Consider the following 56,596-nt stretch of genomic DNA (forward strand, 5'->3'; position numbering starts at 1 on the left):
GGCGCTGGCCGACGAGGGAGGCGCCGGGCTGGAGGATGCCGCGCAAGGCGTCGTTGTGGCGCACCACCGTGCCCTCGGCGTCCGTCACCCAGACGCCCTCGGCCATGCTGTCCAGCACGGCGGTGAGCGTGCGCGTCTCCTGGCTCAGCTCGGTGTTGCGCGCGGACAGGCGCGCGTGCAGCGAGTCGATGGCGCCCTCCAGGCTCGCCACCTCCTCCAGCCGGTCCGGGTCCGGCGTGGGCCCGTTGCCGCCCTCGGCGCGGCCGCGCGTGCTGCGCTCCAGCCGGTCCAGCTGGCGCTGCAGCGCGCCTCGGCTGAGCCCCAGCGCCATGAGCGAGCCGGCCAGGGTGATGAGCGCCACCGGCACCGCGCCGCTCGGCGTCCCGAGCGAGGCCACGAGCAGGCCCACCACCGTGGCGGGCAGGAGCAGGGGGAGCAGCGTGTAGCGCAGGGGCATGGCGCGTGGGGGCTCGTCGGCTACGGAGGGCTGAGCTTGTAGCCCACGCCGCGCACCGTCTCGATGATGTCACCGGCGGGGCCGAGCTTCTCGCGCAGCCGCTTGATGTGCGTGTCCACGGTGCGGGTGTGGATCTCGGCCTGGATGCCCCAGACGTCGGACAGGAGCACCTCGCGCGTCTGCACGCGATCGCTTCGCTCCAAGAGCGTGCGCAGCAGGCGGAACTCCAGCGCGGTGAGGATGACCTCCTCGTTCTTCACGCGCACCTGGTGGCGGGAGGTGTCCAGGAGGATGTCGCCCGCGGCGAGCACCTGCGCGGGCCCCTCGTCGGCGTCGCCCCGGCGCAGCACCGCCTTGACGCGCAGGAGCAGCTCGCGCACGGAGAAGGGCTTCACCACGTAGTCGTCCGCGCCCAGCTCCAGGCCCTGCACGCGGTCGGACTCCTGGCCCTTGGCGCTGACGATGATGACGGACGTCTTGCGCAGCTCCGGGTCCTGCTTGAGCATCCGCAGCACCTCGCCGCCCGCGATGTCCGGCAGCATGAGGTCCAGCAGCAGCAGGTCCGGCGGGTTGGCGCGCGCGCGGGCCAGTCCCCCGGCGCCCGTGTTGGCGGACTCGGTCTCGAAGCCGGCGGCCCGCAGGTTGTATTCGACGAGGCCGGCGAGGTCCTGCTCGTCCTCGATGATCAGGATTCGCGTCATGGCGTCCTCTTAAGGCGGTGGGCGGCGCTGTGCCCGGAGCGTGGGCGCACGGCTGCTCAGGGGGCGATGCTCGGGTCGCAGGACTGCTCGGTCAGCACCAGCGGCGCGGCGAGCACCGGCGCGTTGTTCCCGGAGTTGACCACCTGCAGGTAGTTGCAGGAGCTGCCCAGGAAGCGCGAGGGCGAGCCCACGGCGATGGCCTCGATGACGAGCGCGTAGTCGCGCCCCACCGGCACGTCCACCTCGAGCGCCTGGCTGCCGCCGTTCTCCAGGGCGGCCATGTCCACGGTGAAGCGCAGCGCGCGGCCCTCGTTGCCGCGCGAGTCCTCCAGCATCACGAGGTCCTCGCGCTTCACCTGCGTGTTGAGGCAGGTGCGCTGCAGCTCCGTGCAGCTTCGGCCCGAGCCGTTCTTGAGCACGCTCACCTGGAGCGCGTGGACCTCGTTGGCCACCGCGCGCGACATCGTCACGTCCAGCGGGAAGCGGCCGGCGTGGGAGGAGGGGGCATCACCGCACGCGAAGAGCAGGGCGGCGAGCGGCAGGACGTTCAGGAGGCGCAGGCTCATGGCTGGGAGGGGTCCACGCGGATGGTGATGGGGACGCGGCCGCGATCTTCCGACGAGGTGAGGGCGACGACGCCCGCGGTGCCGCCGATGGCCACCGCGCCCACGGCCACCCAGAGCCAGGGGCTCTTGTACCAGGGGCGGCCCTCGGAGGCCTCGGCGGCCGTGGCCGTGGCCTTCTCGGGGGCGACCTGGAAGAGCAGCGGCTGGAACGAGTCACCGCGGCCGGCGAGCCGGCGCTGCGCCGCGTCCACCACCTCGAAGTAGTACTCGACCTCGTAGGGCTCGGGCTCCACGGGCACGTCGTAGGCGGGGACGACGGCGCGGAAGCGCTCCTTCTCGCCGCGGTCCTTCACGAAGTCGACGGAGTTGTACGCCTGGCCTCCGGCGCGTCGGTAGAACAGCCGCGCGCGGGCGCCGAGCGCCAGCTCCTGGATGGTGGCCTCCACGACGATGGGCTCTCCGCCGCGCGGGTCCGGAATCGGGTCCACGTCCAGGGTGACGGGGCGCACGCGCCGGCTGCGGATGTCCTCCTTGATGCGCGCGTAGAGCGAGCGCAGCTTGGGCGGCGCCGTGCGAGGCAGCTCGTAGTCGGGACGGGCCTGGAGCAGCTTCTCGTAGGCCTCGCGCGCCTGGTGCTCGTCGCCCAGGTAGAGCGCCGTGAGGCCGAGCAGGCGGTAGAGCTCCACCAGCTGGTCGTCCGTCACATCCGGCGCGTCCAGCCCTTCCTGGAGCGTGCGTCGGGCCTCCTCGAACTCACCGTCGTCGATCTGCTCGCGCGCGCGGTCGATTTGAGGGCTGGTGGGGCCGAGCTGTGAGAGGACGGGCGCGGGGAAGAGCGGACGGGCCAACCCGGGGGGCGCCAGGAGGCCCACGACGAGAAAGAGCGCCCCCACCCGCGACGGCGAATCATGCCTGTGCATCAAACCGACCCTAGCAAAGCGTTGTCTGGAGGATCCACGAAGGCCACTCCACCGGTGGTGACGGCGGCGTGACATCTTCGCGGTGCTGTGGAACCCGGGCGTGTTGACGCTGGAGGGTCCGCCTTCTATGTTGCCCGCCCCATTTTGACCGGGAAGTCGCGTAAATGCTCGTAAAGGTTGAACAAATTCATGAGTCCGGGCTGAAGCTGGACGAGCCCATCGCGCAGGAGCTGCTGAGCGCCGCGCTGGACGGCGAGTCGTCTGGCCAGGAGACCGGCTTCCGAGCGACGCGGGCCTCCCAGCTCAAGGCGTCGCTGCGCAAGGTGAGCGGCGGCGTGCTGCTGGAGGGGAAGTTCACCGCCCAGCTGACGGCCCCCTGCAAGCGCTGCCTGAAGGACGTGGAGCTGGCCCTGCCCGTGTCCTTCACCCTGAACCTGGTGCCCGAGTCGCTGGCCCGCGGCGACGACTTCAAGGACGACGACGAGAAGTCCATGGAGAAGAAGGAGCGGCAGCAGGGCGAGACGGGCGGCTCGTTCGAGCTGGACGACGCCGACCAGGAGCTCTTCGATGGGAAGACCATCCACCTGGACCCCATCCTCCGCGAGCAGCTGCTGCTGGCGCTGCCGATGAACCTCGTCTGCAAGGAGGACTGCAAGGGCCTGTGCTCGCAGTGCGGCACCAACCTCAACGAGGCGACGTGCCAGTGCGACACCCGGCCGGTGGACCCGCGGCTGGCGAAGCTCAAGGACATCAAGCTCAACAACTGAAGTTTGGATGATTGCTCACGGCCCCGCGCGGTTGGCGGGGTCGTGAAAAGAGCAAGGGCCGCGACCTCCGGAAGCAGGAGGCGCGGCCCTTCGCACTGAAGCGACGCTCCCGGGAAAGGGAGCGTCAGTGAGGCAGACTCAGGCCTCGGCCTGGGGCAGCAGCTCGCGGCCCTTGTACTGGCCACAGGACGTGCAGGCGCGGTGAGGCATCACCGGCTCCTTGCAGTTCGGGCACTTGGTCACCTGCACCGCGGTGCGCAGGTTGTTGTTCGCCGCACGACGGCGGTCACGACGCATCTTGGAAGTACGCTTCTTGGGGACGCCCACGGCTCACCTCTGTCTCACGCGCTGTGCCGGGGTCCCCGGCTCCCTGCGCAACATGTCGGTCCAACGCCGGGCTGGAAGCGGTCGAGATCAACTCGCGTACTCCCCGTCCGGCATGAAAGGCGGCGGACCCTAGCGGCTCACAAGGTCCGAGTCAATGAGCGTGTATGGCTTGGATCCATCATCCAGACCTCGGCGCTCGAAGGCCACCCCGGGGCCAGATATCCCATGGGGCGCGTCGGGACAACGCTCGTGACGCCCAGCCCATTCTGCGCCACCGCGTGGATCATCCCCGGAGCCCTGGAGCCGCGGATCCACGCCGCCCGCCCGGCTGACCTCCACCCCAGGTACGGGACACCGATGCGGAGCGTCTCCCGGGCCGTCGCCCACCTGCTCCCACCCCACGTGGCGGGGCCAGCGATTCGTTGCCCCCCTGGGAGGTTCCTGGTCTCCTGCGCGCCGCCTCGCGCCCGGAAGGCGCGGGCCGGGTGGGACATGACACGCGCACAGACGAGGGGACGGCAGGGATGAGGCTGGTCCTGGACGCGATGGGGGGAGACCATGCCCCGGCCGCTCCGGTGGAGGGTGGCGTGCTCTTCGCCCGCGCCCACCCCGAGCATCAGGTCGTCCTGGTGGGGGACACCGCGCGGGTGACGCCCCACCTGGGCCGAGGGCTGCCGCCGCCGAACCTGCGGGTGCATCACGCCTCGGAGGTGGTGGAGATGGACGACCACGCCTCCACGGCCTTCCGCCGCAAGCGCGACTCGTCGCTGCGCGTGGGCTTCGAGCTGGTGCGTGACGGCCACGCGGACGCGCTCGTATCCGCAGGCAACTCCGGCGCGGTGATGGCGGGGGGCCTGATGACGCTGGGGCGGCTGCAGGGCGTGGAGCGTCCGGCCCTGGCCGCGCTCTTCCCCGCGCTCAAGGGCGGCGGGCGCTGCCTGCTGCTGGACGCCGGCGCCAACGTGGACTGCAAGCCCTCCCACCTGGCCCAGTTCGCCGTGCTGGGCGAGGCCTACGTGCGCCTGCGCATGGGCGTCGCGCGTCCCCGGGTGGCGGTGCTCTCGAATGGAGAAGAGGCCTCCAAGGGGACCCCCCTGACGCGCGAGGCGAGCGACCTCTTGCGCCAGTCGGACCTGGACTTCGCCGGCTACGTCGAGGGCAAGGACCTGTTCTCCGGCGACGTGCAGGTGGTGGTGACGGACGGCTTCACCGGGAATGTCGTCCTCAAGACATCCGAGGGCGTGGGCATGGGCGTCATCGGGCTGTTGCGGCAGGCCATCGAGAAGCGGGGCGGCCTGTCGGAGAAGCTGGGCGCGATGCTGCTCCAGCCCGCCCTGGCGGGCCTGCGCAAGATGGTGGACTACGCCGAGGTGGGCGGGGCTCCACTGCTGGGCCTGAACGGGGTGGGCATCGTGGCCCATGGCCGCTCGTCCCCACGCGCCATCCACAACGCGCTGGGTGCCGCGCTGGCCACCGCCCAGGCCGGACTGCAGGAGGAGTTGACGCGATGCATCGCCCGCGCCGCGTCCTGGCTGCCTGCCCACCCGAGGGGAAAAAAGGGGACAGAGCAATCGGTTTCCGATTAGAGAGCGGACGCCTGGGCATTGGGCTGCGACGGGTCTCCTCGAGGTGACGTCAGGACCGGCTGGAGACAGGACGCGCCCCGCGACCCACGACGTCGGGTGAGTGCTTCCCGGCGGAAGACCGTGGCCCGGGGGATGTCGGCGCGAAGGCGCCCGATGTCACAGGACGGATTTGGACGTATCAGGAGGCAGAGACCGCACATGGCGAAGGTCGCATTCGTGTTTCCCGGGCAGGGCAGCCAGGCCGTCGGGATGGGCAAGGACCTCTTCGAGAAGTTCCCCGAGGCCCGCGCCGTCTTCGAGGCCGCGGACGACGCGCTCGGAGAGTCGCTCTCCAAGCTCTGCTTCGAGGGACCAGAAGACGCGCTGAAGCTCACGGCCAACACCCAGCCGGCCATCCTGACGGTGTCGGTGGCGGCGCACGCGGTGTTCGCGAAGCGCGGGCCCCAGGCGGCCTTCGTGGCCGGCCACTCGCTGGGCGAGTACTCCGCGCTGGTGGCCGCGGGCGCCATGTCGCTGGGCGACGCGGCCCGGGCCGTGCGCGCGCGCGGCAGCTTCATGCAGGAGGCGGTGCCCGCGGGCGTGGGCGCCATGGCGGCGGTGCTGGGGCTGGAGCCCGCCAAGGTGAAGGCGGCCTGTGACGCGGCGGCGGAAGGGCAGGTGGTGTCGCCGGCCAACTACAACTCGCCCGAGCAGACGGTGATTGCCGGCGACGCGGCGGCGGTGGAGCGCGCGGGCGTCAAGTGCAAGGAGGCCGGCGCCAAGCGGGTGATGCCGCTGCCCGTCTCCGCGCCCTTCCACTGCGCGCTGATGGAGCCGGTGAAGCCCCGGCTGGCGGCGGTGCTGGGCGGCGTGAAGCTGTCGGCGCCGGCGGTGCCGGTGGTGACGAACGTGGAGGCGCGGCCCAACCAGGACGTGTCCCGCGTGGTGCCGCTCCTGCTCGAGCAGGTGAGCGCGCCGGTGCGGTGGATTGAATGCGTGGAGGCGCTCAAGGCCGAGGGCGTCACGCGCGTGGTGGAGCTGGGGCCGGGCAAGGTGCTGTGCGGGCTGGTCAAGCGCATCACCAAGGACATCGAAACCTTCAACGTCGAGGACGCCGCGAGCCTGGAGAAGGTGCTCGCGGCGCTGGGGTGAGCGCATGAGCTTCAAGGACAAGGTGGTGCTGGTGACGGGTGGCTCGCGCGGCATCGGCCGGGCGTGCGCGGTGGCGTTCGCCAAGGCGGGCGCCTCCACGGTCATCATCAGCTACGCGGGCAACGAGGCCGCGGCCCAGGAGACGGTGGGGCTGCTCACCGCCGCCGGTGCCAAGGCGGAGTCGGTGCGCTTCGATGTGTCGGACACCGCCGCGTGCGCCGCCGCCATCGAGGGCATCGTCAAGAACCACGGCCGGCTGGACGTGCTCGTCAACAACGCGGGCATGGCCGTGGACGGCCTGGTCATGCGGGTGAAGGACGACGACTGGGACAAGCAGCTCGACGCCAACCTGCGCGGCCCCTTCGCCCTCATCCGGGCCGCCAGCCGGCCCATGATGAAGCAGCGCTCGGGCGCCATCGTCAACGTCACCTCCGTCGTGGGCGACATGGGCAACCCCGGCCAGTCGGCCTATTCGGCGGCCAAGGCGGGCCTCGTGGGCCTGACGAAGACGGTGGCCAAGGAGCTTTCCAGCCGGGGCATCCGGGTCAACGCCGTTTCGCCCGGGTTCATCAGCACGGACATGACGGCCCACCTGAACGACGAGCTGCGCCAGAAGATGGTGGAGGGCATCCCGCTGGGGCGGCTGGGCAACCCGGAGGAGGTGGCCCAGGCCGTCCTCTTCCTCTCAGGTGACGCTTCCTCCTACATCACCGGCGAGGTCCTCAAGGTCAACGGCGGCATGTACATGTAACCCAAGGTTGGATTGCCAGCGGGCGTGGGATATACCGCGCCGGCTTTCGACAGGGCTCGGGAAGCCTTCCGGGCCTACATCTGGTTCCTGGAGGGTTCAGCATTATGTCGACGTCCGCTATTGAGGCCAAGGTCAAGAACATCATCGCCGACCAGCTCGGCGTGGGAGAGGACGAGATCAAGCCCGAGTCGTCCTTCATCGAAGACCTTGGCGCCGACAGCCTCGACATCGTCGAGCTCGTGATGGCGATGGAAGAGGAGTTCGAGGTCGAGATTCCCGACGAGGAGGCCGAGAACATCAAGACCGTTGGCGACGCCATCAAGTACGTCACCGACCACAAGAAGTAGACAGCACACAGCGTGCCGGGGGGCGGGGTGACGCCGCGTTGAAGCGCGGCGTCCCCGGCGTCTCAGGCGCCACCGGAGAGGACCGTGTCACACCGTCGAGTCGTCATCACCGGTACCGGGCTCATCTCGGCACTGGGCACAGGAACCGAGAAGAACTGGCAGGCGCTGCTTGCTGGCACTTCAGGCATTTCCCTCGTCACCCGCTTCGACCCCAAGAAGATCGACACGCGAATCGCCGGCGAGGTTCGGGACTTCGAGCCGGAGAAGTTCATCGACAAGCGCGAAGTGCGCCGCATGGACCTCTACGCGCAGTACGCCATGGCCGCCGCGGCGATGGCGGTGGAGGAGTCTGGGCTGCCGGTGGGCCCGGACGCGCCGCACGGCTATGTGCCGGAGCGCGTGGGCGTCATCGTGGGCTCGGGCATCGGAGGCATCTCCTCCTTGGAGGAGCAGCACCGCAAGGGCCTGGAGAAGGGGTTCGACCGGCTGTCGCCCTTCTTCATCATCCAGATGATCGTCAACATGGCGCCTGGGCTCATCTCCATGCGCTACAACTGCAAGGGGCCCAACTGGGCTCCGGTGTCCGCCTGCGCCACCAGCGCCCACGCCATCGGCGAGGCCTGGAAGTCCATCAAGCTGGGCGAGACGGACGCGGCCATCGCCGGCGGCGCCGAGGCGGCCATCACCCCGCTGGGGCTGGGTGGCTTCTCGGTGATGAAGGCGCTGTCCACGCGCAATGACGACCCGGCGGCGGCCAGCCGTCCGTTCGACAAGGACCGGGACGGGTTCGTCATGGGCGAGGGCGCGGGCATGCTGGTGCTCGAGGAGATGGAGGCCGCGAAGAAGCGCGGCGCGAAGATCCTCGCGGAGCTGGTGGGCTACGGCGCCAACTCGGACGCGTACCACGTGACGCAGCCGGCGCCGGAAGGCGAGGGCGCGGCGCGCTGCATGCGGCTGGCGCTCCAGTCGGCGGGGATGAACCCGGAGGACGTGGGCTACATCAACGCGCACGGCACCTCCACGCCCTTCAACGACGCGAACGAGACCAAGGCCATCAAGGCGGTGTTCGGCGACCACGCCCGCAAGGTGGCGGTGTCGTCGACCAAGTCCATGACGGGCCACATGCTCGGTGCGGCGGGCGGCTACGAGGGCGTGGTGAGCGCGCTGGCCTTGTCGCGCAACATCCTGCCCCCCACCATCAACCAGACGACGCCCGACCCCGAGTGCGACCTGGACTACGTGCCCAACCAGGCGCGCGAGCTCCGGGTGGACGCGGTGATGAGCAACTCGTTCGGCTTCGGCGGCACCAACGCGGTGCTGCTGTTCAAGCGCTTCCAGTAACGGGAAGCGAGGAGACCCCGCGTGAAAGTCATTCTCGCTTCGGACCACGCGGGCCTGGAGCTCCGCCAGGAGTTGGTGGCGGCGCTCCAGGAGCGGAAGGTGGCCCACGAGGACGTGGGGCCCTTCGCCCGGGACTCGGTGGACTACCCGGACTTCGCCGCGCGCGTGGCGAAGGCGGTGACGTCCGGCGAGGCCACGCTGGGCGTGCTGGTGTGTGGCACCGGCATCGGCATGAGCATCGTCGCCAACAAGCACAAGGGCGTGCGAGCGGCCCTGTGCACCACGGAGTTCGAGGCCCGGATGGCGCGGGCCCACAATGACGCCAACGTGCTGTGCCTGGGCCAGCGCGTGGTGGGTGCCGGCGTGGGCCGGGCCATCCTGGAGGCGTTCCTCGGCACGGCGTTCGAGGGCGGTCGCCACGAGCGCCGCGTGCAGAAGATTCGCGAGGCCGAGTCCCAGGGCTAGCGGCCTTCGCAGTACCCGTCGTCGTGAGGAGATCAGCCATGGAGAACACCCGCACTCTGGCCGAGGTGGACCCCGAGATTGCCCAGGCCGTGCGTCATGAGACCGAGCGCCAGGAGCAAGGCCTGGAGCTGATCGCCTCGGAGAACTTCGTCAGCCCCGCGGTGATGGAGGCGGTGGGCTCGGTGCTCACCAACAAGTACGCGGAGGGCTACCCCGGCAAGCGCTACTACGGCGGCTGCGAGGTGGTGGACGTGGTGGAGAACCTCGCCATCGACCGCGCGAAGCAGCTGTTCGGCGCGGACTTCGTCAACGTGCAGGCGCACTCGGGCAGCCAGGCGAACATGGGCGCGTACATGGCGCTCATGAAGCCCGGGGACACCATGCTGTCCCTGGACCTGAACTCCGGCGGCCACCTCACCCACGGCGCTGCGTTCAACTTCTCCGGCAAGCTCTACAAGGTCGTCCACTACGGCCTGACGCGCGACACGGAGACCATCGACTTCGCCCAGGTGCGGCAGCTGGCCCTGGAGCACAAGCCCAAGGTCATCGTCGTGGGCGCCAGCGCCTACCCGCGCACGCTCGACTTCGCGAAGTTCCGGGAGATCGCCGACGAGGCGGGCGCCTCCATGATGGTGGACATGGCGCACATCGCGGGCCTGGTCGCCGCGGGCATGCACCCCTCGCCCGTGCCCTTCGCGGACATCGTCACCACCACCACGCACAAGACGCTGCGCGGCCCGCGCGGTGGCCTGGTGATGGGCAAGGAGCCGTACGCGAAGTCCATCAACAGCCAGATCTTCCCCGGCATCCAGGGCGGCCCGCTGATGCACGTCATCGCCGGCAAGGCCGTGGCGCTGCGCGAGGCGCTGACGCCGGAGTACAAGGCGTACCAGCAGCAGATCGTCGCCAACGCCCGGGCGCTCGCGGAGGCGCTGCTGTCCGCGGGCCTGCGGCTGACGTCCGGCGGCACCGACAACCACCTGATGCTGGTGGACCTGCGGCCCAAGAAGCTGACGGGCAAGGTGGCCGAGGCGGTGCTCGACAAGGCGGGCATCACCGTGAACAAGAACATGATTCCGTTCGACCCGGAGAAGCCGATGGTGACCTCCGGCGTCCGGGTGGGCACCCCCGCCATCACCACGCGCGGCATGCGCGAGGCCCAGATGGCCACGGTGGGCAAGCTCATCGGCGCCGCGCTGGACGCGGCCCAGGACGACGCCGCGCTCGCGCGCATCCGCGGACAGGTGAAGGAGCTGGCCCAGAGCTTCCCGCTGTACGCCTCGCGTCTGAAGTAGCCGCCGCTCGTTCGCCGACAGGAGATTCTCTCCCGCCTCCATGCGTTGCCCGTTCTGCCAGGATGCCGAAAACAAGGTCATCGACTCGAGAGAGTCACACGAGGGCTCCGTCATCCGGCGGCGCCGCGAGTGTCTGGCCTGCAAGCGCCGCTTCACGACGTACGAGCGGGTGGAGGAGCTCTACCCGCTCATCGTGAAGAAGGACGGCCGGCGGGAGGCGTTCGACCGCGAGAAGATCGTCAGCGGCCTGAAGAAGGCCTGCGAGAAGCGCCCCGTCTCCGCCGACAAGCTGGAGGAGACGGTGGTGGCCATCGAGCGGCTCTTGCAGGGCATGGGCGAGAAGGAGATCAACTCGTCCGTCATCGGCGAGGAGGTCATGCGCCGGCTGCAGCAGATGGACGAGGTGGCCTATGTGCGCTTCGCCTCCGTGTACCGCAGCTTCCGCGACATCTCCGAGTTCATGCACGAGCTGAAGGACCTGCTCGAGGACCAGGAGCGCGAGCGCAAGGCGAAGCCGCCGCTCCTCCCGGGCCGGGGCAGTTGAAGGAGAACGGATGAGGCTGCTCACGCGGGCAAAGCTCGAAGCCACGAGGGCGCCCCGGGCGAAGCGGGCGGCGGACTTCGACCGCGCGGTGGCCGAGTTCTTCATGCGCATCGCCCTGGAGGAGGCCGCCAAGGGCCTGGGCCGCACCAGCCCCAACCCCGTCGTGGGCGCGGTGCTGGTGAAGGGCGGCCGCATCATCGCCCGCGGCTACCACAAGAAGGCGGGCACCGCGCACGCGGAGGTGGTGGCGCTGGAGGCCGCGGGCGCCAAGGCGCGGGGCGCGGACCTCTACTCCACGCTGGAGCCGTGCGACCACTACGGCCGCACGCCGCCGTGCAGCCTGGCCATCATCGAGGCGGGCGTGCGCCGCGTCTTCTGCGGCTCGGCGGACCCCAACCCCAAGGTGAGCGGCAAGGGCGTGGCGCGCATGCGCCGCGCGGGCGTGAAGGTCGTCACCGGCGTGCTCCAGGCGGAGGCCGACAAGCTCAACCGGCCCTTCTTCAAGCTCATCCGCACGGGCATGCCCTGGGTGACGCTCAAGGCCGCGGCCACGCTGGACGGCAAGCTGGCCACGGCCACGGGGGACTCGCGCTGGGTGACGGGGGAGAAGGCGCGCGAGTGGGTCCACCGGCTGCGCGACTCCGTGGACGTCATCCTGGTGGGCGCCAACACCGTGCGCCACGACGACCCCAAGCTCACCACGCGGCTGCCCGGCGGCGGGGGCAAGGACGCGCTGCGCGTGGTGGTGGACAGCCGGCTGCGCCTGTCGCCGCGCTACACCGTCTTCAACCAGAAGAGCTCCGCGCGCACCATCATCGCCACGCTGGAGGACCCCGAGGGCCGCAAGGCCCGGCGCTTCCTCGCCCAGGGCGTGGAGGTGTGGCAGGTGCGCCCCAAGGCGGACCGGGTGGACCTGAAGGCGCTCCTGCGCAAGCTGGCCCGCTCCGGCCACAACCACGTGCTCGTGGAGGGCGGCGCGGAGATGTACGGCTCCTTCCTGCGCGAGAAGCTGGCGGACGAGCTCGCGCTGTTCCTGGCGCCCAAGCTGCTCGGTCGCGAGGGCATGTCGTGGGCCGGGGACCTGGGCGTGAAGGAGATGGCCCAGGCGCTCGCGGTGAAGGACCTCACCTTCGAGCAGCACGGCCCGGACATCCTGCTCCAGGCGCTGCTCTAGGCACTTTCGGCGCCCATGAGCGGGGCGCATGGTGTCGGTGAATGACGGACACATTGCCGCGGTGGACGAGGGCGACCCGCGGGGCCGTTCGTTATAAGCCTGGGCATCATGTTCACCGGGCTCATTCAGGACATCGGCAGGGTGGAGCGCGTCATCCCGGGTGGGATGACGGACTTGTGGATTCGCACGGCGCTGGGGGCCTCGGGCTTCGCGCTGGGCGAGTCGATCGCCGTGGATGGCGCGTGCCTCACGGTGGTGGAGCGGTCCGGGGACACCTTCCGGGTGCAGGTGGCGCCGGAGTCGCTCAGGCGCACCACGCTCGACGGGGTGCGGCCCGGGGACCGGGTCAACCTGGAGCGGGCGCTGGCGCTGGGGGACCGGCTGGGCGGGCACCTGGTCTCCGGGCACGTGGACCAGGTCAGCTCGGTGCTGGAGACCTACCCGGAAGGCGGCTCGTGGGTGATGGTGTTCGGCCTGCCCGAGTCCCTGGCGCCGTACTTCATCGAGAAGGGCTCGGTGGCCATCGACGGCATCAGTCTGACGGTCAACAGCGTGGGCGCGGACCGCTTCGGGGTGCAGCTGATTCCGGAGACGCAGGAGCGCACCACCCTGCGGGCCAAGGCGGTGGGGGCCCGGGTCAACCTGGAGGCGGACCCGATTGGGAAGTACGTGGCCCGGCTGTTCTCGCTCCAGCGCGGGCAGGTGGGCGCTTCCCCGGGTGGGGTGACGGAGGCGGCCGTCCGGGCGGCGGGCTTCGGCACGCCGTAGCAGGCGACGGCGGGGGCGCGGGTGGTGTAGGAAGCCCCGCATGCCTCGCTACATCGAAGGTGACTTCCTCCCCCCCAAGGGCCGCTTCGCCATCTGCGTTGCCCGCTTCAATGGCTTCATCACCGAGGAGCTGGCCAAGGGCGCCGTGGACACGCTGGTGCGCCACGGCGTGGCCGACGCGGACGTGGACGTGTACCGCTGCCCCGGCACGTACGAGCTGCCCGGGCTGGTGCGCCGCGTGACGGAGTCGCGTCAGTACGTGGGCGTCATCGCCCTGGGCGCCGTCATCCGCGGCGGCACGCCCCACTTCGACTACGTGGCCGGCGAGTGCGCCAAGGGCATCGGCGCGGTGGCCTTCAACGCGGCGGCGGCCAACCCCGCGACGTCCGTGACGTTCGGCGTGCTCACCACCGACACGGTGGAGCAGGCCATCGACCGGGCGGGCGTGAAGGCGGGCAACAAGGGCGCCGAGGCCACGCTGGCCTGCATCGAGATGGTGAACCTGTACGCGCGCATCCCCGCGCTCGACGCGAGGAAGGGGTAGTCCATGGGCGCGCGCAGAACGGGACGTGAGCGGGCGTTGCAGGCGCTCTACCAGCTGGAGATGGCGCCGGGGACGTCGGTGTACGAGGCGCTGGAGTCGGCGTGGACGGCCTCCGCCGAGGCCGAGGAGCAGAAGCGCGATCCGGACGCGGTGAAGTTCGCCCGCGAGCTGGTGGACGGCGTGCAGGGCCACCGCGCGGAGATCGACCGGCTCATCGAGTCGCACAGCCACAACTGGCGGTTGGACCGCATGTCCCGCATCGACCGCAACGTGCTGCGCGTGGGCATCTTCGAGCTGAAGTACCGTCCGGACATCCCCCGCAAGGTCACCATCAACGAGGCGGTGGAGCTGGGGAAGAACTTCGGGACGGAGGAGTCCAGCGCGTTCGTCAACGGCCTGTTGGACCGGGTGGCGGTGGCGCTCAAGAAGGACTGAAGTCCCGAGCCGAGGAGCAACCGCGGTGAGCCAGACGACGACGCACGACATCGGGATGGAGGGGCTGGACTCGCTGACCGGCGTGGACGCCCTGTGCCTGTTCGTGGCCGAGGATGATCGCCCGTTGCCGGCCACCGCGGGCTACGTGGACTGGCGCCTGTGCGGTGCGTTGTCGCGGGTGCTCAAGGGTGGCTTCTTCTCCGGCGTGAAAGACGACTGGCTCCTGTTGCCCGCGGACGGGAAGCTGGAGGTGCCGCGCATCTTCGTCGTGGGCCTGGGGGCCCGGAAGGCGCTGGACGCCGAAAGGCTCCACGAGGCGCTGGCCGAGGCGGGCAAGGTGCTCAGCCGGGCCAAGGTGGCGTCGGTGGCGCTGGAAATCCCCGGCGGCGGTTCGTTGGATGACGCGGCGCGGGCAGAGGCCTTCCAGAAGGGCTTCTTGCCGGCGTTCAAGGGCGGACGGGTGGCCCTCCTGACGGACAAGGCGCTCGTCCGACTCCTACCAGGCAGGAAGGGCTGAAGCTCGGCGACCGGGCAGGCCTTCTGTTAGCATCGGGGGACCGTCCGGGGCGTGCACGCATGCGTGTCAAGGTGTTGATTGTCGAGGACTCCAAGGCGTCGCGCGAATACATCGCGTCGACGGTGGAGGCGGTGGAGGGCATCGAGGCCGTCGTCACCTCCAGCGGCTTCGAGGCGCTGAAGCTGCTGCCGCGTCACCGCTTCGACCTCATCATCACCGACATCAACATGCCCGACATCAACGGGCTGGAGCTCATCAACTTCGTCAAGAAGAACCCCAACTACCGCGACGTGCCGCTCTTCATCATCACTACGGAGGGGCGGGAGCAGGACCGCGAGCGGGGCATGGCGTTGGGGGCGGCGGAGTACCTGGTCAAGCCGTTCCAGCCCGGCAGCCTCGAGGGGCTCTTGCGCCGGTACCTGAAGCTGCCGTGAGTCCCCCGAGCAAGGCCCTGGCCGAGTTCGTGGCCGAGGCGACCGAGATTCTCGAGGCGCTCGGCAAGGACCTGCTGGTGCTGGACGAGCGGCGCGGCCAGGAGGCGGACCCGGAGCGGGTCAACGGCATCTTCCGCGCGGCGCACTCGCTCAAGGGCCTGGCGGGGCTGTTCGGGCAGGAGCGCATCTCCCGGCTGGCGCACGGGACGGAGGACCTGCTCGACCGGCTGCGGCTGGGCAGGCTGCTGTTGGACGACGCGGTGCTCGACACGCTGATTGAAGCGCTGGATGCGTTCCAGTCGCTTTTGGCGGAGACGGCGCGGGGTTCGGAGACGGACGCGCTGAGCCGGCGCGTGGAGGGCATGGCGGAGCGGTTGATCCGCCTGGGCGAGGTGCCCGTCGCTCGGGACGAGGACCCGCTGGAGCGGCTGGAGCTGGAAGCGCAGGTGCGCTCGGTCTTCACGGAGTACGAGGAGCATCGGCTCCGGGAGAACGTGCGGCGGGGCGTGGCGCTGTGGCGCGTGCGCGCGGCGTTCGACCTGTCGGACTTCGACAAGGGGCTGGCGGACCTGAACACGCGGCTCAAGCCGCTGGGCGAGGTCATCAGCACGCTGCCGTCCGCGCGGCCGGGTGGGGCGCATGGCATCGCGTTCGACCTCATCTTCGGCACGCACGTGTCGGTGACGGAGCTGGAGTCTGGATTGAGTGGGACGCCCGCGGAGCTGGCGCCCCTCAACGTGCGGCCCGTGGGGGTGCCCGCGACGGCCCACTCGGCGGAGGTGCTGGCCCGGGTGGTCGAGCCGCCCGCCATCGTCGTGGAGCCGCCGGGCACGCGTCCCGAGGGGGCCGGGGTGGCGCCGCCCGCGACGAAGCGCGGTGGGAAGAAGCGCGGCGCGAAGGGGACGGCGGAAGGGCGACAGCCGTCGCTGCCGCTCACGGAGCAAGGGCCTGGGGCGGCGCGGGGTGACGGCGGGCGTGAGAACGCGGGCTCGCCCCCGATGGGGAAGGGGGGCGTGAATCCAACCTCGGGTCCTGCAAGTGTGGGGCTGGGTGGCGTGACGTTGCTGCAGGGCGTCGCGGCCACCACCGGGCCGTCGCTCGTGACGTACCTCCAGGGCCCCGGAGGCCGCGCTCCCGTGCGCGCGGTATCGACCTCCGCCGAAGCCCCGACCTCTGCACCTCCGACGACCGTGGCCTCCACCACGCCGGAGCCGTCGCTGCGCTCGTTGACGCAGACGGTGCGCGTCGACATCGGCAAGCTGGATGGCCTCATCAACATGGTGGGCGAGCTGCTGCTCATCAAGGCGAACCTCCAGCGGCTCGCCGAGTCCGCGCGGCAGGACGGCGTGGTGCCCCTGTCGAAGCTGTTCGGTCAGGAGCTGGCGCGCGAGACGCGGGGCCTGGAGCGCAAGCTGGAGGCCCTCCAGGAGGGCCTGCTCGAGGCACGCATGGTCCCCGTGGGCCAGGTGTTCGACAAGCTGGCCCGGCTGGTGCGTCGCATCACCCGCGAGGCGGGCAAGGAGATCGACTTCGTCATCGGCGGCGGCGAGGTGGAGCTCGACAAGCTCATCGTCGAGGAGCTGAGCGACCCGCTCATGCACCTCATCCGCAACGCCATCGACCACGGCGTCGAGTCACCGGACGCGCGACTGGCCGCGGGCAAGTCCCGCCGCGCGGTGGTGGCGCTGCGCGCCGTGCAGAAGGGCAACCACGTCGTCATCGAGGTGAGCGACGACGGCGCGGGCATCGACGAGCTGCGCGTGCGCGAGGTGGCGCTGTCGCGGGGCCTCATCACCTTCGCGCAGGCCGAGGAGATGGGCCGCCGCGAGCTGCTCAACCTCATCTTCCTGCCGGGCTTCTCCACCGCGCGCAGCGTGTCCGAGCTGTCCGGCCGAGGCGTGGGCCTGGACGTGGTGAAGAACAACCTGGGCAACCTCTCCGGCATCATCGACGTGTGGAGCGAGCGCGGGAAGGGCACCGCCTTCCACCTGACGCTGCCCGTCACGCTGGCCATCATCCGCGCGCTGGTCGTGGGCGTGAGCGCGCGCACGTACGCGGTTCCCCTCAACAGCGTGCTCGAAATCCTCTCCGTGCAGCCCCGCGAGATTCGCACCGTGGAGCGGCGCGAGGTGCTGGACCTGCGCGGACAGACGCTCCCCTTCGTGCGCCTGTCGCGCCTGTTCGGTCTGCCCGAGCGGCCGGTGAGCCGCTACTTCGTGGTGGTGGTGGGGCTTGCCCAGGAGCGGCTGGGCATCGCCGTGGACGAGCTGCACGGGCAGCAGGACATCGTCACCAAGCCCCTGGGCGGCCGGCTGCAGTCGGTCCGGGGCATCTCCGGCGCCACGGACCTGGGAAACCGGACTCCCGTGCTGGTGCTGGATGTCGGCGCGCTGCTGGAAGACGGGCTGGCCCTGGAGCGAAGGCGGGCCTGACGTCCGGCGCGGCCGGCTGCTATCCTCGCGAGCCGTGTCCCGGTTCGCCGAACTGCTCGACGACTTCTTCTTCCGTCCGGACGAGGACGTCAGCGGGCTGCAGGACTTCGCCGCCGGCAGCGACGGCGTGGCCTCCGTCACGCCCGAGGAGGTCCCCGAGGAGTACCTCGCCTTCCGCCTGGAGGGAGAGTGCTACGCGGTGCCCATCCGCGCGGTGCGCGAGATCGCCAAGGTGCCGCCGCTGACGGAGATTCCCAGGGCCGAGCCCCAGCTGCTGGGCGTGCTGAACCTGCGCGGCGAGCTGCTGCCCGCGTACGACATCAAGGTGCGCCTGGGCCTCGCGGAACGCGCGCCGCTGGTCGCCGGCCCCGACGCGCCCGTGCCGCCGCGAGACGCACGCATCCTCGTGCTGCGCACGCAGACGGGGCCCGCGGGTGTGTGGGTGGACAGCGTCAGCGGCGTGGTGAAGCTCAAGCCCTCCATGTTGGAGCCGCCACCGCCGAGCCTCCGAATCGGGGACCGTGACTGCGTGGTGGCCATCGGCCGACGCGGACCCTCGCTGTTCATCCTCCTGGACCCCGAACAGGCGCTGGCGTCATGAAGGACTCCGTCAACCTGCTGGCGCATCATCCTTCCGGTGTGCCCGAGGCGCCCGCGGGACACCCGGACTCGCCAGTGCAGCTGTGCGCCTTCTTCGTCGGCGAGGACGAATACGCGCTCGACATCCAGCGCGTGGAGGAGGTGCTCCCGCTCCAGCGCGTGACACCCATCCCCCACGCGCCGTCGTTCGTCGAAGGCGTGCTGCACCTGCGCGGCGTCATCCTGCCGGTGGTGGACCTGCGCAAGAGATTGCAGGGGCAGCCCTCGGTGGAGTCGCGCAAGGCGCGCCTCTTGGTCTGCAGGCTGGGCGCGCGGCGGGTGGCGGTGAAGGTGGAGCGCGTGGCGGAGGTGCTGCGCGCGCGTCGGGGTGATATCAAGCCCGCGCCCGCGTTGAGGGTGGCGGGGCGCTCGCCCTTCGTCGTGGGAGTGTGCGGTCCACCGGACCGGTTGCGACTGTTGCTGGACTTGAAGGCGCTGTTGCGCGCGGAGCTGGAGCGCGAGGCGGTTCGTCCGGCGCGATGACACGTGAAGGGAAGGGCCATGCCTCGCAGTGACCTGGACAACCACCGCCGCATCCTCGGCATCAGCTTCCTGGTGGTGAACGGCTTGACGGTGCTGGTGGGCGTCGGCGCGATGCTCTTCTTCACGGTCATGGGGCTGGGCATCATCAGCGACACCGCTTCGGCCAAGGACCGCGCCGACTTCTGGTGGTTCGGCGGCGGCGTGAGCGTCTGTGTCCTGGTGTACTGCCTGCCGGGGCTCTTCACGGGCATCGGCTTGTTGAAGCGGCGCGCGTGGTCGCGGGTGCTGGCGCTGGTGCTGGGAATCCTGAACCTGGCGAACTTCCCGCTGGGCACGTGCCTGGGCATCTACGCCCTCTGGTTCTACGCGCAGGAAGGCTCCGACCGGGTCTTCGAATGAGCCACCTGCCCGTCTTCCCCGCGGAGGAGGAGCGCTACCGCGCGCTCCAGGAGCTGGACCCGCGAGCAGAGGGCATCCTCGACGTGCTCGTCACCGGCCTGCACGACGAGAGCTGGCGCGTGCGGCACGCGGCGGCGACGGGCCTGCAGCGGCTGACGCCCCCCGAGCAGGTGGCCTCCCGGCTCGTCGCCGTGCTGGGCGAGCGCGGGGAGACGGGCGCGCGCAACGCCGCGGCGGAGGCCCTCTCCGGCCTGGGCCCGGCCGCGCTCGCGCCGCTGGTGAAGCTCTTGGGCCACGTGGACCCGGACCAGCGCAAGTTCGCCGCGGACATCCTCGGGCAACTGGGGCTCGGCGCCGCGGAGCTGCCGCTCGTCCAGGCCCTGGAGGACCCGGACCTGAACGTGCGCGTGGCGGTGTCGGAAGCGCTGGGGCGCGTGGGCGGGGAGCACGCGGCGCGCGCGTTGTCGCGGCTGCTCGGTGACGCGGAGCCGCTGCTGCGCCTGTCCTCGCTGGAGGGCCTGGCGCTCCTGCGTCGCCCTCCGCCCCTGCCCGTGGTGGTGGCGCTGCTGGACGACGCGAAGCTGCGACGCAGCGCCTTCCGCGTGCTGGGGCTCATCCCCCAGGTGGCCGCCACGGAGCGGCTGTGTCAGGGCCTGTCGTCGGACGCGCGCTCGATTCGCGAGGCAGCCCTGGCGGCGCTGGGCACGCAGGCCTCGCTGGTGGAGGCGTCGCGTCGCTGTGAGCTGGAGGCCGTCATCGTCGCGGCGCTCCGGCGCCTGCCGGACGCGGTGTCGCGGCTGGAGCAGGCGATGGAGGCGGAGGACGTGGCGGTGCGCTCGGGCGCGCTGCTCGCGGTGGCGGCGCTGGGCGAGGCCTCGCTCGCGGTGCGGGTGGCGGAGGTCGCCCGCGAGGACCGGCTGCTGCGGGATGTGCTGGGCACGCTGGGGCGGCTGGGCTCCGAAGGTGGCCGGCTCCTGCTCGCGGCGATGGCGGACCTGTCCGCGCCGGCGAGGGCCGCGGCGGCCGAGGCGCTGGTGGACCTGGTGGACCCCGGCTCCGTCACGCCGCTGTGCGCGCTGCTGGAGTGGGCGGAGGATGACCTGCGCGGGGTGGTGGTGCGGGCGTTGGGGCGGACCCGCTCACCGGAGGCGGCCAGCCCGCTGGTGGATCTGCTGCGGGACCCGGTGACGGCGGGCGCGGCGACGCGGGCCCTGGGCGCGCTCGCGGGGAGCTGCCGGGCGGCGGTGCTGTCGGCGCTGGAGGAGGCGGTGGCGCGTCGGGCCACCCCCGTGGCGGTGACGGCGCTGGGCCGCGTGGGAGGCGCGCCCGCGCTGCCGTCGCTGCGTGCGCTCGCGCGCGATGTCGACCCGCGCTGGCGAGCCGCGGCGGTGGAGGTGGCCGGAGAGGTGGACGGCGGCGTCGGTCGGGAGCTGGCGCGCGCGGCGCTCGCGGACGAGGCCTCTCCCGTGCGGGCGGCGGGAGCGCGCGCCATGGGACGGTTGGGAGGCGCGGAGGCGGGCGCGCTGCTGCGCTCCGCGCTCCAGGACGAGGACGCCTCCGTGAGGCGGGCCGCGGTGGAGGCGGTGGGGGAGAGCGGCGCGGTGGACCGCGCGCCGGAGCTGGAGCGACTGGTGCGTCATCCGGACGGCGCGTTGGCGGTGGCCGCGGTGCGGGCGCTGTCGAGGCTGGGCCGGGTGGAGGCGAAGGTGCTGCGGGAGGCGTCTGGGCATTCCGACGAGGAGGTGGTGAAGGCGGTGTTGTCCGCGGGTGCGGTGTCGCGGGAGGGCGTGACTCTGGCGGTATCCTTGCTGGAGCATCCCCACTGGGATGTGCGCGCGGCGGCGGCGCGAGTGCTGGGAGACTCGGGAGGGCCGGAGTGTCTGGAGCCGGCCCGTCGGGTGCTGGAGACGGAGCCGGACGCGCTGGCTCGACAGGCACTGGCGGACGCGGTGGAGCGCTTGTCGCGGCGCTGAGCGGGGGGACTCGGGGTGGCTCGCTTCGACGACAGTCGGCCGGAGATGACCGCGGAGGAGTTCCGGCTCCTGCGCGACCACGTGTATTCGCACTGCGGCATCCTCGTGCACGAGGACATGAAGTTCGTGATGGAGCGGCGGCTGTGGCCGCGCCTGGAGACGCTGGGCGTCCCGGACTTCAGCGCCTACCACCGCTACCTGCGCTACGACGCCAACCGGCACGCGGAGCTGGAGGCCGCCGTCGAGTCGCTCACCACGCACGAGACGTACTTCTTCCGCGAGCCCTCGCAGCTCAAGGCCTTCCGGGAGGAGCTGCTGCCGGTGCTCGAGAAGCGCAACGCGCGCACGAAGCGGCTGCGCCTGTGGTCCGCGGGGTGCTCCTCCGGCGAGGAGGCGTACACGCTGGCGATGGTCCTCAAGGACGAGCCCCGCTTCGAGGGCTGGGACGTGGAGGTGTACGGCTCCGACATCTCGCGGCGCGTGCTGACGATGGCGCGGCGCGCGGAGTACGGCCCGTCCGCGCTGCGCGCCACGTCCGCGGACCTGCTGGAGCGCTTCTTCGTCCCCGCGGGCAACACCAAGGTGCGCGTGCGCGACGATGTCCGCGCCATGGTGTCCTTCGGCCACCACAACCTTCTGGACGAGGCCGGCAGCCAGCTGGTGATGAAGATGGACGCGGTGTTCTGCCGCAACGTGATGATCTACTTCGACCAGTCCGCGCGCAGGAAGGTGCTGCGAATCCTGCGCGACAGGCTGGTGCCCGGGGGCTACCTGCTCCTGGGGCACTCCGAGAACCTGCTCAACCTGGGCGCCGACTTCGAGCTGGTGCACCTGCGCGGAGACCTGGTGTACCGCAGGCCCGAGCTGCCGGGGCTCGCGGGCGGTGAGGTCCGATGAGCGAGCGGGGCACGGTCTCGGTGCTCGTCATCGATGACTCCGCGCACAACCGGCACACGCTCACCACGCTGCTGGAGTCCGCGCCGGACGTGCGCGTGCTGGACCGCGCGGCCGACGGCGAGGAGGGCCTCAAGAAGGTCCTGGAGCTCAAGCCGGACGTGGTGACGTTGGATTTGGAGATGCCGAAGCTGGGTGGCTACACGTTCCTGCGGCTGCTCATGCGCACGGCGCCCACGCCCGTCATCGTCATCTCCAGCTACGCGCACCGCTCGGACGTCTTCAAGGCGCTGGAGCTGGGCGCGTTCGACTTCATCGCCAAGCCCGCGCGCGGCACGCCCGAGGAGCTGGAGGGGCTGCGCGTGGAGCTGCTCGACAAGGTGCGCGCGGCCCTGCACGTGCGGCCGGGACAGCGCCACGTGTCGCCCGGCGCGCGGGCGCTGGCGGTGGCGGGCGAGCTGCCCCTGGTGGTGGCCATCGGCGCGTCCACGGGAGGCCCTCCCGCAGTGCAGCGCGTGCTGGAGGGCCTGGCCGCGGAGCCGACGCCGTGCGTGCTGGTGAGCCAGCACATGCCCGCGCAGTTCACCCGGGCCTTCGCGGACCGGCTGGACAGGATTGGCCCCTTCACCGTGACGGAGGCGAGCGAGGGGGACGTGGTGCAACCCGGACACGTGTACATCGCGCCCGGAGGCCGGCACCTGGTGGTGGTGGACCGGGGGACGCGTCTGGAGCTGCACACGCCCCCGCCGACGCCCGTGGACAAGTACGCGCCGAGCGTGGATCGGCTCTTCACCAGCGTGGCTCAGGTGCTGGGCCCGCGCGCGCTGGCGGTGGTGTTGACGGGCATGGGGGCGGACGGGGCGCTGGGCGCGCGCGAGGTGCAGCGCGCGGGGGGCGAGGTCTGGGCGGAGTCGGAGGAGACCGCGGTGGTGTACGGCATGCCGGGCGAGGCGGTGGCGGCTGGGGCGGTGAAGCGGGTGCTGCGACTGGGGGAAATCGGACCCGCGCTCGCCTCGCTGGCCCGTCGTCGACGGTGAGATGGCCGGGCGGGGCGACGGGGTCGGGTGTTAGTGTGCGCGGGCCATGACGCAGCAGATTCGAGCCCTCGTCGTCGACGACTCGCAGGCGATGCGACGCAGCATCATGTACGCGTTGCAGCGCATCAGCGGGATGGTCTGCACCGAGGCGCAGGACGGCGCCGAGGGGCTCAAGAAGCTGACCCAGGGCCGCTTCGACCTGGTGCTCACGGACATCAACATGCCGTTGATGGACGGGCTGAAGCTCATCCACCACATCCGTCAGGCCACGGACCATCGCGGCGTGCCCATCGTCGTCATCACGACGGAAGGCGCGGCGGCGGACCGGGAGCGGGCGCTGGCGCTGGGCGCCAGTGCGTACCTGGTGAAGCCCGTGCAGGCCAAGGTGGTGATGGACACCGTCAGGGACCTGCTGAAGCTGGCCTGAGGCGAGGGGCGTGCGAATGGACTTCGTCCTGCGGGTGGCGGGCCTGGAGAAGCGCTACGGCGCGGTGACGGCGGTGCAGGGCCTGCACTTCAACGTGGCGCCCGGCGAGGTGCTGGGCCTGGTGGGCCCCAACGGCGCGGGCAAGACGTCCACGCTGCGCTGCCTCGCCGGCATCCTCCCGCCCTCGGCGGGCAAGGTCATCGTGGCGGGGTATGATTTGGGCAAGGACGCGGTGGAGGCCAAGCGCGAGCTGGCCTTCCTGCCCGACGAGCCGCGCTTCTTCGACTACCTCACGGTGTGGGAGCACCTGAACTTCACGGCGCGGCTCTACGGCGTGGAGGACTGGGAGGCGCGGGGCCGCGCGCTCCTGGAGGAGATGGAGCTGACGGGCAAGGAGAAGGCGCTGCCCGGCGAGCTGTCGCGCGGCATGAAGCAGAAGCTGTCCATCGCCTGCGGCTTCCTGCACTCGCCCCGGCTCATCCTGCTCGACGAGCCGCTCACGGGCCTGGACCCCATCGGCATCCGGCGCATGAAGGACTCGCTGCGTCGGCGCGCGGAGGAGGGCTCGGCGCTGGTGTTGTCCTCGCACCTGTTGCCCCTGGTGGAGGAGCTGTGCCACCGGCTGCTGGTGATTGCAGGAGGGCGGGCCATGGCGCTCGGCAGCCTGGAGGAGATTCGCGCGCGGCTGAGTGGACCGGACGCGGGCAGCGCGTCGCTCGAGGACCTCTTCGTGCGTATCACCAGCGGCGCGGGCTCGGAGATGCCCAGGCCGTGAGCTTCCCGGGCGCGGTGCTCTTCCTCTGGCTTGCGTCCACGCGCAACCGCCTGCGGCTCCAGGTGCTGCGGCTGCGCAAGCCCCGCTACCTCGTGGGCGCGGCGGTGGGCCTGTTCTACATCTACTCGCTCTTCCTGCGCCGGCTGGACTTCACGGGACCGGTGGCCGCGGTGCCTCCGGGCGTGAGGCTGTTCGCGGAGCTGTCGCTGGTGGGCTCGGTGCTCGTCACGCTGTTCTCCGCGTGGGCGCTGGGGCCGGACCGGCCCTCGCTGACCTTCACGGAGACGGAGGTGGTGCAGCTGTTCCCCGCGCCCGTCACCCGGCGCTCGCTGTTGCACTACAAGCTCGCCCGAGGCGCGATGGGCGCGGCGGTGGGCGCGCTGTTCGCCACGCTGTTCGTCGGCCGGGTGGTGAGCCCCGAGCCCGCGCTCTTCTTCGCCGGGGCCTTCCTGTCGCTCGGCACGCTGTACCTGCACGGCATCGCGGCGTCCTTCATGCGCACGCGCTGGGCTGCGAGGGGACGGCGGGGGCAGGTGGAGCGCTGGGTGGGCGTGGGGCTGGTGCTCGCCGCGGTGGTGATGGGGGTGTTCTCCACGCTGGAGACGTACCCGTTCCCCAGGACGGTGGGGACGCCGGGGGCGCTGCGCCACTGGGTGGAGGCTGTGGTGGCCTCGCCGGGGCTGAGCGCGGTGCTGTGGCCCGGCCGGCTCCTGGTGGCGCCGTCGCTGGCGCGCGACACCTCGGCCTTCTGGAGCGCGCTGCCGCCCGTGGTGGTGCTGGCCGTGGCGCACTACGTCTGGGTGCGATTGGCGGAGGTGCCCTTCGAGGAGACGGCGGTGACGCAGGCCGAGGCGCGCGTGCGTGAGCAGTCCCAGCGCCTGTCCGGGACGCTCGTGCGCAAGGGCGGGCTGGGGGCTCGCAAGGCGCCCTTCCGGCTGTCGGCGCGGGGGCGTCCCGAGGTGGCGCTCATCTGGAAGAACCTCATCACCCGCAAGCGGATGGCGGGCGGGGTGTGGACGGTGATGGCGCCGCTGCTGCTCGCCGCCGTCATCGTGTCGGTGATGGGCGAGTCGAACGTGTTCACCGACACGCGCCGCGTGGTGGGGCCCATGGCCACGCTGCTGGCGGTGATGATGACGGTGGTGGGACCGAGCGCGTTCCGCATGGACCTGCGCATGGACCTGCCGAAGCTGGACCTCTTGCGCGCGCTGCCGCTCGCGGGCTGGCAGGTGGTGGGCGCGGAGCTGGCGGCGTCGGCGCTGGTGGTCAGCAGCCTGCAACTGGGGCTGCTCGCGGTGGGCCTCGTCTGTGGCCCGGGCGCCGAGGACGACTGGCTCATGACGTACTGGTGGCCCGGGGGACTGGCGCTGGCGGCGCTGTTGCCCTCGGTGGCGCTGGCGGGGCTGTTCGTCCAGAACGGGGCCGTGGTGTTGTTCCCCGCGTGGGTTCCGGCGGACCGGGTGGGCAGCGCGCGCGGCATCGAGGCCCTGGGCCAGCGCCTGCTGACGCTGGTGGGCTCGCTGGTGGTGTCCCTGCTGGGGCTGGTGCCCGCGGCGCTGGTGGGCTCGCTGGTGGCCTTCGTGGCCTGGAGCTCGCTGGACCTCTGGGCGCTGCCGCTGGCGGGACTGGCGGCGGCGGCCGTGCTGCTGACGGAGGTGGGGCTGGGCGTGCTCTGGCTGGGCCGCGCTTTCGAACACCTGGACGTCTCCGAGGACCGGCCGGAGTAGGCCCGAGCGTCGGCTCCTGGACTCGCGCCCGGAAAGAGGTGGCGGGCACCGGGCCCGGGCGCGCAGGAAGTCCGCGGACCGAACCGACGGGAGCGCGACATGAAGGTGGGATTCGTGGGACTGGGCAACATGGGTCTGCCCATGGCGAAGAGCCTGCTTGGCGCCGGGCATGCGCTGACGGTGTGGAACCGCTCACCGGCGCGAGGCGAGCCCCTGGTGAAGCAGGGCGCGCGCGCGGCGACGACTCCGGCGGACGCGGCCCGGGGCGCGGACGTGGTGTTCAGCATGCTCGCGGACGATGTGGCGGCGGAGGCCGTGTCCTTGGGAGCCCAGGGCATCGTCGAGGGGCTGGGCAAGGGCGCGGTGCACGTCTCCTCGAGCACCATCTCCGTGGCGCTCTCCCAGCGCCTGACGGACGCGCACGCCAGCGCGGGGCAGGGCTACGTGGCGGCGCCCGTGTTCGGCCGTCCCGAGGCCGCCGAGGCGAAGCAGCTGTGGGTGGTGGCCGCGGGCGCGCAGGTGGACGTGGAGCGCGTCAAGCCGCTGCTGGAGTCGCTGGGCCGGGGCCTCACGGTGCTGGGCGAGCACGCGTCCATGGCCAACGTGGTGAAGCTGTCGGGCAACTTCCTCATCGCGTCGATGCTGGAGGCGCTCGCGGAGGCGTTCGCCTTCACGCGCAAGTCCGGCGTCGAGCCCCGACAGTTCCTGGAGGTGTTCCAGTCCGTCTTCGCAAGCTCGCCCATCTTCGCCAACTACGCCCGCGCCATCGCGGAGGAGCGGTACTCGCCGGCGGGCTTCGCCCTGCGGCTGGGGCTCAAGGACGTGGGGCTGGTGCTGGAGGCGGCGCGCGCGGCGGAGGTGCCCATGCCGCTGGCCAGCCTCGTGAGGGACCAGTACCTGGGCGGCGTGGCCCAGGGACATGGAGACCTGGACTGGTCCGCGCTGGGAGCGCTCGTCGCGGAGCGCGCGGGGCTGGGCAGGCCTCCTCGCTGAAATGAAACGCCCCGGGCGAGCGACGATGCGCGCACCCGGGGCTGTGACGACGGGGGCTCCAGGCGTTGGCGCTGGAGCCCCGGAGGACGGCTACTGCCGTCCGTTGACCTCGGCGACGGGGATGGGGAAGAACGCGTGCGGCGGGACGTTGGGGTCCAGGTTGCGCGGCAGCTCGTCCAGCTTCCCGTAGCGGCGCATGTCGATCCACCGGTGGCCGCCCTCGAACATCAGCGAGTAGCGCTTCTGCTTGAGCAGCTCGTCCACGGCGTTCTCCGCGGTGATGTCCGTGCGCGCCGGCAGGCGGCCGGAGCGGGTGCGGATGTAGTTGAGGTCATCCGCGGCGGCGCCAATCTGGCCCATGCCGATGTTGGCCTCGGCGCGCAGGAGGATGAGCTCCTCGTTGCGGATGATGGGCACGGGCGCGTCCGCGGACGTGTACAGCGTGAAGCGCAGGTCCGTCGTCAGCTTGCCGTCCGCGGCGCTGACGGGGGCGTTGAGCTTGACCGTCTTGCGCGTCACGCGGTCATCCACCGGGCCACCCGCGCCCGCGGTCTCCGCGTCCGTCGCGATGGACGGGTGGGCGAAGACGGTGGTGGACAACAGGCCGTTGTCCGCGTCGCCGGAGGCCGCGCGGAAGACGTGGTAGACGCCGACGTTGAGCGAGGCGAGGGCCGCGGCCTTCGCGCCGTCATCGGCCGGGACGTTGGCGGTGATGAAGGACTGGCTCAGCGCCGTGAGCGCGTCCTCGTTGCGGCCCATGTACACGGCCACTCGCGCGCGGACGGCGCGGTTGAACGTGCGGAACGTCGCCGGCGTGTCGAAGCCGTTGAAGCCCGTGCTCAGCCGGAACGAGAAGCTGTCCCCGGCGTTGTCCAGGTGGCCCGCGGCCGTGTCGAGCAGCCCGGCGATGTGGGCGAACACCGCGTCCTTGCCCTCGATGGGGGCCAGGTCCGCGCCCAGCGGGCGGTCCACGTCGATGGGCGCGCCCTGGGTGTCACGCGTGTTGATGACCACCAGGAAGTCGAGCGCCTGCATCGTCTTCGCGAAGCCGCGCACGCCCTCCTTCTGCGCGTCCGACAGGCCCGCCACCTTCTCCAGCGCGGCCAGCAGGGTGTTGGCGTTGCGGATGTTGGCGTAGGGCGCCGTCCAGTAGTTGCCGCCGAAGGCCGCGGCGCCCGGGTCCATGACGGGGCCGAGCATCTCGTCGATGGCGCGCGGGTCCGCGGGGTCGAACACGTACGCCTCGCGGCCGATGACGCCCAGCTGAGCGACGTAGCCGTTCGGCGCCGACACGCCCGCGCGGTGGCCCAGCAGCAGGCCCGTGGACGCGCTGTTGACGCCGGAGACGGTGGGGTTGTCGCGGAAATCATCCAGGCTGGGGTTGTTGAGGTCGCCGATGTCCAGGCTGCCGCAGCCGCCCAGTCCCACCGCCGCGCACAACGCCAACAGGGTCTTCTTCGTCTGGTACATGTTCATGGCTTAGAACCCGACGTCGAGCGACGTCCAGAAGCTGCGGCTGGGAGGGAACGGGGCGACGTCGATGTTGCGCGCGATGGCCTGGTTGCCGAAGTTGCTCACCTCGGGGTCCAGACCCGAGTAGCCCGTGAACACCAGGAGGTTGCGGCCGCTGAGGCTCAGCCGCGCGTTCTGGAGCTTCGGGATGGCGGACACCCAGCTCTTGGGCAGGTTGTAGCTGAGCGTCACCTCGCGCAGCTTCAGGAACGTCGCGTCCTCGATGTAGATGGTCGCGTTGCCCCGGCGGTTCGCCACGCGCTCACGGCCCGCCGTCTCGAAGTCCGCGGAGGTGCCCGCGCTGTCATACAGGTAGCGCGTCAGGTTGATGATGTCGCTGCCCTGCTGCCAGTGCCACAGGAAGGACAGCGTCACGTCCGCGTAGCGCAGCGTGTTGGCGAAGCCCATGGTGAAGGTGGGCTCCGTGTCGCCAATCTTGCGGACGATGGGGTTGCCGTTCGCGTCGCGGCCCACGTTGCCGACGATCTGCGTGGCGGACGCGCCCTCCTCGATGAAGAACGCGCCCAGCGAGTTGCCGAAGCCGCCCGCCTGGAAGGGCGCCACCGGCAGGTTCGTCACCTTGCTGCGGTTGAGCGCGAAGGTCGCGGAGCTGGTCCACTCGAGCGGGCCGCTCAGCGGCGTCACCTGCACCATGGCCTCGATGCCGCGGTTGCGCAGCGAGCCGCCGTTGACGAACTGGGTGGTGAAGCCCGTGGAGGTGGGCAGCGCGCGGCGCAGCAGCATGTCGCTGATGCCACGCTGGTACACGGACAGCTCCAGCGTCAGGTCGCCGCCGAACAGCAGCGCGTCGACACCGGCCTCGATTTCACGCTGGCGCTCCGGACGGATGTTCGGGTCGCCCGCCACGCCCGTGCCGATGAGGCCCGGGGTTCCCTGCACGTTGTTCAGCGCGCTCATGCCGCTGAACTTCATGCCGTACTGGGGCAGGTTGCCCGTCTCGCCGTAGGCCGCGCGGACCTTCAGCTCGTTCATGAACGCCGGCAGCGTGGGGATGCGGTACGCGGCCGCCAGCTTGGGGAAGAAGAACAGCTTGTTGGGGTTGCCGTTGACGCTGGACTGCTCGCCACGCACGGCGCCCACCAGGGTCAGCCGCTCCTCGAGCAGGAGCACCTCCTCCTGCAGGTAGTAGCCGCGGTCCCTCACGTGGTTGGCGTCGTCGCGCACGCCAATCACGGTGCCGTTGTCCACGCCGGGCTGGCCGGCGTTGAGGTTCTCGCTGATGACGTAGGTGGAGTCGATGCGGCGCTCCTCGAGCTGCACACCGACGGACGTGGTGGCGCTGAGGAACTTGGAGGCCGGCTTGTAGCTGTGCACCAGGTTGAGGCCGCCGTTGAGGTTGCGCACCTGGCTGGTGCCGAACAGCGACGTGCCCGGGAAGGTGTCGTCCACCGGCTCGAAGTTGAGCTCGGGCGGGAACAGCAGCCGGTTCTCCTGCTGGAAGCGGTCCACGCCCGCGTTGGCCAGCACGCGCAGGTGGTGCTCGTCCGTCTTCATCAGGTGCACGGTGGCGTCACCTGACCCGATGAAGCGCCACACGTCCTCGTCGTTCTTCACCAGCGCGGCCGTCTGCAGCGGGTTGGCGCCGTTGCCGAGGAACGGGTTGGTGGGGTACACGCCGGCCGCGTCCGGGTCCATGTTCAGGAACTCGGGCACGTTGGGCAGCACCATGTAGTTGGTGATGGTCTGGTTGTCGTTGTTCGTCAGACCGCGCTGCCCCAGCGTGTGGATGAGGTTGGTGGCGACGTTCACCTCCACCACCTCGCCGATCGTCTGACCCAGGTTGAGGCGGAACGACTCCTTCTCGTACCCGGTGTTCTTGATGATGCCCTCGTCGTTGCGGAGCATCGCGGACGCGAAGTAGCGCGTGTTGCCGCTGGCGCCGCTCACGCTGGCGAGCGTCTCCGTGGACAGGTCCCGCCGGCCGCTCAGCTTGGCCTCGTGGTCATACCGGTTGCCGGTCCAGTAGTTGGCGGCCTCCGGACCGAAGGTCTCCACGGCCTCTTCCACCGTCTCGAAGCGGCGGGTGCCCAGCTTGTTGGCCAGCGTGTACATGCCCACGCGCTGGGTGAGCTCCACCTTGGGCTCGCCGGCGCGGCCGCGCTTGGTGTTGATGATGACGACGCCGTTGGCGGCCTTGGAGCCGTAGATGGCGGCGGCGGACGCGCCCTTGAGGACCTCGATGCTCTCGATGTCGTTGGGGTTGATGTCCGCGATGCGGTTGACCTGGTTGTCCTGGGTGGGGTTCGGGTTGGAGCCGCCCACCGAGTCGGTCACCACGTACACGCCCGAGGCGATGGCCACGTCGCTGACGAGCACGCCGTCGATGACGTAGAGGGGCGCGGTGGAGCCGTTGATGGTGGACACGCCGCGCAGGCGCATCTGGATGCCGCCGCCCGGGGCGCCGGAGTTCTGCTGGATGTTGGCGCCGGCGATCTTGCCCTGGAGGGCCTGGTCCACCGTCTGCGCGGGCGCGCGGTTCATCTCCTCCGCGCTGACGGAGGCCACGGAGTTGGCCAGGTGCTTGCGCGCCAGCTCGGAGGCGCGGCCCACGACGACCATCTCCTCGGAGAAGACGTTGTCGAGCGCCACGTTCACGTTGTCCTGCGTGGCGCCGACGCGCACCTCACGCTCGCCGTAGTCCTGGCTGGAGAACAGCAGCGTGGTGGCCCCCGGCGGGACGTTGGGCAGCGAGAACGTGCCGTCCAGCTCCGTCTCCACGCCCTGGGTGGTGCCCTTGATGATGACGCGCACCAGCGGCAGGCCCTCGTTCGTCAGCCGGTCCGCGACGCGTCCCTTCACCGTGCGGCCCAAGGAGGGCGCGGGCGCCGCGGCGGGCGGGGGGGAGGCTGGAGTGGTGGCGGCCGGAGCCTGAGCGGGTGCCGGGGTCGCCGGAGCCTGCGCCGCGGGAGCCTGCGGCTCGGGAGCCGGAGTGGTGGCCTCCTGCGCCATGGTTTCCAACGAGAAGAGTGCGATCACGCACCCCGGAATCAACGCTCTCTTAAGCGTCATTCGGATCTTTCCTCGCAACGGTGGGAACGGCCCCCCCTGCAGGTGCCGTGGGCGCGAATCGTCGGTGGGTGAACTGAACCAAGTCAATGGTAAGACTTGTTTTTCAAGAATGTTGGCCAAATCCATCCAAACGGAAATATTCCGATCTCGTATCGAGAGCTGAGTGACGCGAAGCGCGATGGACCGGCGCCACGAGGGACGCGGTGTCCCTACCCGAGGGGGGACGTCGTGGATCTCCGCAAGGTCGACGTGGTGGAGAGGGTGGAGGCGTCACCGCAGCAGCCCCCGCAGGGCGGCGCTGTAGCGGGCTGTGTTGGCGCGGTGCATCCGTGCCTGCGGCCGCCCGGTTCCATGCGCGCGGCGGGCACAGAACGGCCGGGCCGGGGGTTCTCTCGGGTCAGCCGGAGAAAGCGGGCTCCGTCGGCCAGGAGTGGCCGGCGAGATTGGTTGCCCCCAGGGCCGGCCCTCCCATAAGAGGCGCAGCGGATATGGCGATGAACGAGCGTTACGAGCCGCAGGCGATTGAAGGTAAGTGGCAGGCCCGTTGGGACGAGGCCGGCATCTTCCGGGCGGGCAAGCGTCCGGGCGCACCGAAGAAGTACGTGCTCGAGATGCTGCCGTACCCCAGTGGCAAGATGCACATGGGACACGTGCGCAACTACCTCATCGGGGATGTGTACGCGCGCTACTTCCTGATGCGCGGCTACGACGTGCTGCACCCCATGGGCTGGGACGCGTTCGGCCTGCCGGCGGAGAACGCGGCCATCAAGGACGGCGTGCACCCGGCCATCCGCACCCAGGAGAACATCGTCTCCTTCAAGGCGGAGATGAAGAGCCTGGGCTACAGCTACGACTGGTCCCGCGAGGTGAATACCAGCCAGCCGGAGTACTACCGCTGGAACCAGTGGTTCTTCATCAAGATGCTGGAGAAGGGGCTCGTCTATCGCCGCTTCAGCAAGGTGAACTGGTGTACCGGCTGCCACACCGTCATCGCCAACGAGCAGGTGAAGGACGGCGTGTGCGAGCGCTGCTCTTCGCCCGTGGTGGACCGCGAGATGCCCGAGTGGGCCTTCCGCATCACCGCCTTCTCCCAGGATTTGTTGGACGCGCTGGACACGCTCAAGGAGTGGCCGGACCGCATCACGTCCATGCAGCGCAACTGGATTGGGCGCTCGGATGGCGCGGAGGCGGACTTCCGCGTCCAGGGGCATGACGCCTCCATCCGCGTGTTCACCACGCGCGTGGACACCCTCTACGGCTGCACCTACGTGGTGCTGGCGCCGGACCACAAGCTGGTGGCCCAGGTGACGACGCCCGAGCGCCGCGCGGACGTGGACGCCTTCGTGAAGAAGATGGCGGCCCAGTCCAAGACGGAGCGCACGGGCGAGGACACGGAGAAGGAGGGCGTCTTCACGGGCGCCCACGCCCTCAACCCGTTCACCGGCCAGCCGGTGCCCGTGTGGATCGCCAACTTCGTGTTGAGCGACTACGGCACCGGCGCGGTGATGAGCGTGCCCGCGCACGACGAGCGCGACTTCGCCTTCGCGCGCAAGTACAGCCTGCCCGTGAAGGTCGTCATCCAGCCGGCCTCGGGCGACCCGCTGCCCGCGGGCGACGCGCTGGAGGCGGCGTACACCGAGTACGGCGTGCTGGTGGACTCCGGTGAGTACAGCGGGAAGACGTCCGAGGCGGCGCGTCAGGAGATGGCGCGCAAGCTGGAGTCGGAGGGCCGAGGCCGCGCGACGGTGACGTACCGCCAGAAGGACTGGGGCTTCAGCCGCCAGCGCTACTGGGGCACGCCCATCCCCATCGTCTACTGCGAGAAGTGCGACCCGCAGCGCCACGGCATCCCCGTGCCCGAGTCGCAGCTGCCCGTGAAGCTGCCCGAAATCGACGTGCAGGAGGTGCTCACCGGCAAGGGCGAGCCCCCGCTGGCCAAGGTCGCCTCGTGGGTGAACACCACGTGCCCCAGGTGCGGTGGCCCCGCGCGCCGGGAGGCGGAGACGATGGACACCTTCGTCGACTCCTGCTGGTACTTCGCGCGCTACCTGTCTCCGCACTACGACGCCGCGCCGTTCGACCCGAAGGAGGCCCAGCGCTTCCTGCCCGTGGACATCTACGTGGGCGGGCCCGAGCACGCGGTGATGCACCTGTTGTACTTCCGGTTCTGGACCCGGGTGATGAAGCTCTTGGGCTTGAGCCCGGTGGACGAGCCCGTCACGCGGCTGATCACCCAGGGCATCGTCAACGGTCCGGACAAGCGCAAGATGTCCAAGCGCTGGGGCAACGTCGTCGCGCCGGCCTCCATCATCGAGAAGTACGGCGCGGATACGGCGCGCGCGTACGTGGCGTTCGCCGGCCCGCCGGAGCGTGACTTCGACTGGTCCGACGCCCAGGTGGAGGGCGTGTTCCGCTTCCTGAAGCGCGTCTGGGTGCTGGCCTCCACGCACCAGGCCGCCGTGGCGGGCGCCACGCACGCGGGCCCCTTCGAGGGCAAGGCGCTGGAGATCCGCCGCGCGGCGCACAAGGGCCTGAAGCGGGTGGGGGAGGCCATCGAGCGGCTGTCCTTCAACACCGCCATCGCGGGCATCATGGAGTGCCTCAACGCGCTCTCCGACGCGGGCACGCCGGAGACGCCCGCGGAGAAGGCGGCCATGGCGGAGGCGGTGCGCCTGTTGTCGATGATGCTCACGCCCTTCGCGCCGCACATCGCGGATGAAATCGCGGAGGCCTACGGCAGCGCGCAGCTCACCGTCTCGCAGACGTGGCCCGAGTTCGACCCGGCCCTGGTGGTGGATGACGTCATCCCCTACGCGGTGCAGGTGAACGGCAAGCTGCGCGCGGAGATCCAGGTGCCCGCGGACGCGAGCGAGGCGGACGTGCGCGCGGCGGCGGAGGCGGACGAGCGGGTGAAGTCCGCCATCACCGGCAAGACGCTGCGCAAGTTCGTCTTCGTGCCCAAGCGGCTGGTGAACTTCGTCGTCGGCTGAGCGGGGAGTCGGGTGCCCACCGAGGTCCTCGTCATGTGCACCGCGTGCGGTCGGCCCCAGGCGGCCGGCGGCGCGCGGTGCATCGCGTGTGGCGCGCCCCTGCCGGACGCGCCGCTGCCGGCCCCACCGCCGGCGGACGTGCCGCCTCCCGCTCCTCCCGGGCCGTTCCTGACGGCGGACCTGGGGGGAGGCCGCCAGCTCGTCGGCGAGGCGGGGCGGCTCTCCTATCGCATGGCGGAGGGCGTCTCTCCCCGGGTGGTGGAGCTGGTCCACCTGCGCGCGCTGACGCTCGAGTCACGGCCCTTCCTGGAAGCGCTGATGCTCTGCGGCTTCGGTGCGCTGGGGGCCGTGACGTCGGTGCTGGTGCTCAAGGTCGTGGCCTTCGGATTGACGGCGCTGGGGGTGCTGCTGGCGGCCGTGTGCCGCGTGCACACGCTGGTGCTGGAGACGTCCACCGGCGGCACGACGCGCTGGTCCCTGGGGCTCGCGCGGCGGGGCTCGGAGCGGGACGCGCGGCTGCTCCAGGCCTGGCGCACGCTGGCGAGCGCGGTGAAGGCGCGGGGCGTGGTGGTGACGGACGCGGACGGGCGCCCGGTGGACGGGCCTCACGCTTGACGCAAGGGCCGGGGCGGGTAGGGTGCCGCCCATGTCGCTCCGCTCGAAGTCCGCCTCACGGCGTCTCCACGTGGCCGTGCTGCTGTCGGGCTTGGGGGTGGGCTCCCTGCTGCTGTCCGGGTGTGGCTACCGCTTCACGCCGCGCGGCGAGGGGCTGCCCGAGGGCGTGAAGTCCGTGTGCGCGCCCATCTTCACCAACGACACGCCGGAGCCCGCGCTGGAGACGCTCTTCACGCGCCACTTCCGCCAGGAGCTGACGCGCGTGGGGCGGCTGGGCAGCGGGGCGTCGTGCGACGCGAAGGTGGAGGGGGCGGTGCTGTCGCTGTGGAGCTCGCCCACCATCGTGGGCCGCTTCTTCCGCGTCGCCGCGACGGTGCGCCTGCGGCTGGTGCGGGAAGGACAGCCACCCCAGGAGACAGTCATCTCGGGGACCGAGGACTACCTGCCGGGGAGCGGAGACATCCTCGAGGCCGAGTCCAACCGTCAGGCGGCCCTGGACCGGTTGGCGCAGGTGCTCATGCGGGATGGGTTCGATCGGCTCGCCAGCACCTGGTGAGGAGGCGCGGAGCCTCCTCCCGGGGAGCCTGTTTCGAGGACTGGGCGGGGACCTGTCGAGAGGCCCCCGGGTGCATCAGGCCTGACGCGCGCTCTTGGCGGCGGCCTTGGCCAGGCGGGAGATGCGGCGCGAGGCGGTGCGCTTGTGGATGACGCCCTTCGTCGCGGCCTTGCTCAGCGCCTTGGAAGCCGCCTTGAGCGCGTCCGTCTTCTTGGCGCCGTCCTTGGAGCCGATGGCCTCCCGGGCGGACTTCACGGCGCTCTTCACGTCCGTGCGGACGGTGACGTTCCGGGCGCGGCGCTTCTGGGACTGACGGTAACGCTTCTCTGCGGACTTGGTGTTGGCCAAGAGAAATCTCCAGCGAAAGGCAGGCTAAAAAGAGGGGCCGTCCTTACTGCGACGCCTCGCAGGCGTCAAGACGGGCGTGTGCGTACGGACGGGTTTTCCGGGCTCCGGACGCGATCAGAAGGCTCTGGCGGGGGAATCACCCAGGCTGGGTAGTGTATTCCCACACCAGCCCGGCGGGGTCCCGGAAGGTCATCCGCCCGGCGCTCGCTTCGAGCACGGCGCCCGGGGAGGTCCGCTCCACCTGCCGGCGGATCAGCGCCACCGCGTGCTCGGACGGTGCCTCCAGGGTGAGGGTGGCCCCTGTCGCCGCCGTCTTCGCGCGCTGGAAGACCAGCCGGATGGATCCGCTCTCGTAGCGGGCCTCATCCGCCGGGGCAGGGGCCGGGATGATCCACCCGAGCAGGGCCGCCAGCGGCGTCCAGAAGGCGGCCTGGGCCTCCAGATCCACCACGCCCAGGCGCAGGGTGGACAGGGGCGCGCGGGGCAGGGTGGGGGGCGGGAGGGATTTCTCCTGGGACTTGGCCGCCTGCCAGTGGCGCTCCATGTGCTCCAGGGTGGCTCCGCCGAAGGGGACCCCCTCGGCCCGGAGTGCGGCCTCGATGTGCTGGAAGCGCCGGGTGAAGCGGAGGCTCGCCAGTCGCAGCGCGTCCTCGGCGGGGGTCTTCACGAAGCGCGCGAGGTTGGCCAGGGAGAAGAGGACGTCGCCCAGCTCATGCTCGATGGCGGCCCTGTCCCCGGAGGCGATGGCCTCGTCCAGCTCGACCAGCTCCTCGGCCAGCTTGCCTCGCACGCCGGCCAGGTCCGGCCAGTCGAAGCCGATGCGGCTGGCCTTCTCGGTGAGCCGCTCGGCGCGCAGCAGGGCGGGCGCGGCGGAGGGGACGCCGTCCAGGACGGAGCCCTCGCTGCCCGTCTTCTTCTTGCGCTCCTCGGCCTTGAGCTTCGCCCAGTTGGCCAGCACCTGCTCGGAGCCGTCCACGCGCTGCTCGCCGAAGACGTGGGGGTGGCGGCGGGTGAGCTTGTCGCTGATGGCCCGGCTGACGTCGGCCATGGTGAACTCACCCCGCTCGGCGGCGAGCTGGGCGTGGAAGACAATCTGGAAGAGCAGGTCTCCCAGCTCTTCACACAGCGGGTGCCAGGGGCCGCCCTCGGTGACGCGGTCCATCTCGTCCAGGACCTCGAAGGCCTCCTCGAGGAGGTAGGGCCGCAGCGTGCCCAGCGTCTGCTCCCTGTCCCAGGGACAGCCGTCCGGGGCCCGCAGCCGCCGCATGATGTCCACCAGACGTTCCAGCTCGGTCCCGGGGGTCCCCATGTCGTTCACGCCTCCCTCGCGCGGGCCGTCCCGCGACATGCCGACCCTGTAACACGTGGTCCTGGCCGGCCGTCCCGGAAAGCCGGTCCTGACCGGACAGGTGGCGTTGTCTTTCGTGGTTCGGCCCGGCTCGCCTATCATCCGAACCCTGGATGATCCGCTTCCTGCTTCCCTCCCTCCTCCTCTCGGGCCTGCTGCTCCTGTCCCCTGCGTCGGCCCTCGCGCAGCTCGAGGCGCCCACGCGCCTCCAGGAGGTGGATCCGGGCCCGCTCGAGCCCGACCTCCAGGATGAGTCCTACGACGCGGCCGGGCCCGAGGACGACACCCCCGTCGAGGAGGGTGAAACCGAAGTCGAGGACGAGCAGGATCCAGCCTCCCGGCGCACGGGACGGGGAGAGAAGGCCAGACCGCCTCCCGCGCGCGCCGCCACGCCCACCCCGCCCGTCGTCGAGCCCGCGCCGCCCCCCGTCATCGTGCCCCGCCCCGTGCTGAGCCCCATCCTGACGCCCCGGGTGTCGGACGAGGAGGTGCTCGCGGTGTGGGACCGCTGGCGGCAGGCGCGCTCGACGAACGACGTCGGCACGGCCGAGAAGGCGCAGCAGGAACTCCTGACGCTCAAGCAGGAGCTGCTCGCCGCGGACCTGGAGCCCATCAGCGTCGGCTTCCTCCGCGAGTCCGATGTCCGGCGTCGGGCCGGGGACATGGGCGGCGCGGTGCGGCTGGCCCGGCTCGCGGTGGAGCTGTCGCCCCGGCTCCCGCTGGCGCACTTCGAGCTCGCGGAGCTCTATGCCCAGGAGGACTTCACCGCCGTGGGCCGGGTGCTGGGCGAGCTTCGCGCCGCCTTCCTGTCCCTCGCGTTGGACCCCCGCTACCGGGGGCCGGCGCTGGCGGACCTGGGCTCGCTGTTGCTCCTGGCCTGGTCGGCCACGGCCGTGCTCTTCGTCGCGCTGCTGTTCCTCAGGCGCGTGCGCTACGCGCTGCACGACTTCCACCACCTGCTGCCGCGAGCCGTCGCGCGCTGGCAGTCGGCGCTGCTCGGGGTGCTGCTGCTCGGGCTGCCGCTGACGCTGCCGTGGGGGCTGGTGCCCCGGCTGCTGGTGCTGCTCGCCGTGGTGGCGGCGTACCTGACGAACCGGGAGCGCGTCGTCTCCGCCGTGCTGGTGGCGGGGCTCGGCCTGACGCCGCTCGCCGCGGGGCAGCTCACCCGGGTGACGGCGTTCGCGGGCACGCCCGCCGAGGACGTGTTTCTGTTGGAGCGCGGTGGCCTGTCCGCCGAGGGCGCGGTGGCCCGCGTCAAGGCGCGTCACGAGTCGCGCGCGGCCACCTTCGCGGAGCTCAACGCGCTGGGGCACTACGAGTCGCGCCGTGGCCTGCTGGAGGACGCCCGCACGCACTTCAAGGCGGCCTCGGCCGTGCGCAGCGGGGACGCGCGCCTGTTGACCCGCTTCGGCAACACGCTGGTGGGGCTGGGGGACGTGGACGGCGCCGCGCAGCTCTACGTGCAGGCCTCGCAGGCCGACCCGAGGATGGCCGCGCCGCACTACAACCTGGCGCAGCTCCACCGCCGGCGGGCCAAGACGCTGCCGGACTCGGAGGTGGGCAAGGAACTGGACCGCGCGGCCACGGCGACCGCGTCCGCGCAGGCGCTCGATGGCGAGCTGCTCCGCCGCGAGCCCCCTCCGGATGACCGCTTGCTGCTCAACCTGTTGACGCTCGCGCCCACGGTGCCCGCGTCGGAGTGGCTGTCGCTCGCGGACGGCTCGGAGGCGGGGCGGCGGGTGGAGGCGCAGCTGGCCGGCTGGGTGTTGCCGGGCGTGGCGCCGGGGCCGGTGTCCTGGCTGCTTCCCGCCGGCGTGGCGGGGCTGCTGGTGCTCTGGGGCGTTGCGGCGCGACGGCTGAAGGCCGCGAAGGTGTGTGAGCGCTGCGGCCGTCCTGTGTGCACGCGGTGCGACCCGGAGCTGGGCGTGGGCAGCACGCAGTGTGGCCAGTGCGTGAACGTCTTCAGTCGCAGGGGCCTGGTTCCCCAGCAGCTGCGTCAGCGCAAGGCGGATGAAGTGCAGCGGCACCAGGCCTGGGTGGGGCGGGTGACGTACGCGGTGGGCACGCTCCTGTCCGGCGCGGGACACGTCTTCTCCGGGAGCACGGTGCGCGGGGCGCTGTACGCCTTCCTGTTCCTCTTCGCGCTGGCCGCCTCGCTGCTGTACCGGGGCCTGGTGCGCGCGCCGTACGCGGACGCGCCGCTGTACCTCAAGCTGGTGCCGGCGGTGCTGCTGCTGGTGGGCATCCACCTGATGTCGCTGCGGGGCCTGGTCCGGCTGCGCAGGGGAGAGGAGTAGCCATGTCCCTGAAGGGAACGCTCAAGGACTTCGGCATCGGCGACATCCTCCAGCTCATCGGCCAGCAGCAGAAGACGGGCTCGCTGCAACTGGAGAACAAGGACCAGGAGGTCCGCATCGGCTTCCGGGACGGCCACATCATCAAGGTCGAGAGCGTCACCCGCAAGCGCAAGGACCTCATCGGCGCCATGCTGGTGCGCGCCGAGCTCATCACCGAGACGCAGCTGGAGGCGGCGCTGGAGACGCAGCGGCGCACCCTGAAGCGGCTGGGCGACGTGCTCGTCTCCAGCCAGGCGCTCACCACCGAGCGCTTCCAGTCGATGATGCAGCTGCAGGCCACGGAGACGCTCTACCGCCTCTTCACGTGGAAGGCCGGCACCTACGAGTTCATCCAGGAGCCCGTGGAGCCCGACGCCGAGGCCATCCGCCCCCTGCGCGCCGAGACGGTGCTCATGGAGGGCTTCCGGATGGTGGACGAGTGGCCCGTCATCCGGAAGTCCATCCACCGCGACGACCTCTCCTTCGAGCGGCTCAAGGCGCTGCCCCCGCCCCGCGAGGGCGAGGAGGGCGGCGAGCTGGGCGTCATCGCGGGCACCGAGCGCCGCGTGTACGACGAAATCGCGCCCGGCCGGGATTTGCGCAAGCTGGTGGATGTCTGCTGCCTGGGCGAGTTCGAGACCTGCAAGGCGCTGCACAACCTGGTGAAGGGCGAGTATGTCCGGGTCATCCACCCCGAGGGCGCAAGGGCTCCGGCCCCAGGTGACGAGCGGCTGCTCTCACGGCTGGTGGGCGCGGTGGGGCGCGTGGTGGCCACCATGCTGGTGCTGGCGGTGCTGGGGGTGGTCGTCTTCCGGGTGGCGCTCTCCGATGCGGAGCGCACGCGCGGGGCCACGGCGTTCGCGGACCCAGCGGCCCAGCGTCATGTTTCCGATGCCCAACGCGTCCGCATCGAGGCCGCGCTCGAAGTGTTCCGTCTGGAACGGGGTGAGTTGCCGGAGCGGTTGGATGCTCTGGTCCAGGCTGGATTGTTGAGCTCGGAGGAACTCAGATACCCCTGGCGGGAGGAGTACCACTACCGGCGGCTGGCCGCTCGGCGGTTCGTCCTCCTGCCACCCTTGCGCTAGCCTCTGCGTGAAGTCGTCTTTCGGAGCCGGGGGGGCGGCGTTACGTTGAAGACAACTGGTACCGACCCGAGGAACGACCCGCATTGCGAAACCCCGCCACGTTGGAAGCGCCCGCAGCCGCCGTCACCGCCTCCTCCGCCAAGGTGGACGTCCGTGACAACGAGACGGCCCTGGCGCTGTGCGGCAACCAGAACGAAAACCTCAAACTGATGGAGCGACGCCTCGGGGTCCGTGTGGGACAACGGGGGACGGAGTTCCACCTGTCCGGCCCGTCCGACGCGGTGGCCTTCACGGTGCGCCTCCTGGAGAACCTGGAGGGGATGATCCGCGCCGGTCGCCCCATCTACCGCGAGGACGTGGAGCAGGGCATCAAGGTGCTCGGCCGCGGCGCGGAGTCCCTGCAGGAGGTCATGCTCGGCCCGGTCCTCAAGAGCTCCGGCAACCGGCAGATCGCGCCCAAGAGCATCGCCCAGAAGCGCTACGTGGACGCCATCCGCGCCCACGACATCGTCTTCGGCATCGGCCCCGCCGGTACGGGCAAGACGTACCTGGCCATGGCCATGGCGGTGGCCTTCCTCCAGGAGCGCAAGGTCAAGCGCATCATCCTCGCGCGCCCCGCGGTGGAGGCGGGTGAGAAGCTCGGCTTCCTTCCCGGAGACCTGCAGGAGAAGGTGAACCCGTACCTGCGGCCGCTCTACGACGCGCTGCACGACATGATGGCCGCCGAGCGCGCGGCGCACCTGGTGGAGGAGGGCGTGGTGGAGGTGGCTCCGCTGGCGTTCATGCGCGGCCGCACCCTCAACGACGCCTTCGTCATCCTCGACGAGGCCCAGAACACCACCGTGGAGCAGATGAAGATGTTCCTGACGCGCCTGGGCTACAACAGCAAGGCCGTCATCACCGGCGACGTGACGCAGGTGGACCTCCCCACCGGGAAGCTGTCCGGTCTGAACCACGCCCGCGCGGTGCTCAAGAACATCGACGGCATCCACTTCGCGGAGTTCTCTGACGTGGACGTCGTGCGCCACCCGCTGGTCCAGGAGGTCATCCGCGCGTACGACAAGGCGGAGCTGGCGCAGCGCGAGGCCCACGCCGCTCGCGAGGCCGCCCAGGCCACGGCCTCCCCCTCGGAGTCCGCTCCCCTGGTCGCCATCCCGCCGGAGGCCGCCGTCGGCTGAGCACCTGTCGAGGCTTACGTATGCCCACCCGCGCCTACCCTGGCGGGCGGGCATTCGTATTTCCGGCCCCGTGAATATTCCGGGACGCTGCGGCCTTGATGGAGCCACGGCCCCTATCTAGGGTGAGGACCTCCATGGACGAACCGGAACCGCAGCACCCCGCGCCCAGTCCGTTGGACGCGCTCGCAGCACGCTTTGGCCTGGGCCGAGGCGTGTGGGGGCGGCGTGCGGTCCAGGTGTTCCTCCTGCTCCTTGTGTCGGTGGGGGCGGGCTTCGTCATCTCCCCCGGGCTGTACAGCCAGCAGATCCCCGCCCTCTCCGAGGAGAACCTCGGCAAGCCCTTCCGGGCCAGCTCCCCCGCCGGCTTCAAGGCCGCGCGCGACTACGAGGTCGTCCACCGCGCCATGACGGCCCAGCGGCGCCAGGAGGCCCGCTCCGCCGTCAAGCCTGTCTACGACTTGAACCCGGCCGTGGTGGGACACCTGCGCACCGTGGTGCGAGCTTCCTTCGCGACCATGCGCCAGCGGCTGGCGGAGCTGGCCGAGGCCCAGTCGGAGCTGGAGCCGGAGGAGGGCGCCGCCCCGAAGAAGTCGCGCAAGGCCCCGGTGCTGACGCCCGAGCAGGTGGAGCGTGAGCGCCGGACGCGTGAGGAGATGCAGGCGGAGCTCCAAGAGTTGCTCTTCGGCCAGCGCGACGCGGGGCTGGAGGCCGAGGACTTCCAGGCGCTCTACGCGAAGGGGTTCTCGGACGAGGTGGAGACGGCCACCTTGCTGCTGCTGGAGCGGGCGTACCGCTCCGAGCAGGGCCCGGTGAACGTGGCGGGCTCCCGGGAGGAGCTGGCCCGTGAGGCCCCCCAGGGCCTCACCGTGCGGGACGTGGTGAACAAGGGCGAGGAGACCCTGCCCAACGGCGCGCCGCAGGTGGCGGACATCCGTGAGGCGCACCAGGAGATGGAGCGCTTCGCCTCCATCCCCGGCAACCTCCTGCCGGACGCGCCCGGTGTGCAGCGCCGCGCGGTGCTGCGGCTGGCCAAGCGGCTGGTGCGCGCCAACCTGACCATCAACATCGCGGAGACGGACGCGCGCCGGCACCAGGCCGCGCAGGCGGTGAAGGACGCCGTCATCTCCATCAAGAAGGGCCAGCGCGTCATCGGCGACGGTGAGCTGGTGAACGAGGGGCACCTCGTGGTGCTGCGCGGCATGCGCGCGGAGACGGACCGGCTGGACCTGGTGCAGGTGCAGCTGGGCGGCACGGGGCTGGTGGCCCTGCTGGTGGTGGCCTCGTACTTCTTCTGCATGACGGCGTTCCGCCGCTTCCGGCCCACGCGCAAGGACGGCGTCCTGCTGGGGATGCTGCTGGTGGGCACGCTGGCGCTCTTGCAGCTCTGGGTGTCCATCGCGGACGCCATCCAGGACCGGTACACGGCGCTGCCCATCGAGGCGCTCTACTACGTGTTCCCGGTGGCCGCGGGCGCCATGCTGGTGCGCTTCATCCTCACGCAGGAGCTGGCGCTCTTCTTCGCGATGGTGTTCGCGTGTCTGGCGGGCGTGATGCTGGGCAACTCGCTGGCGTTCGGCATCTACACGCTGGTGGGCTCGCTGGTGGCGGCCGACCGCATCGTCCGGGCGAAGGACCGCGTGGGCATCTTCCGCGCGGGGCTCGTCACCGGCGCGGCCAACACGGTGGCGGTGCTGTTCCTGTTCCTCGTCGAGGGCAAGGGCCTGACGGCCGACACGGCCATCACCGCGCTGAGCGCGTTCGTCGGCTCGTCGCTGGCGGTGCCGGTGATGGTGATGGCGCTCACGCCGCTCATCGAGATGACGTTCGGCTACGCGTCCGACATCAAGCTGCTGGAGCTGGCGAACCTCAACCACCCGGCGCTCAAGGAGCTCATCGTCCAGGCGCCCGGCACCTACCACCACTCCATCATCATCGGCACGCTGGTGGAGAACGCGGCGGAGACCATCGGCGCCAATCCGCTGCTGGCGCGCTCGTGCGCGTACTACCACGACATCGGCAAGGGTCGGAATCCGCTCTACTTCGGTGAGAACCAGAAGGGCGAGAACCGCCACGACTCGCTGGCCCCCGCGATGAGCGCCGTCATCATCAAGCGCCACGTGACGGAGGGCCTGGAGATGGCGCGCCAGTACCGGCTGCCCAAGCTGGTGGCGGACGCGATTCCGCAGCACCACGGCACGCGCACGGTGGGCTATTTCTACCACAAGGCCTTGAAGGAGCAGGAGGGCAAGGAAGGCGCGCCCCCCATCGACGAGAGCATCTACCGCTACCCGGGACCGAAGCCCCAGTTCCGCGAGGCGGCGCTGGTGATGATCGCCGACGCGGTGGAGGCCTCGACGCGCTCCATGGCGGAGCCCACCACGCCCAAGCTCCAGGCCCAGCTGCAGAAGATCATCAACCTCATCTTCTCCGAGGGGCAGCTCGACGAGTGCGACCTGACGCTGAAGGACCTGAACCTCATCTCCCAGTCCTTCCTGCACACGCTCGAGGGCATCTACCACACGCGTCCGGTGTATCCGGCCGGCGCGGTGGGCGGCGGCAAGGCGCCGCCGCTGGTGGTGGCGGGGGGCAAGGCCGTGGAGACCAAGGACAAGGCACGCTCGGCGGGGGCTTCGTGACAGGGGTGCGAGGAGTGACGGCGTGAGACTGCGCAAGGGCAAGGTCATCCCGAGGGACGACGGCAAGCGCATCGAGGAGTTCGTGGGCGCGGCGACCACCGGCACGGACTCGGCTTCCGTGGCGCGCATGCTGGCGCCGCCGGGCTGGGCGGAGCCGGCGCAGCGGCCGGAGTTCGACGAGGTCGTGCTGGTCCTCAAGGGCGAGCTGACGCTCGTCATCGAGGGCCGCCGCGAGCGCATCGCCGCGGGCGAGGTCGGCCTGGTGCCTCGCGGCAAGCGCGTGGTGTACCGCAACGACGGCAAGGGCGCGTGTGACTACTGGTCCGTCTGCGCCCCGGCCTTCCGCCCCGAGCGCGCGCACATGGAGGCCCCCGCGCCCCCGAAGACGGAGAACGTCGTCACGCTGCAGGTGGCGCACCCCCAGGGCAAGGAGTTCGGCCGGCTGCTCACGACGTGGGCGCGCGACTACCTGACGCGCCTGTCGCTGGCGCACTGCGAGCTGTCGCTGTCGCTCGTCGACGACCGGGCCATCCGCCGGCTCAACCGCACCTGGCGCGACAAGGACAAGGCCACCGACGTGCTGAGCTTCCCCGCGGGCGATTTGCCCAAGGGGACTCCGGGCCCCCGGCCCCTGGGCGACGTGGTCATCTCCCTGGACACGGCGAAGCGGCAGGCCAAGGAGTACGGCCGACCGCTGGAGTCGGAGATGGCGCGCTACCTGGCGCACGGGCTGCTCCACCTGTTGGGGCACGACCACGAGCGCCCGCGCGACGCCAAGCGGATGGCGGCGCTGGAGGAGGAGCTGTTGGGCGAGCGCGGCATGGTGGCGGACTCGCTCCAGGTGGACGCGAAGGCCCGCCGGGCGCGCAGCCTGATGTAGGCCTCGCACGGCTCCCTGTCGGACAATCCGGCATCCTGTCGATTGAGTCGGCCATCGCGCATGATAGGTAGGCCGCCTCCCGCGTGTTGGACACAGCCATGCTCCGCCTGTCGCTCATCGCCCTCGGTCTGCTCGGCTTGTTGCTCGCGTCTCCCGCGCATGCGCAGTCGGGGCTTGTGCCCCCCTGGGGCACGGGCGAGAGCCAGGGCGAGGACCTGGTCATCTCGCTGGCCACCTTCAGCCCCGGCGACGACGTGCCCGCCTGGTGGGGCCACGGCTCGCTGGTGGTGGAGGACCGCAAGCTCGGCGTCACCCGTCTCTACAACTACGGGATGTTCTCCTTCGACGACGCCATGCTGGCCCGCTTCGCCATGGGCCGCCTGGAGTTCTGGGTGGGGCAGGCTCGCGCGGAGGCCACCTACCGCTACTACCGCGCCGAGGACCGCGACGTCCGCATCCAGGAGCTGAACCTCACCCCGGAGCAGCGCGAGCAGGTCGCCAGGCGCCTGGCCGACAACGTCCTGCCGGAGAACCGCGAGTACCTGTATCACCACTACAACGACAACTGCGTCACGCGTCTGCGGGACATGATCGACGTGGCCACGGGGGGCCAGCTGCGCGAGGCGGACCGGGCGCCGGGGCGGATGACGCTGCGCGAGCACACGCGGCGCTACACCGCGGTGAACCCGCCGATGAGCGTGCTGCTCGACTTCATGATGAACGATGAAATCGACCACCCGATCACCCGCTGGGAGGAGGCCTTCCTCCCGGACGAGTTGGAGCAGCAGGTCGCCTCGCTCCAGGTGAAGGGCGCGGACGGCCAGCTGCGTCCGCTGGTGGCCCGGCAGTGGAACTATTACGTGGCGTCCAACCGCCCGCGTCCTCCCGTCGAGCCTCCGCCCTGGGGACCCTGGATCCTGGCGCTCGGGCTGGGGCTCGGGGGCGCGGCGCTGGGACTCGCCGCCTGGGAGCGCAAGAAGGGCGGCCGGCTGCCCCGGGTGCTGCTCGGGTTGGAGACAGCGCTGCTCGGGCTGGTGCTGGGCATCCCCGGCACGGCGCTCTTCGTCATGTGGCTGGTCACGGACCACACGGTGACGTACCGCAACGAGAACCTCTTTTTGGCCAACCCGCTGACGCTGCTCGCCATCCCCTTCGGCGTGTCCCTCATGCGGGGCAAGAACCCGAAGGCGCGCACGAGGCTGTTCAAGCTCTGGGCGGTGCTGGCGGGCAGCGGCGTGCTGGGCGTGGTGCTCAAGTTGTTGCCGCCGTTCGACCAGGACAACTGGCGGCTCATCGCGCTCATCCTGCCCATCTCCCTGGGGATGGCGGGGGCCTTCGGCCTGGAGCGCCTGCTGGCGCGGCTGCCGGGCGGGGCGCGGACGTCAGCGCGGCGGGACGGGCCCGTCGCTCGGCTCGAGGCGCCCTGAGCCCTTCACCTTCAACCCTTTCACCCGGGCGGTCGGCGAGCGTCGCCGCACGCGTCCGAAGACGAGGAACGACACACCATGGCGAACGATTCGATGGAGAAGATCAACGGCCTCAGGGAGCGCGTGTTGGCGCTCCGGGGGCATCTTTGACCTCGACCGCAAGCGCTCCCGCATCGCGCTGATTGAGCGGGACAGCACGCAGCCGAACTTCTGGGACGACAACACCAAGGCGCAGGCGATGTTGAAGGAGAAGTCCACGCTGGAGCTGAGTGTGGGCGCCTACGACAAGGTGATGCGCGGGCTGGATGACGCGCAGACGCTCCTGGAGCTGGCCGCGGAGGCCGGTGACGAGGACACGGCCCGCGAGGCGGAAGGCTCGCTCGAGGGGCTGGACGGCGAGGTCGCCAAGCTGGAGCTGGCGCGCATGCTCTCCGGCGAGCAGGACCGCAGCAGCTGCTTCATGGACATCAACGCCGGCGCCGGTGGCACGGACTCCATGGACTGGGCGGCCATGCTGCTGCGCATGTACACGCGCTACTGCGAGTCCAAGGGCTGGAAGGTTGAAATCAACGACGAGGTGCCGGGCGAGGAGGCGGGCTTCAAGAACGTCTCGCTGCGCATCGAGGGCGACTTCGCCTACGGCTACCTCAAGGCCGAGGTGGGCGTGCACCGGCTGGTGCGCATCTCCCCCTTCGACGCCAACGCGCGCCGCCAGACGGCCTTCGCGTCCGTGGACGTCTACCCGGAGGTCGATGACACCATTCAAATCGACATCCCGGAGAAGGACATCGACCTGAAGTTCATCCGGGGCGGAGGCGCCGGTGGACAGAAGGTGAACAAGACGTCCTCCACCGCGCAGCTGCGCCACCTGCCCACGGGCATCATCATCACCTGCCAGACGGAGCGCTCGCAGTCGGCCAACAAGGACATGGCCTTCAAGATTCTTCGCGGCCGCCTGTACGAGCTGGAGATGAAGAAGCGCGAGGCCCTGCGCGACGCCGCCGAGGCCGCGAAGAAGGACATCTCCTTCGGCTCGCAGATCCGCTCCTACGTGCTCGCGCCGTACCGCATGGTGAAGGACCTGCGCACCGGCGTGGAGACGGGCAACGTGGACTCGGTGCTGGACGGTGAGCTGGAGGAGTTCATCACCGCGCAGTTGTTGGGCGTGAAGAACCCCAACCGCAACGCGGCGTTGGATTAGTCACAGGTCCGGTGGAACCTTTTCCGCGCCCCGCTGTCGGAAGGCGGCGGGGCAGGGGAAAGGGGTAGGCTTCTGGGGCAGTGGCTCCTCCTGGGATGGAGGGGCCGTCGCGGGAGGACACCGGTGTCACCGGGCGGCGTGCTCGAAATCGGACAGGACGGGCCGGCCGCCGAGGCGTCCGACTCCCGGCGTGAGGACGCGGCCCTGCTGGCGCGCCTGCGTCAGGGGGACTCGGATGCGTTCGAGCAGCTGGTGCGCACCCACCAGGACCGCGTCTACGACTTCTGCGTCCGCATGCTGGGGGACCGCGAGGAGGCGCATGACCTGGTGCAGGAGATCTTCGTCAGCGTGCACCAGAACGTCCGCCGCTTCCGCGAGGACGCGCGGCTGTCCACCTGGCTGTTCCGCATCACCAAGAACCACTGCATCAACCGGCTGAAGTACCTGAAGCGCCGGGGCCGGGGCCGCTCGGAGGAGTACGACGAGACGAGCGAGGCGTGGGTGGATGGCCCGGGCGCCCCGCCCGCGCCCGACGCCGCCCTGGAGTCCGCGCGCGAGCGGGCCCGGGTGCAGTGGGCCATCTCCCAGCTGGACCCCGACGCGCGCGTGCTGGTGGCGCTGCGCGACATCGAGGGGCTGAGCTACGACGAAATCGTGGACATCACGGAGTTGCCCGAGGGCACCGTGAAGAGCCGGCTGCACCGCGCGCGCGAGAAGCTGGCCAATCTCCTGGGGCGGCTTGAGCCATGAGCCAATTCCATCGCAGACTCCCGGACGTGGACCCGCGGATGAACCACCGCGAGGCGAGGGCCCTGTTCCTCGCGCTCGCCGACGACGAGCTGCCCGCCCCCCAGGCGCAGGCGGTGCGCACGCACCTGGACGGCTGCGACGAGTGCCGCCACGGGTGGGAGGGCTATTCGCGCACGGTGCAGCGCGTGCGGGGTGTGCAGAAGGAGAAGGCCCCCCCGGCCCTGGCGTCGCTGGTGATGACGCGCGTGCGCCGCCAGCGCCGCTTCGGCCTCAAGGGCCTGCACATGGCGCATATGAACCACCGCTTCCCGGTGGAGATCCTCATCCCCCTGCTCCTGGCCGCCGCCGTGGCCGCCTTCCTGGTGATGGCCGCCCCCTGAAGCTTCCCGATGTGTTGCGTTGCGTCCCGGGGGAGCCTTGGCTACGGTGCCGCGCCTCTTGGAAGGGCGCGCGATGGCTGAAGACCAGAACAACGACCTGGGTTCGAAGGAGCAGGAAATCTACGAGCAGCGGCTGGAGAAGGCCGCGAAGTGGCGCGAGGCCGGCTTCAACCCGTACGGCAACGGCCACGCTCCCCAGCACCTCGCCGCCGACATCCTCGCCAAACATGCGGACTCCACCCCGGAGTCGCTCGAGCAGACCCCCGTCACCTACGACGTCGCGGGCCGGCTGGTCGCCATGCGCTCGTTCGGCAAGGCCGCCTTCATCAAGCTGCGGGACCGCTCGGGCGAAATCCAGGTCCACATGAAGAAGGACGCGCTGGCGGACGCGTACGAGGTGTTCAAGCTGTGTGATCTGGGCGACTTCCTGGCCGTCACCGGCACGCTGTTCCGCTCGAAGACGGGCGAGCTGACCCTGGCCGCGACGAAGTTCTCCCCGCTGACCAAGTCGCTGCGCCCGCTGCCGGAGAAGTGGCACGGCCTGACGGACGTGGAGAGTCGCTACCGCCAGCGCTACCTGGACCTGGTGTCCAACCCGGACGTGAAGCAGACGTTCCTGCGCAGGAACAAGCTGGTCCGCTTCATCCGCTCCTTCCTCGACGGGCGTGACTTCATCGAGGTGGAGACGCCCATGATGCACCCGCTGGTGACGGGCGCCGCCGCGCGGCCGTTCTCCACGCACCACAACGCGCTCGACATCGACCTGTACATGCGCATCGCTCCGGAGCTGTACCTGAAGCGACTGGTGGTGGGCGGCCTGGAGCGCGTCTACGAGGTGAACCGGAACTTCCGCAACGAGGGCATCAGCACCCGGCACAACCCCGAGTTCACCATGCTCGAGTTCTATCAGGCGTACGCCACGTACGAGGACCTGATGGACCTGAGCGAGGAGATGATTTCGGAGGCGGCCAAGGCCGTCACCGGCGACTCCAAGGTGAAGTACGGCGAGCACGTGATTGACTTCGGCAAGGGCTGGAAGCGCATCTCCATGACGGAGGCCATCCGCGAGGCGCTGGGCAGCGCGCTGTCCGACAAGGACATGTCGGACGAGGGCAAGCTGCGCCACGAACTGCTCAAGACGACGCGCGGCGAGGCCGAGCGCCGCGCCGTGGACACGATGACGCACGGGGAGCTGGTGGGCGCGCTCTTCGAGGCCCACGTCGAGCACACCCTGATCCATCCCACCTTCATCACCCATTTCCCCACCGCCGTCTCGCCGCTGGCCCGGCGCAACGACCAGAATCCGGAAATCGCGGACCGGTTCGAGCTGTTCGTGGCGGGTCGGGAAATCGCCAACGCGTTCTCCGAGCTCAACGACCCGCTGGACCAGAAGGGCCGCTTCCAGGCCCAGCTCGACGCCAAGCAGCGCGGACAGCAGGAGACGATGGACTACGACGAGGACTACATCCGCGCCCTGGAGCACGGCATGCCCCCCACGGCGGGTGAGGGCATCGGGATTGATCGCCTCGCGATGCTGTTCACGGATTCGCAGAGCATCCGCGACGTCATCCTTTTTCCGCTCCTCAAGCCACTGGCGAAGTAGCCAGGAGGCCAAGTGCACTCGGCAGAACGGCAGACCGTCCATCGCTGGAGTCTCATCTGGGCCGGAGGACTCGTGGCCCTGGTGGGCCTCATCCTCGTCGGCCTCTCCATCTCCGCCTCCGAGGCGTGGGCGGAGGTGGCCTCGGCCCTGGGCCTGTCGCTCTTCGGTTGGGGTGGGGTGGCCCAGCTCGTCGACGGCGTGATGCTGCTGCCGGCGCAGGCCGCCGCGAAGCAGTCGCTCCCCCTGGGCAGCCCCGGCTTCCTCTGGTCGGGGGCGCTCGCCTGGCTGGTGGGCTGGGGGCTCATCGCCTCCGGCATCCGCCGCGCGCCCGAGCCCACGGAAGGCCCGAGCCCCGCGGCCGGCGCCCCGCTGTATCCTCGCCTGGCGCGCTACCGGGACTTCTACTGGAGCACCCTGGCGGCGTACGGCGGCGGCATCCTGCTGGCGGAGCTGGTGCTGGTGCTGCTCCAGACGGTGCTCTCCAGCGGCGTGCCCTCCACGGACCTGTCCTCCGCGCGTGACGCGGGCGGCGGTGGCTTGTCGCTCCCGCCCACGGGGGCGTTCGCCATCGCCCTGGTCGTCGCGGGCCTGGTCGCCTTCATCTCCGGCTTCGTGGGCGCTTCGCGCGCGCAGCGGCTCGCGCTGCCCGAGGCCACCATCGGCGTGCTCTACCTGGGCCTGCCGGTCCCCATCCTGCTCACGCTGATGGAGCGGATTCCGTCGCTCCAGCTCGCGCTCGGCTACCGGCTGCGCGAGGTGACGTATGTCGCGGGATTGCTGGGCCGCCCGGAGCTGGCGTACTGGCTGACCTTCACCGGGCTGGTGCTGGCGCTGGTGCTCGGCATCAACACGGGCTTCATCGCCGCCGGCAGCGGGCGCGTGGACCTGAAGCTCGGCTTCGAGCTGTTCGTCGCGCGCCGCCACGTGGCGGTGTTCCGCCCGTCGCTCCTGTTGGGGACGCTGGCGGTGCTGATGTTCGGCATCATCCCGCCGCTGCTCGTCTACTTCATCATCCGCGCCGCCGAGGCCGCGGTGGAGAAGACGCGCATCCGCTCGCTGGGCCTGTCGGACCCGCTGGCCGCTTCCGAGGCGCTGCACAAGCTGAAGCTGCGCGAGCAGTCGCCGACCATGATGATGACCGCGCTGTCGGTGGGCGGCGTGGGCGTGGGGGTCATGGCGCTCATCATCGTGCTGTCGGTGATGAGCGGCTTCGAGGCGGACCTGCAGCAGAAGATCCTCGGCACCAACGCGCACGCGGTGGTGTCGCGCTACGCGGGGGACCTGCCCGAGTACCCCAAGGTCATGGAGACCATCCGCAAGGTCCCGGGCATCGCGGGGCAGACGCCGTTCATCATCAACCAGGTGATGATCGCGTCCGAGGGCAACGTCGACGGCGTCATCATCAAGGGCATCGACCCGAAGACGGTGGGCGACGTGACGGACCTGCCCCGGAACATCCTGGGCGGCGGCTCGCTCGACATCCTCTACACGCCGGAGAAGATCCTCTCGCGTGGCGGGGACGACGAGGAGTCCGAGACCCCGGCGGGGGAGGGTGACGAGGCGCCCGCGGAGGACGACATCATCCGCCGCACCGGCCCCGCCAAGAAGGCGGCGGCGGTGCTGCCCGGCATCGTGATTGGCCGGGAGCTGGCCGCGTCCCTGCGCGTGGTGGTGGGGGACCGCGTCAACGTCGTGTCCCCGCTGGGCACCGAGCTGTCCCCGTCCGGCCCCGTCCCCAAGAACCGCGCCTACCGGGTGGCGGCCATCTTCTACTCGGGGATGTACGAGTACGACTCCAAGTTCGTCTACATCCTGCTCAAGGAAGCGCAGGACTTCTTCGGCGTCCAGGGCGCGTCCGGCATCGAATTGAAGGTGCTCGACATCGACGACGCGCGCCGCATCGCCGGGCAGGTGGTGAAGGCGCTGGGCGGCTACCCCTACCGGGCCCGCGACTGGGGCGAGATGAACAAGAACCTCTTCTCCGCGCTGCGCCTGGAGAAGCTGGTGATGGGCATCATCCTCTCCATCATCATCATCGTCGCCGCGGGCCTCATCGTCGCCACCGTCATCATGCTCGTGCTGGAGAAGCGCAAGGAGATCTCCGTGCTCAAGGCGCTGGGCGTCCCCGATGGCGGCATCGTGAAGATCTTCCTCGCCGAGGGGCTCCAGATTGGCGTCGCCGGCGGCCTGTTGGGCCTGTTCTCCGGCCTGTCGTGGTGCCTCTTCATCGAGAAGGTCGGCATCAAGCTGGACCCCGAGGTCTATTACATCCCCGCGCTGCCGGTGCGCGTGGAGCCCCTGCAGACCGCGCTGGCCGTCGTCATCGCGGTGCTCGTCACGTACCTGGCCTCCATCTACCCGGCCCTCAAGGCCAGCAGCGTGGAGCCGGTGGAAGGGTTGAAGGCGGAGTAGCCATGACGCTGTTGTCCATCCGCAACGTCTTCAAGAGCTACTTCCTGCACGGCAAGCGCATCGACGTGCTGCGCGCGGTGTCGCTCGACATCGGCAAGGGAGAGCTCGTCTCGCTGGTGGGGGCCTCCGGCGCGGGGAAGAGCACCTTCCTGCACGTGCTGGGCACCCTGGACGCGCCCGCCGCCGGGGAGGTCTTCTTCGAGGGCCGCTCCGTGTTCGCCATGAACGACGCGGAGATCGCCGAGTTCCGCAACCAGACGATGGGCTTCGTCTTCCAGAGCCACTACCTGCTGCCGGAGTTCACCGCCCTGGAGAACGTGGCCATGCCCGCGCTCATCCAGCGCAAGGACCGCGCCGGCGCCTATACCTACGCCCGGGAGCTCCTGGAGCGGGTGGGACTGGGACAGCGGGTGGACCACAGGCCGGGGGAACTGTCCGGTGGTGAAGCCCAGCGGGTGGCCCTGGCGCGCGCCCTGGTGCTCAAGCCCGCCGTCCTGCTCGCCGACGAGCCGACCGGCAACCTGGACCCGGCCACGGGCGAGGGCATCCATCAGCTCCTGAGGGACGTCAACCGGGACCTGGGCATCACCGCCGTGGTCGTCACCCACAATGAAACCCTGGCCCGTTCCATGCCCCGCCGCCTGCGGTTGGCAGGGGGGCAGGTGTCGGAGGCTTGATGGCTCCGCGCTTTTGGATTGAGGGTCTTCGGCCCCTTCTCGTAGATTGCCCCGCCTTTTCCTGGCCGGTCTCCCCTTGAGGCACCCCGTTCTGTCGCGCAAGTCACTGCTCCCGCTGCTAGCGGTCGTCCTGTGGTCGCTCGTGCCCGGCTCCGTCCAGGCGCAGGTGAACGGGGGTGCGCCTTCCGAGGCCCCGGTTCCGAGCTCCCCCGCGCCCGCAACCCCGACTCCCGCGCGTCCCCCGGACGCCCCCGTCGACGAAGAGGCTCCCCCCGAGGACGGCGACCCCGACCGGGTGGTGGAGATTCGCGTCGAGGGCAACAAGCGCGTGGAGGCCGAGGCCATCCGCCGCGCCCTGCGCACCCGGGTGGGCCAGACGCTGGACGCGTCCAAGTCCGCCGAGGACCTCCGCGCCGTCTGGGCCCTGGGCTACTTCACCAACGTGGAGCTGCTCGTGCAGCGGCTGCCCCGGGGCGTGGCCTACGTCGTCCGCGTGGAGGAGCGGCCCATCGTCCGGGCCGTGAACCTCAAGGGCAACGAGGAGCTCAGCCGCGACGACCTCAAGGACGAGCTCGACGCCAAGCCCAACACCATCCTGGACATGGAAGCCGTGCGCAGCACGGTGAAGAAGATCCAGGCCAAGTACGTGGAGAAGGGCTACTTCCTCGCCGAGGTGACCCACCAGATCAAGCCCTCCGAGACGGGGGGCAGCGTGGACGTCATCATCATCATCAACGAGCACGCCAAGGTGATGGTGAAGCAGATCACCTTCATCGGCGCGGAGAAGGTCCCCGCCCAGGAGCTCAAGGAGACGATGATCACCCGCGAGGGTGGCTACTTCTCCTTCTTCACCGGCGAGGGCACCTACCGCGAGGAGGCCTTCCAGCGTGACCTGGCCGTCATCCAGATCGCCTACTTCGACCGGGGCTTCATCAACGTCAAGATCGACAAGCCCACCGTCCAGCTCTCCGCCGACAAGCGCTACATCTACATCACCCTGCGCATCGAGGAGGGTGAGGCCTACGACATCGGGAAGATCGACTTCTCCGGCGACCTGCTCGACGACGTGTCGAAGGAGCGCATGGCGCAGCTGATGAAGTCGACGCCGGGCCAGCGCTTCAACCGCTCGCAGCTGTCGCAGGACATCGTCGGCCTGTCGGACGTGTATTACGACCGGGGCTACGCGTACGCGAACATCAACCCCGTCACCAGCGTCAACGCCAACAACCGCACGGTGGACCTGACCTTCGACGTGCAGAAGGGCCCCCAGGTCACCATCGAGCGCATCAACGTCGTCGGCAACAGCAAGACGCGCGACAAGGTCATCCGCCGCGAGCTGCGCGTCTACGAGGGCGAGCTGTACAGTGGCACCGGCGTGCGCCGCAGCAAGGACCGCGTCACCGCGCTGGGCTTCTTCGAGACGGTGGAGATCACCCAGAGCGCCGGCAGCACCGACGACACCATCGTCCTCCAGGTGGAGGTGAAGGAGAAGGCCACCGGCACCTTCCAGGTGGGCCTGGGCTTCTCCAACGTGGAGAACTTCATCTTCACGGCGCAGATCGCCCAGAACAACTTCCTGGGCTGGGGCCAGAGCGTCTCCGCGTCCGCGCAGATCTCCGGCCTGCGCTCGCTGGTGCAGCTGTCGTTCTACGACCCGTACTTCCTGGACACGAACTACCTCCTGTCCGCGGAGTTCTTCCGCGTCCAGGCCGACTACGACGGCTTCATCCGCAACTCCACCGGCGGCACCGTCTCCATCGGCTACCAGTTCATCGACGACCTGCTGGGCACCATCGGCTACACCCGGGAATGGGTGAACGTGGAGGCGGGCTCCAACCTGGGCGCGGTGCTGCTGGCCAACCAGTTCCTGTCCGGCACCACCAGCGCGGCGCGCCTGTCGCTCTCGTTCGACCGCCGCGACAACCGCCTGTTCCCCTCGCGCGGCTTCATCCACTTCGGCTCGGTGGAACTGGCCCCGGACTTCCTGGGCGGCACGTTCCTCTTCAACCGGTACACCGCGTACTCGCGCCTGTACTTCCCCATGCCGCTGGGCTTCGTCTTCAAGACGAACGCCACCATCGGCTACATCCAGCAGCTCGACTCGAACAAGCCGCTGCCCATCTCCGAGCTGTACTACGTGGGTGGCATCAACAGCGTCCGCGGCTACTACCTGCGCAGCATCAGCCCCTCGGTGAAGGTGCCCCGCTCCGGCAGTCCGGACGCCACCGTCACGGACTTCCTCGTCGGCGGCAACAAGCAGCTCGTCTTCAACTTCGAGCTGGAGTTCCCCATCTTCGAGAAGGCCGGCCTGAGGGGTGTGCTCTTCTACGACGCCGGCAACGCCTTCGCGTCGAGCGAGCGCTTCTTCCAGGACCGACAGAACGACCTGCCGCTCGGCCTCTTCCACTCGGCGGGCTTCGGGTTCCGGTGGTTCAGCCCCATCGGCCCGCTGCGCTTCGAGTGGGGCATCCCGCTCACCAGGCGGCCGGAGGACGACCGGATTCTGTTCGAGTTCACTATCGGCAACTTCTTCTGATAAGCCGTCGCCTGTCGTCCCGGCCCCGCCCTGGCGGGAAGGGTTGAACAAGCCCGGGCGTCTGACGTCGGACCCTGTACCCTTCCCTGAGGAGCTGTTGAACATGTCGCTTCGCACCACTGTCGCGGCCTTGGCCGCCGTCCTGTCGCTTGCCCTGCCGGTGGCCGCCTCGGCCGCCGAACTGAAGGTCGCCTACGTGGACCTCCAGCGCGTCCTGCTCGAGGTGGATGACGGCAAGGCCGCCAAG

The 56,596-nt window shown here is 70.4% G+C and carries 52 protein-coding genes (2 of these 52 only partly in view); 43 read left to right on the top strand and 9 right to left on the bottom strand.

Annotated elements, in window-relative coordinates; genetic code table 11:
* The 4 genes in view from K8640_RS03755 to K8640_RS03770 are tightly spaced (at most 56 nt apart) and all read right to left on the bottom strand, a layout consistent with a single transcriptional unit that may run on beyond the window.
* Window positions 1-457 carry the start of a cell wall metabolism sensor histidine kinase WalK gene (locus K8640_RS03755; RefSeq protein ID WP_141327730.1) on the bottom strand. The gene continues 899 nt to the left of window position 1, outside the view, so 457 of the gene's 1,356 nt are visible here — the first part of the coding sequence; the start codon lies at window positions 455-457; its stop codon lies off the left edge, out of view.
* Between the two features lie 20 nt (window positions 458-477).
* The gene (locus K8640_RS03760) at window positions 478-1,158 is read right to left on the bottom strand and encodes a response regulator (protein WP_046714861.1); all 681 of its coding nucleotides are present in this window, start codon (window positions 1,156-1,158) and stop codon (window positions 478-480) included.
* Window positions 1,159-1,214: 56 nt separating this feature from the next.
* Window positions 1,215-1,724: a hypothetical protein gene (locus tag K8640_RS03765; RefSeq protein ID WP_223745800.1), complete on the bottom strand. Its 510-nt coding sequence runs from the start codon at window positions 1,722-1,724 to the stop codon at window positions 1,215-1,217.
* Window positions 1,721-2,644: a lipopolysaccharide assembly protein LapB gene (locus K8640_RS03770; RefSeq protein WP_223745801.1), complete on the bottom strand. Its 924-nt coding sequence runs from the start codon at window positions 2,642-2,644 to the stop codon at window positions 1,721-1,723. The genes K8640_RS03765 and K8640_RS03770 overlap by 4 nt, the downstream gene beginning before the upstream one ends.
* A 164-nt stretch (window positions 2,645-2,808) precedes the next feature.
* Here K8640_RS03770 and K8640_RS03775 point away from each other — a divergent pair, with 164 nt between their 5' ends.
* A complete protein-coding gene (locus K8640_RS03775) occupies window positions 2,809-3,411 on the top strand; it encodes a DUF177 domain-containing protein (protein WP_141327738.1) in 603 nt (200 codons plus the stop codon).
* Between the two features lie 138 nt (window positions 3,412-3,549).
* Here the strand turns inward: K8640_RS03775 and rpmF are convergent, their stop codons facing one another.
* Window positions 3,550-3,738: a 50S ribosomal protein L32 gene (gene rpmF, locus K8640_RS03780; protein WP_046714857.1), complete on the bottom strand. Its 189-nt coding sequence runs from the start codon at window positions 3,736-3,738 to the stop codon at window positions 3,550-3,552.
* Between the two features lie 524 nt (window positions 3,739-4,262).
* Here rpmF and plsX point away from each other — a divergent pair.
* The 25 genes from plsX to K8640_RS03905 all read left to right on the top strand — a co-directional run bounded on the left by plsX (window position 4,263) and on the right by K8640_RS03905 (window position 26,849).
* Window positions 4,263-5,324 carry a phosphate acyltransferase PlsX gene (plsX, locus tag K8640_RS03785; protein WP_223745802.1) on the top strand — a complete coding sequence of 354 codons (1,062 nt, stop codon included), beginning with the start codon at window positions 4,263-4,265 and terminating at the stop codon, window positions 5,322-5,324.
* 198 nt (window positions 5,325-5,522) lie between these two features.
* Window positions 5,523-6,455 (top strand): ACP S-malonyltransferase, encoded by a 933-nt coding sequence (gene fabD / locus K8640_RS03790; RefSeq protein ID WP_141327742.1) that lies wholly within the window; start codon window positions 5,523-5,525, stop codon window positions 6,453-6,455.
* A gap of 4 nt (window positions 6,456-6,459) precedes the next feature.
* A complete protein-coding gene (gene fabG, locus K8640_RS03795; RefSeq protein WP_223745803.1) occupies window positions 6,460-7,206 on the top strand; it encodes a 3-oxoacyl-[acyl-carrier-protein] reductase in 747 nt (248 codons plus the stop codon).
* Between the two features lie 104 nt (window positions 7,207-7,310).
* The gene (acpP, locus tag K8640_RS03800) at window positions 7,311-7,553 is read left to right on the top strand and encodes an acyl carrier protein (RefSeq protein ID WP_046714853.1); all 243 of its coding nucleotides are present in this window, start codon (window positions 7,311-7,313) and stop codon (window positions 7,551-7,553) included.
* 84 nt (window positions 7,554-7,637) lie between these two features.
* Window positions 7,638-8,894 carry a beta-ketoacyl-ACP synthase II gene (gene fabF, locus K8640_RS03805; protein WP_141327746.1) on the top strand — a complete coding sequence of 419 codons (1,257 nt, stop codon included), beginning with the start codon at window positions 7,638-7,640 and terminating at the stop codon, window positions 8,892-8,894.
* A 21-nt stretch (window positions 8,895-8,915) separates the two neighbouring features.
* Window positions 8,916-9,359: a ribose 5-phosphate isomerase B gene (gene rpiB / locus K8640_RS03810; protein ID WP_223745804.1), complete on the top strand. Its 444-nt coding sequence runs from the start codon at window positions 8,916-8,918 to the stop codon at window positions 9,357-9,359.
* Between the two features lie 38 nt (window positions 9,360-9,397).
* Window positions 9,398-10,654, top strand: coding sequence for a serine hydroxymethyltransferase (gene glyA / locus K8640_RS03815; RefSeq protein WP_223745805.1), 1,257 nt, complete (start codon window positions 9,398-9,400; stop codon window positions 10,652-10,654).
* Window positions 10,655-10,694: 40 nt separating this feature from the next.
* A complete protein-coding gene (gene nrdR / locus K8640_RS03820; RefSeq protein ID WP_223745806.1) occupies window positions 10,695-11,198 on the top strand; it encodes a transcriptional regulator NrdR in 504 nt (167 codons plus the stop codon).
* A gap of 10 nt (window positions 11,199-11,208) precedes the next feature.
* Window positions 11,209-12,372, top strand: a complete 1,164-nt coding sequence (ribD, locus tag K8640_RS03825; RefSeq protein ID WP_223745807.1) for a bifunctional diaminohydroxyphosphoribosylaminopyrimidine deaminase/5-amino-6-(5-phosphoribosylamino)uracil reductase RibD — start codon at window positions 11,209-11,211, stop codon at window positions 12,370-12,372.
* Window positions 12,373-12,480: 108 nt separating this feature from the next.
* On the top strand, window positions 12,481-13,140 hold the full coding sequence (locus K8640_RS03830; RefSeq protein ID WP_074956544.1) for a riboflavin synthase: 660 nt from the start codon (window positions 12,481-12,483) through the stop codon (window positions 13,138-13,140).
* Between the two features lie 40 nt (window positions 13,141-13,180).
* Window positions 13,181-13,684, top strand: a complete 504-nt coding sequence (ribE, locus tag K8640_RS03835) for a 6,7-dimethyl-8-ribityllumazine synthase (protein ID WP_046714846.1) — start codon at window positions 13,181-13,183, stop codon at window positions 13,682-13,684.
* A gap of 3 nt (window positions 13,685-13,687) precedes the next feature.
* Window positions 13,688-14,119, top strand: coding sequence for a transcription antitermination factor NusB (gene nusB / locus K8640_RS03840; RefSeq protein ID WP_141327756.1), 432 nt, complete (start codon window positions 13,688-13,690; stop codon window positions 14,117-14,119).
* A gap of 25 nt (window positions 14,120-14,144) precedes the next feature.
* Window positions 14,145-14,636 (top strand): M17 family peptidase N-terminal domain-containing protein, encoded by a 492-nt coding sequence (locus K8640_RS03845; protein ID WP_223745808.1) that lies wholly within the window; start codon window positions 14,145-14,147, stop codon window positions 14,634-14,636.
* A 59-nt stretch (window positions 14,637-14,695) separates the two neighbouring features.
* Complete coding sequence (locus K8640_RS03850) at window positions 14,696-15,070, top strand: response regulator (RefSeq protein WP_046714844.1); 375 nt, start codon at window positions 14,696-14,698, stop codon at window positions 15,068-15,070.
* Window positions 15,067-17,502 (top strand): chemotaxis protein CheA, encoded by a 2,436-nt coding sequence (locus K8640_RS03855; RefSeq protein ID WP_223745809.1) that lies wholly within the window; start codon window positions 15,067-15,069, stop codon window positions 17,500-17,502. The genes K8640_RS03850 and K8640_RS03855 overlap by 4 nt, the downstream gene beginning before the upstream one ends.
* Window positions 17,503-17,536: 34 nt before the next feature.
* Window positions 17,537-18,103, top strand: coding sequence for a chemotaxis protein CheW (locus K8640_RS03860; RefSeq protein ID WP_223745810.1), 567 nt, complete (start codon window positions 17,537-17,539; stop codon window positions 18,101-18,103).
* Window positions 18,100-18,624 (top strand): chemotaxis protein CheW, encoded by a 525-nt coding sequence (locus K8640_RS03865; RefSeq protein WP_223745811.1) that lies wholly within the window; start codon window positions 18,100-18,102, stop codon window positions 18,622-18,624. Before K8640_RS03860 ends, K8640_RS03865 begins: the two co-directional genes overlap by 4 nt.
* An 18-nt stretch (window positions 18,625-18,642) precedes the next feature.
* Window positions 18,643-19,023, top strand: coding sequence for a hypothetical protein (locus K8640_RS03870; protein WP_223745812.1), 381 nt, complete (start codon window positions 18,643-18,645; stop codon window positions 19,021-19,023).
* The gene (locus K8640_RS03875; RefSeq protein WP_223745813.1) at window positions 19,020-20,996 is read left to right on the top strand and encodes a HEAT repeat domain-containing protein; all 1,977 of its coding nucleotides are present in this window, start codon (window positions 19,020-19,022) and stop codon (window positions 20,994-20,996) included. The genes K8640_RS03870 and K8640_RS03875 overlap by 4 nt, the downstream gene beginning before the upstream one ends.
* Window positions 20,997-21,011: 15 nt before the next feature.
* Window positions 21,012-21,893, top strand: a complete 882-nt coding sequence (locus K8640_RS03880) for a protein-glutamate O-methyltransferase CheR (protein ID WP_223745814.1) — start codon at window positions 21,012-21,014, stop codon at window positions 21,891-21,893.
* Window positions 21,890-22,927: a chemotaxis response regulator protein-glutamate methylesterase gene (locus K8640_RS03885; protein ID WP_223745815.1), complete on the top strand. Its 1,038-nt coding sequence runs from the start codon at window positions 21,890-21,892 to the stop codon at window positions 22,925-22,927. The genes K8640_RS03880 and K8640_RS03885 overlap by 4 nt, the downstream gene beginning before the upstream one ends.
* Before the next feature lie 46 nt (window positions 22,928-22,973).
* Window positions 22,974-23,354 carry a response regulator gene (locus tag K8640_RS03890; RefSeq protein WP_223745816.1) on the top strand — a complete coding sequence of 127 codons (381 nt, stop codon included), beginning with the start codon at window positions 22,974-22,976 and terminating at the stop codon, window positions 23,352-23,354.
* 16 nt (window positions 23,355-23,370) lie between these two features.
* Window positions 23,371-24,129, top strand: coding sequence for an ABC transporter ATP-binding protein (locus K8640_RS03895; RefSeq protein ID WP_223745817.1), 759 nt, complete (start codon window positions 23,371-23,373; stop codon window positions 24,127-24,129).
* Window positions 24,126-25,856 (top strand): putative ABC exporter domain-containing protein, encoded by a 1,731-nt coding sequence (locus tag K8640_RS42820; protein WP_223745818.1) that lies wholly within the window; start codon window positions 24,126-24,128, stop codon window positions 25,854-25,856. Before K8640_RS03895 ends, K8640_RS42820 begins: the two co-directional genes overlap by 4 nt.
* A 99-nt stretch (window positions 25,857-25,955) precedes the next feature.
* A complete protein-coding gene (locus tag K8640_RS03905) occupies window positions 25,956-26,849 on the top strand; it encodes an NAD(P)-dependent oxidoreductase (RefSeq protein WP_223745819.1) in 894 nt (297 codons plus the stop codon).
* A 90-nt stretch (window positions 26,850-26,939) separates the two neighbouring features.
* Here the strand turns inward: K8640_RS03905 and K8640_RS03910 are convergent, their stop codons facing one another.
* Window positions 26,940-28,325, bottom strand: a complete 1,386-nt coding sequence (locus K8640_RS03910; RefSeq protein ID WP_223745820.1) for a RagB/SusD family nutrient uptake outer membrane protein — start codon at window positions 28,323-28,325, stop codon at window positions 26,940-26,942.
* 3 nt (window positions 28,326-28,328) lie between these two features.
* Entirely contained in the window at window positions 28,329-31,181 is a 2,853-nt protein-coding gene (locus K8640_RS03915) for a SusC/RagA family TonB-linked outer membrane protein (RefSeq protein ID WP_370640307.1), read from the bottom strand.
* A 698-nt stretch (window positions 31,182-31,879) separates the two neighbouring features.
* Here K8640_RS03915 and leuS point away from each other — a divergent pair.
* The 3 genes from leuS to lptE are packed head-to-tail and all read left to right on the top strand — an operon-like array spanning window position 31,880 to window position 35,552.
* On the top strand, window positions 31,880-34,381 hold the full coding sequence (gene leuS, locus K8640_RS03920) for a leucine--tRNA ligase (RefSeq protein ID WP_223745822.1): 2,502 nt from the start codon (window positions 31,880-31,882) through the stop codon (window positions 34,379-34,381).
* A 12-nt stretch (window positions 34,382-34,393) separates the two neighbouring features.
* Window positions 34,394-34,996, top strand: coding sequence for a hypothetical protein (locus K8640_RS03925; RefSeq protein WP_223745823.1), 603 nt, complete (start codon window positions 34,394-34,396; stop codon window positions 34,994-34,996).
* 31 nt (window positions 34,997-35,027) lie between these two features.
* Window positions 35,028-35,552 (top strand): LPS assembly lipoprotein LptE, encoded by a 525-nt coding sequence (lptE, locus tag K8640_RS03930; protein ID WP_141332109.1) that lies wholly within the window; start codon window positions 35,028-35,030, stop codon window positions 35,550-35,552.
* A gap of 75 nt (window positions 35,553-35,627) precedes the next feature.
* Here the strand turns inward: lptE and rpsT are convergent, their stop codons facing one another.
* Both rpsT and mazG read right to left on the bottom strand, forming a co-directional pair.
* The gene (gene rpsT, locus K8640_RS03935) at window positions 35,628-35,900 is read right to left on the bottom strand and encodes a 30S ribosomal protein S20 (RefSeq protein WP_141332110.1); all 273 of its coding nucleotides are present in this window, start codon (window positions 35,898-35,900) and stop codon (window positions 35,628-35,630) included.
* A 136-nt stretch (window positions 35,901-36,036) separates the two neighbouring features.
* The gene (gene mazG, locus K8640_RS03940; protein WP_223745824.1) at window positions 36,037-37,209 is read right to left on the bottom strand and encodes a nucleoside triphosphate pyrophosphohydrolase; all 1,173 of its coding nucleotides are present in this window, start codon (window positions 37,207-37,209) and stop codon (window positions 36,037-36,039) included.
* Between the two features lie 152 nt (window positions 37,210-37,361).
* Between mazG and K8640_RS03945 the strand changes: the two genes are divergently transcribed.
* From K8640_RS03945 to K8640_RS04010, 14 genes are all read left to right on the top strand, one after another.
* A complete protein-coding gene (locus tag K8640_RS03945; protein ID WP_223745825.1) occupies window positions 37,362-39,545 on the top strand; it encodes a M48 family metallopeptidase in 2,184 nt (727 codons plus the stop codon).
* Between the two features lie 2 nt (window positions 39,546-39,547).
* Window positions 39,548-40,669, top strand: a complete 1,122-nt coding sequence (locus K8640_RS03950) for a DUF4388 domain-containing protein (protein ID WP_223745826.1) — start codon at window positions 39,548-39,550, stop codon at window positions 40,667-40,669.
* Window positions 40,670-40,752: 83 nt separating this feature from the next.
* Window positions 40,753-41,847 carry a PhoH family protein gene (locus K8640_RS03955; protein ID WP_141330603.1) on the top strand — a complete coding sequence of 365 codons (1,095 nt, stop codon included), beginning with the start codon at window positions 40,753-40,755 and terminating at the stop codon, window positions 41,845-41,847.
* Between the two features lie 134 nt (window positions 41,848-41,981).
* Window positions 41,982-44,483, top strand: coding sequence for an HD family phosphohydrolase (locus tag K8640_RS03960; protein ID WP_223745827.1), 2,502 nt, complete (start codon window positions 41,982-41,984; stop codon window positions 44,481-44,483).
* 22 nt (window positions 44,484-44,505) lie between these two features.
* On the top strand, window positions 44,506-45,363 hold the full coding sequence (gene ybeY, locus K8640_RS03965; RefSeq protein ID WP_141330607.1) for an rRNA maturation RNase YbeY: 858 nt from the start codon (window positions 44,506-44,508) through the stop codon (window positions 45,361-45,363).
* 98 nt (window positions 45,364-45,461) lie between these two features.
* Window positions 45,462-46,790: a DUF4105 domain-containing protein gene (locus K8640_RS03970; protein ID WP_223745828.1), complete on the top strand. Its 1,329-nt coding sequence runs from the start codon at window positions 45,462-45,464 to the stop codon at window positions 46,788-46,790.
* A 78-nt stretch (window positions 46,791-46,868) separates the two neighbouring features.
* Window positions 46,869-47,991, top strand: a protein-coding gene (gene prfB, locus K8640_RS03975; RefSeq protein ID WP_223745829.1) for a peptide chain release factor 2 whose coding sequence is annotated in 2 segments (ribosomal slippage) — window positions 46,869-46,937 and window positions 46,939-47,991 — 1,122 coding nt in all. Because the reading frame shifts where the segments join, the coding sequence is not laid out codon by codon here.
* 123 nt (window positions 47,992-48,114) lie between these two features.
* Window positions 48,115-48,741, top strand: a complete 627-nt coding sequence (locus tag K8640_RS03980) for an RNA polymerase sigma factor (RefSeq protein ID WP_223745830.1) — start codon at window positions 48,115-48,117, stop codon at window positions 48,739-48,741.
* Window positions 48,738-49,121 (top strand): anti-sigma factor, encoded by a 384-nt coding sequence (locus K8640_RS03985; RefSeq protein WP_141330615.1) that lies wholly within the window; start codon window positions 48,738-48,740, stop codon window positions 49,119-49,121. Before K8640_RS03980 ends, K8640_RS03985 begins: the two co-directional genes overlap by 4 nt.
* Window positions 49,122-49,194: 73 nt before the next feature.
* Window positions 49,195-50,724 carry a lysine--tRNA ligase gene (gene lysS, locus K8640_RS03990; RefSeq protein ID WP_223745831.1) on the top strand — a complete coding sequence of 510 codons (1,530 nt, stop codon included), beginning with the start codon at window positions 49,195-49,197 and terminating at the stop codon, window positions 50,722-50,724.
* A gap of 12 nt (window positions 50,725-50,736) precedes the next feature.
* A complete protein-coding gene (locus K8640_RS03995) occupies window positions 50,737-53,136 on the top strand; it encodes an ABC transporter permease (RefSeq protein ID WP_223745832.1) in 2,400 nt (799 codons plus the stop codon).
* Window positions 53,137-53,138: 2 nt separating this feature from the next.
* Window positions 53,139-53,813: an ABC transporter ATP-binding protein gene (locus K8640_RS04000; protein ID WP_046714818.1), complete on the top strand. Its 675-nt coding sequence runs from the start codon at window positions 53,139-53,141 to the stop codon at window positions 53,811-53,813.
* A gap of 295 nt (window positions 53,814-54,108) precedes the next feature.
* Window positions 54,109-56,349: an outer membrane protein assembly factor BamA gene (gene bamA, locus K8640_RS04005; protein ID WP_223745833.1), complete on the top strand. Its 2,241-nt coding sequence runs from the start codon at window positions 54,109-54,111 to the stop codon at window positions 56,347-56,349.
* 103 nt (window positions 56,350-56,452) lie between these two features.
* Window positions 56,453-56,596, top strand: the 5' portion of a protein-coding gene (locus K8640_RS04010) for an OmpH family outer membrane protein (RefSeq protein ID WP_223745834.1). It continues 414 nt past the right edge of the window; 144 of the gene's 558 nt are visible here — the first part of the coding sequence; its start codon is at window positions 56,453-56,455; its stop codon lies off the right edge, out of view.

The sequence above is a fragment of the Myxococcus sp. XM-1-1-1 genome, from assembly GCF_020037095.1.
Classification (GTDB): domain Bacteria; phylum Myxococcota; class Myxococcia; order Myxococcales; family Myxococcaceae; genus Myxococcus; species Myxococcus fulvus.

What these genes read in the sequence shown, in the direction of transcription:
- K8640_RS03760 (WP_046714861.1), bottom strand. Translation starts at nt 1,158, where the DNA reads ATGACGCGAATCCTGATCATCGAGGACGAGCAGGACCTCGCCGGCCTC.
- K8640_RS03765 (WP_223745800.1), bottom strand. Translation starts at nt 1,724, where the DNA reads ATGAGCCTGCGCCTCCTGAACGTCCTGCCGCTCGCCGCCCTGCTCTTC.
- K8640_RS03770 (WP_223745801.1), bottom strand. Translation starts at nt 2,644, where the DNA reads ATGCACAGGCATGATTCGCCGTCGCGGGTGGGGGCGCTCTTTCTCGTC.
- K8640_RS03775 (WP_141327738.1), top strand. Translation starts at nt 2,809, where the DNA reads ATGCTCGTAAAGGTTGAACAAATTCATGAGTCCGGGCTGAAGCTGGAC.
- plsX (WP_223745802.1), top strand. Translation starts at nt 4,263, where the DNA reads ATGAGGCTGGTCCTGGACGCGATGGGGGGAGACCATGCCCCGGCCGCT.
- fabD (WP_141327742.1), top strand. Translation starts at nt 5,523, where the DNA reads ATGGCGAAGGTCGCATTCGTGTTTCCCGGGCAGGGCAGCCAGGCCGTC.
- fabG (WP_223745803.1), top strand. Translation starts at nt 6,460, where the DNA reads ATGAGCTTCAAGGACAAGGTGGTGCTGGTGACGGGTGGCTCGCGCGGC.
- acpP (WP_046714853.1), top strand. Translation starts at nt 7,311, where the DNA reads ATGTCGACGTCCGCTATTGAGGCCAAGGTCAAGAACATCATCGCCGAC.
- glyA (WP_223745805.1), top strand. Translation starts at nt 9,398, where the DNA reads ATGGAGAACACCCGCACTCTGGCCGAGGTGGACCCCGAGATTGCCCAG.
- nrdR (WP_223745806.1), top strand. Translation starts at nt 10,695, where the DNA reads ATGCGTTGCCCGTTCTGCCAGGATGCCGAAAACAAGGTCATCGACTCG.
- ribD (WP_223745807.1), top strand. Translation starts at nt 11,209, where the DNA reads ATGAGGCTGCTCACGCGGGCAAAGCTCGAAGCCACGAGGGCGCCCCGG.
- K8640_RS03830 (WP_074956544.1), top strand. Translation starts at nt 12,481, where the DNA reads ATGTTCACCGGGCTCATTCAGGACATCGGCAGGGTGGAGCGCGTCATC.
- ribE (WP_046714846.1), top strand. Translation starts at nt 13,181, where the DNA reads ATGCCTCGCTACATCGAAGGTGACTTCCTCCCCCCCAAGGGCCGCTTC.
- nusB (WP_141327756.1), top strand. Translation starts at nt 13,688, where the DNA reads ATGGGCGCGCGCAGAACGGGACGTGAGCGGGCGTTGCAGGCGCTCTAC.
- K8640_RS03850 (WP_046714844.1), top strand. Translation starts at nt 14,696, where the DNA reads ATGCGTGTCAAGGTGTTGATTGTCGAGGACTCCAAGGCGTCGCGCGAA.
- K8640_RS03865 (WP_223745811.1), top strand. Translation starts at nt 18,100, where the DNA reads ATGAAGGACTCCGTCAACCTGCTGGCGCATCATCCTTCCGGTGTGCCC.
- K8640_RS03870 (WP_223745812.1), top strand. Translation starts at nt 18,643, where the DNA reads ATGCCTCGCAGTGACCTGGACAACCACCGCCGCATCCTCGGCATCAGC.
- K8640_RS03875 (WP_223745813.1), top strand. Translation starts at nt 19,020, where the DNA reads ATGAGCCACCTGCCCGTCTTCCCCGCGGAGGAGGAGCGCTACCGCGCG.
- K8640_RS03885 (WP_223745815.1), top strand. Translation starts at nt 21,890, where the DNA reads ATGAGCGAGCGGGGCACGGTCTCGGTGCTCGTCATCGATGACTCCGCG.
- K8640_RS03890 (WP_223745816.1), top strand. Translation starts at nt 22,974, where the DNA reads ATGACGCAGCAGATTCGAGCCCTCGTCGTCGACGACTCGCAGGCGATG.
- K8640_RS03895 (WP_223745817.1), top strand. Translation starts at nt 23,371, where the DNA reads ATGGACTTCGTCCTGCGGGTGGCGGGCCTGGAGAAGCGCTACGGCGCG.
- K8640_RS03905 (WP_223745819.1), top strand. Translation starts at nt 25,956, where the DNA reads ATGAAGGTGGGATTCGTGGGACTGGGCAACATGGGTCTGCCCATGGCG.
- K8640_RS03910 (WP_223745820.1), bottom strand. Translation starts at nt 28,325, where the DNA reads ATGAACATGTACCAGACGAAGAAGACCCTGTTGGCGTTGTGCGCGGCG.
- leuS (WP_223745822.1), top strand. Translation starts at nt 31,880, where the DNA reads ATGGCGATGAACGAGCGTTACGAGCCGCAGGCGATTGAAGGTAAGTGG.
- lptE (WP_141332109.1), top strand. Translation starts at nt 35,028, where the DNA reads ATGTCGCTCCGCTCGAAGTCCGCCTCACGGCGTCTCCACGTGGCCGTG.
- mazG (WP_223745824.1), bottom strand. Translation starts at nt 37,209, where the DNA reads ATGGGGACCCCCGGGACCGAGCTGGAACGTCTGGTGGACATCATGCGG.
- K8640_RS03945 (WP_223745825.1), top strand. Translation starts at nt 37,362, where the DNA reads ATGATCCGCTTCCTGCTTCCCTCCCTCCTCCTCTCGGGCCTGCTGCTC.
- K8640_RS03950 (WP_223745826.1), top strand. Translation starts at nt 39,548, where the DNA reads ATGTCCCTGAAGGGAACGCTCAAGGACTTCGGCATCGGCGACATCCTC.
- K8640_RS03960 (WP_223745827.1), top strand. Translation starts at nt 41,982, where the DNA reads ATGGACGAACCGGAACCGCAGCACCCCGCGCCCAGTCCGTTGGACGCG.
- K8640_RS03970 (WP_223745828.1), top strand. Translation starts at nt 45,462, where the DNA reads ATGCTCCGCCTGTCGCTCATCGCCCTCGGTCTGCTCGGCTTGTTGCTC.
- K8640_RS03985 (WP_141330615.1), top strand. Translation starts at nt 48,738, where the DNA reads ATGAGCCAATTCCATCGCAGACTCCCGGACGTGGACCCGCGGATGAAC.
- lysS (WP_223745831.1), top strand. Translation starts at nt 49,195, where the DNA reads ATGGCTGAAGACCAGAACAACGACCTGGGTTCGAAGGAGCAGGAAATC.
- K8640_RS04000 (WP_046714818.1), top strand. Translation starts at nt 53,139, where the DNA reads ATGACGCTGTTGTCCATCCGCAACGTCTTCAAGAGCTACTTCCTGCAC.